The organism is Rhizobium bangladeshense (assembly GCF_017357245.1).
Lineage (GTDB): Bacteria > Pseudomonadota > Alphaproteobacteria > Rhizobiales > Rhizobiaceae > Rhizobium > Rhizobium bangladeshense.
In genome coordinates this window covers 4,180,460-4,238,130 of sequence record NZ_CP071612.1, presented here as the reverse complement: position 1 = coordinate 4,238,130, position 57,671 = coordinate 4,180,460, and the positions used below count along the sequence as shown (strand labels likewise).

The 57,671-nt window shown below is 61.0% G+C and carries 48 protein-coding genes and 1 tRNA gene (2 of these 49 running past the window's edge); 19 read left to right on the top strand and 30 right to left on the bottom strand.

The genetic code is table 11. From position 1 onward, the window contains the following. The 3 genes from J2J98_RS20415 to mtgA all read right to left on the bottom strand — a co-directional run. Positions 1–234 carry the beginning of a glutathione S-transferase family protein gene (locus tag J2J98_RS20415; RefSeq protein WP_138397106.1) on the bottom strand. 414 nt of this gene lie to the left of the window's left edge, so 234 of the gene's 648 nt are visible here — the first part of the coding sequence; the start codon lies at positions 232–234; the stop codon falls past the left edge of the window. A 13-nt stretch (positions 235–247) separates the two neighbouring features. Further along, on the bottom strand, positions 248–970 hold the full coding sequence (locus tag J2J98_RS20410) for a DUF1868 domain-containing protein (RefSeq protein ID WP_207601966.1): 723 nt from the start codon (positions 968–970) through the stop codon (positions 248–250). A 95-nt stretch (positions 971–1,065) separates the two neighbouring features. After that, positions 1,066–1,803: a monofunctional biosynthetic peptidoglycan transglycosylase gene (gene mtgA / locus J2J98_RS20405; RefSeq protein ID WP_197491966.1), complete on the bottom strand. Its 738-nt coding sequence runs from the start codon at positions 1,801–1,803 to the stop codon at positions 1,066–1,068. 134 nt (positions 1,804–1,937) lie between these two features. On the opposite strand from mtgA, the gene J2J98_RS20400 reads away from it, so the two are divergent. Continuing rightward, complete coding sequence (locus J2J98_RS20400; RefSeq protein WP_207601965.1) at positions 1,938–2,852, top strand: polyprenyl synthetase family protein; 915 nt, start codon at positions 1,938–1,940, stop codon at positions 2,850–2,852. A gap of 5 nt (positions 2,853–2,857) precedes the next feature. Here J2J98_RS20400 and hisC read toward each other — a convergent pair whose 3' ends face one another. The 4 genes from hisC to J2J98_RS20380 all read right to left on the bottom strand — a co-directional run bounded on the left by hisC (position 2,858) and on the right by J2J98_RS20380 (position 7,318). Continuing rightward, entirely contained in the window at positions 2,858–3,919 is a 1,062-nt protein-coding gene (gene hisC, locus J2J98_RS20395; RefSeq protein ID WP_207601964.1) for a histidinol-phosphate transaminase, read from the bottom strand. Positions 3,920–3,936: 17 nt separating this feature from the next. Next, positions 3,937–5,187 (bottom strand): flavodoxin-dependent (E)-4-hydroxy-3-methylbut-2-enyl-diphosphate synthase, encoded by a 1,251-nt coding sequence (gene ispG, locus J2J98_RS20390; protein ID WP_207601963.1) that lies wholly within the window; start codon positions 5,185–5,187, stop codon positions 3,937–3,939. A gap of 96 nt (positions 5,188–5,283) precedes the next feature. Next, positions 5,284–6,477, bottom strand: coding sequence for an MFS transporter (locus J2J98_RS20385; RefSeq protein ID WP_064712506.1), 1,194 nt, complete (start codon positions 6,475–6,477; stop codon positions 5,284–5,286). A gap of 64 nt (positions 6,478–6,541) precedes the next feature. Then, on the bottom strand, positions 6,542–7,318 hold the full coding sequence (locus tag J2J98_RS20380; protein ID WP_207601962.1) for a DeoR/GlpR family DNA-binding transcription regulator: 777 nt from the start codon (positions 7,316–7,318) through the stop codon (positions 6,542–6,544). A 323-nt stretch (positions 7,319–7,641) separates the two neighbouring features. On the opposite strand from J2J98_RS20380, the gene J2J98_RS20375 reads away from it, so the two are divergent. The 3 genes from J2J98_RS20375 to J2J98_RS20365 all read left to right on the top strand — a co-directional run bounded on the left by J2J98_RS20375 (position 7,642) and on the right by J2J98_RS20365 (position 10,056). Beyond that, positions 7,642–8,415 (top strand): amino acid ABC transporter substrate-binding protein, encoded by a 774-nt coding sequence (locus J2J98_RS20375; protein WP_064708063.1) that lies wholly within the window; start codon positions 7,642–7,644, stop codon positions 8,413–8,415. A gap of 202 nt (positions 8,416–8,617) precedes the next feature. After that, entirely contained in the window at positions 8,618–9,298 is a 681-nt protein-coding gene (locus tag J2J98_RS20370) for an amino acid ABC transporter permease (RefSeq protein ID WP_064708062.1), read from the top strand. After that, positions 9,295–10,056 (top strand): amino acid ABC transporter ATP-binding protein, encoded by a 762-nt coding sequence (locus J2J98_RS20365; RefSeq protein WP_207601961.1) that lies wholly within the window; start codon positions 9,295–9,297, stop codon positions 10,054–10,056. Before J2J98_RS20370 ends, J2J98_RS20365 begins: the two co-directional genes overlap by 4 nt. A gap of 157 nt (positions 10,057–10,213) precedes the next feature. On the opposite strand, the gene J2J98_RS20360 is transcribed toward J2J98_RS20365, so the two are convergent. The 3 genes from J2J98_RS20360 to J2J98_RS20350 all read right to left on the bottom strand — a co-directional run bounded on the left by J2J98_RS20360 (position 10,214) and on the right by J2J98_RS20350 (position 15,362). Next, the gene (locus J2J98_RS20360; RefSeq protein ID WP_064708060.1) at positions 10,214–10,786 is read right to left on the bottom strand and encodes an NADPH-dependent FMN reductase; all 573 of its coding nucleotides are present in this window, start codon (positions 10,784–10,786) and stop codon (positions 10,214–10,216) included. A 182-nt stretch (positions 10,787–10,968) separates the two neighbouring features. Beyond that, entirely contained in the window at positions 10,969–14,433 is a 3,465-nt protein-coding gene (pyc, locus tag J2J98_RS20355; RefSeq protein WP_207601960.1) for a pyruvate carboxylase, read from the bottom strand. Positions 14,434–14,606: 173 nt separating this feature from the next. Further along, the gene (locus J2J98_RS20350; RefSeq protein WP_207601959.1) at positions 14,607–15,362 is read right to left on the bottom strand and encodes a helix-turn-helix transcriptional regulator; all 756 of its coding nucleotides are present in this window, start codon (positions 15,360–15,362) and stop codon (positions 14,607–14,609) included. A 384-nt stretch (positions 15,363–15,746) separates the two neighbouring features. On the opposite strand from J2J98_RS20350, the gene J2J98_RS20345 reads away from it, so the two are divergent. Continuing rightward, positions 15,747–17,510 carry a glucan ABC transporter ATP-binding protein/ permease gene (locus J2J98_RS20345; protein WP_207601958.1) on the top strand — a complete coding sequence of 588 codons (1,764 nt, stop codon included), beginning with the start codon at positions 15,747–15,749 and terminating at the stop codon, positions 17,508–17,510. 332 nt (positions 17,511–17,842) lie between these two features. Next, a complete protein-coding gene (locus J2J98_RS20340) occupies positions 17,843–18,196 on the top strand; it encodes a VOC family protein (protein WP_207601957.1) in 354 nt (117 codons plus the stop codon). A gap of 36 nt (positions 18,197–18,232) precedes the next feature. Here the strand turns inward: J2J98_RS20340 and J2J98_RS20335 are convergent, their stop codons facing one another. The 13 genes from J2J98_RS20335 to J2J98_RS20275 form a co-directional block, all read right to left on the bottom strand. Next, entirely contained in the window at positions 18,233–19,471 is a 1,239-nt protein-coding gene (locus J2J98_RS20335; protein WP_138396411.1) for an OpgC family protein, read from the bottom strand. Positions 19,472–19,572: 101 nt separating this feature from the next. Further along, positions 19,573–28,092, bottom strand: coding sequence for a glycoside hydrolase family 94 protein (locus J2J98_RS20330; protein WP_207601956.1), 8,520 nt, complete (start codon positions 28,090–28,092; stop codon positions 19,573–19,575). Between the two features lie 540 nt (positions 28,093–28,632). Then, positions 28,633–28,791, bottom strand: coding sequence for a hypothetical protein (locus J2J98_RS20325; RefSeq protein WP_167358964.1), 159 nt, complete (start codon positions 28,789–28,791; stop codon positions 28,633–28,635). Positions 28,792–28,916: 125 nt separating this feature from the next. After that, a complete protein-coding gene (locus J2J98_RS20320) occupies positions 28,917–29,102 on the bottom strand; it encodes a hypothetical protein (RefSeq protein ID WP_207601955.1) in 186 nt (61 codons plus the stop codon). 163 nt (positions 29,103–29,265) lie between these two features. Further along, positions 29,266–30,015 (bottom strand): ABC transporter ATP-binding protein, encoded by a 750-nt coding sequence (locus J2J98_RS20315; RefSeq protein WP_138396408.1) that lies wholly within the window; start codon positions 30,013–30,015, stop codon positions 29,266–29,268. Continuing rightward, positions 30,012–30,845, bottom strand: a complete 834-nt coding sequence (locus J2J98_RS20310) for an ABC transporter ATP-binding protein (RefSeq protein ID WP_207601954.1) — start codon at positions 30,843–30,845, stop codon at positions 30,012–30,014. Before J2J98_RS20310 ends, J2J98_RS20315 begins: the two co-directional genes overlap by 4 nt. Then, complete coding sequence (locus tag J2J98_RS20305; protein WP_064708051.1) at positions 30,842–31,777, bottom strand: ABC transporter permease; 936 nt, start codon at positions 31,775–31,777, stop codon at positions 30,842–30,844. The genes J2J98_RS20310 and J2J98_RS20305 overlap by 4 nt, the downstream gene beginning before the upstream one ends. Further along, the gene (locus J2J98_RS20300) at positions 31,774–32,841 is read right to left on the bottom strand and encodes an ABC transporter permease (RefSeq protein WP_138396405.1); all 1,068 of its coding nucleotides are present in this window, start codon (positions 32,839–32,841) and stop codon (positions 31,774–31,776) included. The genes J2J98_RS20305 and J2J98_RS20300 overlap by 4 nt, the downstream gene beginning before the upstream one ends. A gap of 18 nt (positions 32,842–32,859) precedes the next feature. Next, positions 32,860–34,503, bottom strand: a complete 1,644-nt coding sequence (locus J2J98_RS20295; protein WP_207601953.1) for an ABC transporter substrate-binding protein — start codon at positions 34,501–34,503, stop codon at positions 32,860–32,862. Positions 34,504–34,602: 99 nt separating this feature from the next. Beyond that, on the bottom strand, positions 34,603–35,661 hold the full coding sequence (locus tag J2J98_RS20290; RefSeq protein WP_138396403.1) for a dipeptidase: 1,059 nt from the start codon (positions 35,659–35,661) through the stop codon (positions 34,603–34,605). Positions 35,662–35,828: 167 nt separating this feature from the next. Further along, the gene (locus tag J2J98_RS20285; protein WP_064708047.1) at positions 35,829–36,854 is read right to left on the bottom strand and encodes an ABC transporter permease; all 1,026 of its coding nucleotides are present in this window, start codon (positions 36,852–36,854) and stop codon (positions 35,829–35,831) included. 34 nt (positions 36,855–36,888) lie between these two features. Beyond that, positions 36,889–38,430, bottom strand: coding sequence for a sugar ABC transporter ATP-binding protein (locus J2J98_RS20280; RefSeq protein ID WP_138396402.1), 1,542 nt, complete (start codon positions 38,428–38,430; stop codon positions 36,889–36,891). A 69-nt stretch (positions 38,431–38,499) separates the two neighbouring features. Beyond that, positions 38,500–39,429 carry a sugar ABC transporter substrate-binding protein gene (locus J2J98_RS20275; RefSeq protein WP_064708045.1) on the bottom strand — a complete coding sequence of 310 codons (930 nt, stop codon included), beginning with the start codon at positions 39,427–39,429 and terminating at the stop codon, positions 38,500–38,502. 355 nt (positions 39,430–39,784) lie between these two features. Between J2J98_RS20275 and J2J98_RS20270 the strand changes: the two genes are divergently transcribed. Continuing rightward, entirely contained in the window at positions 39,785–40,282 is a 498-nt protein-coding gene (locus tag J2J98_RS20270) for a DUF1993 domain-containing protein (RefSeq protein ID WP_207601952.1), read from the top strand. A gap of 93 nt (positions 40,283–40,375) precedes the next feature. On the opposite strand, the gene J2J98_RS20265 is transcribed toward J2J98_RS20270, so the two are convergent. Together J2J98_RS20265 and galE are read right to left on the bottom strand one after the other, a co-directional pair. Next, the gene (locus tag J2J98_RS20265) at positions 40,376–41,938 is read right to left on the bottom strand and encodes an alkaline phosphatase family protein (protein WP_207601951.1); all 1,563 of its coding nucleotides are present in this window, start codon (positions 41,936–41,938) and stop codon (positions 40,376–40,378) included. Then, complete coding sequence (gene galE, locus J2J98_RS20260) at positions 41,916–42,899, bottom strand: UDP-glucose 4-epimerase GalE (RefSeq protein ID WP_064708042.1); 984 nt, start codon at positions 42,897–42,899, stop codon at positions 41,916–41,918. The genes J2J98_RS20265 and galE overlap by 23 nt, the downstream gene beginning before the upstream one ends. A gap of 243 nt (positions 42,900–43,142) precedes the next feature. Between galE and J2J98_RS20255 the strand changes: the two genes are divergently transcribed. Further along, positions 43,143–43,787 (top strand): ThuA domain-containing protein, encoded by a 645-nt coding sequence (locus J2J98_RS20255; protein WP_207601950.1) that lies wholly within the window; start codon positions 43,143–43,145, stop codon positions 43,785–43,787. 54 nt (positions 43,788–43,841) lie between these two features. On the opposite strand, the gene J2J98_RS20250 is transcribed toward J2J98_RS20255, so the two are convergent. Both J2J98_RS20250 and J2J98_RS20245 read right to left on the bottom strand, forming a co-directional pair. Continuing rightward, positions 43,842–44,096: a DUF2934 domain-containing protein gene (locus tag J2J98_RS20250; protein ID WP_064712521.1), complete on the bottom strand. Its 255-nt coding sequence runs from the start codon at positions 44,094–44,096 to the stop codon at positions 43,842–43,844. A 293-nt stretch (positions 44,097–44,389) separates the two neighbouring features. Then, positions 44,390–44,464: transfer RNA gene (locus tag J2J98_RS20245), tRNA-Gly, on the bottom strand. 254 nt (positions 44,465–44,718) lie between these two features. Between J2J98_RS20245 and J2J98_RS20240 the strand changes: the two genes are divergently transcribed. The 4 genes from J2J98_RS20240 (at position 44,719) to J2J98_RS20225 (ending at position 47,218) form a co-directional block, all read left to right on the top strand. Then, entirely contained in the window at positions 44,719–45,228 is a 510-nt protein-coding gene (locus J2J98_RS20240; RefSeq protein ID WP_138396390.1) for a prolyl-tRNA synthetase associated domain-containing protein, read from the top strand. 56 nt (positions 45,229–45,284) lie between these two features. After that, complete coding sequence (gene trxA, locus J2J98_RS20235) at positions 45,285–46,259, top strand: thioredoxin (protein WP_207601949.1); 975 nt, start codon at positions 45,285–45,287, stop codon at positions 46,257–46,259. 74 nt (positions 46,260–46,333) lie between these two features. After that, the gene (locus tag J2J98_RS20230; RefSeq protein WP_171049297.1) at positions 46,334–47,020 is read left to right on the top strand and encodes an LON peptidase substrate-binding domain-containing protein; all 687 of its coding nucleotides are present in this window, start codon (positions 46,334–46,336) and stop codon (positions 47,018–47,020) included. A gap of 9 nt (positions 47,021–47,029) precedes the next feature. Beyond that, positions 47,030–47,218, top strand: a complete 189-nt coding sequence (locus J2J98_RS20225; protein WP_207601948.1) for a Trm112 family protein — start codon at positions 47,030–47,032, stop codon at positions 47,216–47,218. A gap of 121 nt (positions 47,219–47,339) precedes the next feature. Here J2J98_RS20225 and J2J98_RS20220 read toward each other — a convergent pair whose 3' ends face one another. Beyond that, positions 47,340–48,554 (bottom strand): ubiquinone biosynthesis hydroxylase, encoded by a 1,215-nt coding sequence (locus tag J2J98_RS20220; RefSeq protein ID WP_064712523.1) that lies wholly within the window; start codon positions 48,552–48,554, stop codon positions 47,340–47,342. Between the two features lie 84 nt (positions 48,555–48,638). On the opposite strand from J2J98_RS20220, the gene tesB reads away from it, so the two are divergent. From tesB to J2J98_RS20190, 6 genes are all read left to right on the top strand, one after another. Beyond that, the gene (gene tesB, locus J2J98_RS20215; protein ID WP_207601947.1) at positions 48,639–49,523 is read left to right on the top strand and encodes an acyl-CoA thioesterase II; all 885 of its coding nucleotides are present in this window, start codon (positions 48,639–48,641) and stop codon (positions 49,521–49,523) included. Positions 49,524–49,733: 210 nt separating this feature from the next. Then, complete coding sequence (locus J2J98_RS20210) at positions 49,734–50,084, top strand: P-II family nitrogen regulator (RefSeq protein WP_003543684.1); 351 nt, start codon at positions 49,734–49,736, stop codon at positions 50,082–50,084. 27 nt (positions 50,085–50,111) lie between these two features. Continuing rightward, positions 50,112–51,536 (top strand): ammonium transporter, encoded by a 1,425-nt coding sequence (locus tag J2J98_RS20205; protein ID WP_064708036.1) that lies wholly within the window; start codon positions 50,112–50,114, stop codon positions 51,534–51,536. 243 nt (positions 51,537–51,779) lie between these two features. After that, complete coding sequence (locus tag J2J98_RS20200; protein WP_207601946.1) at positions 51,780–54,452, top strand: FtsK/SpoIIIE family DNA translocase; 2,673 nt, start codon at positions 51,780–51,782, stop codon at positions 54,450–54,452. A gap of 136 nt (positions 54,453–54,588) precedes the next feature. Continuing rightward, positions 54,589–55,257: an outer membrane lipoprotein carrier protein LolA gene (locus J2J98_RS20195; protein ID WP_207601945.1), complete on the top strand. Its 669-nt coding sequence runs from the start codon at positions 54,589–54,591 to the stop codon at positions 55,255–55,257. A 151-nt stretch (positions 55,258–55,408) separates the two neighbouring features. Further along, positions 55,409–56,212, top strand: coding sequence for an exodeoxyribonuclease III (locus J2J98_RS20190; protein ID WP_064708033.1), 804 nt, complete (start codon positions 55,409–55,411; stop codon positions 56,210–56,212). A gap of 6 nt (positions 56,213–56,218) precedes the next feature. Here the strand turns inward: J2J98_RS20190 and J2J98_RS20185 are convergent, their stop codons facing one another. Beyond that, positions 56,219–56,674, bottom strand: a complete 456-nt coding sequence (locus J2J98_RS20185; protein ID WP_138396385.1) for a cyclic nucleotide-binding domain-containing protein — start codon at positions 56,672–56,674, stop codon at positions 56,219–56,221. Between the two features lie 114 nt (positions 56,675–56,788). Next, positions 56,789–57,472, bottom strand: a complete 684-nt coding sequence (locus J2J98_RS20180) for a response regulator transcription factor (protein ID WP_011427159.1) — start codon at positions 57,470–57,472, stop codon at positions 56,789–56,791. A 168-nt stretch (positions 57,473–57,640) separates the two neighbouring features. Here J2J98_RS20180 and J2J98_RS20175 point away from each other — a divergent pair, with 168 nt between their 5' ends. Beyond that, positions 57,641–57,671, top strand: the 5' portion of a protein-coding gene (locus J2J98_RS20175) for a L,D-transpeptidase family protein (RefSeq protein WP_207601944.1). Its footprint extends 491 nt past the window's final position; only the first 31 of its 522 coding nucleotides appear in the window; its start codon is at positions 57,641–57,643; the stop codon falls past the right edge of the window.

Here is a 57,671-nt window from a genome sequence, read left to right as displayed (position 1 = left end):
CTCGGCGGCGTATTCGATGATCGCCAGCGATTCCCAGACCTTCAATCCACCATGCTGCAGGAGCGGCACGCGCCCAGTCGGAGAGATGGCCTTGATCTGCGGATTACCGCCGGGATAGTCGAAAGGGATCAGGACCTCCTTGAAATCCACACCCGCGCCCGTAAGCGCCATCCATGGCCGAAATGACCAGGAGGAATAATTCTTATTGGCTATATAGAGCGTCGGTCTATCCATGGGCCTCTCCCGGTCAGGCGTCGAAATCGAAGATCAGCAGTTCGTGGAAATGGTTCATGTCCTCGTATACGCAGAATGCCGGCGGCGTCAGCTCGAATACCGGGACCTTTCGGCTGATGTCCTCGACCACGTCGTCGAGCATCGCCTGCCAGCGCGGCAGGGCTTCGTCCTCCAACCAGTCGACCGGATAGGCGAAGGTGATGTGGAACTTGTAGTCCGCGTGGTTCGGTTGACGATATCCCAGAAGATCGGCAAACGCGTCGCGCCAGGCGCGCATGGTCCTGCGATCCTTCTCCGTCGCCCCGTCGACGAGCAGGCCCGACGGGCGAGCTCTGACGACGGCGACCTTGAAAGGCTCGGCCATCGAGAAACCTTCGAGCCGAGCCGCGAGCAGCGCAGTCATATCGCCGATCGGCGTCTCGAGAGGGAGATCGACCGGCCAGCGTTCCTGCCGGCGCATAGTCTCGATAACGCCGTCGAAAAGCGTCATGTGAAGGCTGGAGATGGGCGTGAAGAGGAACTGCGCCGCCTCCGACATAGCCAGATATTTCTCACGCGCCTCTATCAGCACCGACTGCGTCCTCGAACCCTTCTCGGGGTGGCAGACGATGGTGTTGCCGGCTTCAGGCAGGAAGCCGCCGATCTTGCGATAGCGGCTGCCGAGATGGGAGGGCGGGTTCGAGTTGTGCGTCTTCGAGTAAAGCAGAAGCTCGGGCGAAAAGGTCGGGACGGTCATGGGCGACTCGGGGCTCTGATTGGACTGCATTCGCCCATATGGCAGAACCAAGAATGTCAGATGACGCTCACGGTTACTAACGACAAGTTCTGATCTTATTCATAGATGCACTTGATGTAATCGCCCGAACCCTGCGCACGCCTCTCGATGACGCCGGCCAGGCGGCGAAGGCCCCGCCCGGGTTTGCCCGCGTTGCGGTCGATCGGGTTCGGCAGCGAAACGGCAAGCAGCGATGCCTGGCGTCGCGTCAGCTTCGAGGCCGGCACCTTGAAATGATGGTGGGCGGCCGCCTCGATGCCGTAAACGCCCGGACCCCATTCGGCGATATTGAGATAGATTTCCATCAACCGCCGCTTCGACAGGACGAAATCCGTGGTGACGGCGAGCGGAAGCTCCAGCGCCTTGCGCACGAAAGAGCGGCTGTTCCAGAGGAAGAGATTCTTGGCCGTCTGCATCGGAATCGTACTGCCGCCGCGCGTCGCCTGGCCTTTCAGCGTATCTTCGACCAGCATACGCATCTCCGCCCAGTCAACGCCGCCATGGAAGCAATATTGACCGTCTTCGGACATCATCACCGACTGCACCAGGACCGGAGAGATCTCGTCCAGCGACACCCATCTGCGGTCATAGCCGCGCAGCAGCACGAGATCGCGCAGCATCAGGGTCGACACAGGGTGGATGAAGGGCAGCAGGTAAAGGAAGATCAGCACGTAGGGAAGGATCAGCACGGCCAGCAGGGCAAGAACGATGCGCTTCAGCACAGGCCGATTTTCGAACCATCGCCGACGGGCCGGCATGTCGGCGATATCCTCTCTCTCCGGCGCTATATCCAAAGTCCCCAGCCCATTTCGCTCCTTCTCGTTCTCATAACGCCTGTGAGGCGCTTATGCCAGAGCACAGGGGGAATCTTGCGGCAGTCATCGACAATTCCGTTGCAAGCCCCGGTGCCCCATGGCAAACAGCGCCCATGGACGCGAACCGGGACACTTTCGAGAAAAGGCTTAGGAACAACGCCCGTGAAATCGAGGCGCTGCTCGAGACATTGCTTTCACCGAGCCCTCTTTCCGACGAAATCGCCAGGCCCGATACCCTACGCAGCGCCATGCACTATGCCGTGCTGAACGGCGGCAAGCGGCTGCGCCCATTCCTTGTCATCGAAAGTGCGGCCCTTCTCGGCGGTGATGCGCAGGCGGCACTTCGCGTCGGCGCAGCACTCGAATGCGTTCACTGCTATTCCCTCGTGCACGACGACCTGCCGGCCATGGACAATGACGACCTGCGCCGCGGCAAACCGACGGTGCACATCAAGTTCGATGAAGCCACCGCAATCCTCGCCGGCGACAGCCTGCTGACCTACGCCTTTGATATCGTTGCCGCGCCGGAAACGGCTCTTCCCGATATGAGCAAAGCGGCGCTGGTGCTTGCCCTCGCCCGAGCAGCCGGTCTCGGCGGCATGGCCGGCGGTCAGGCGCTCGATCTTGCCGCAGAAAAGCGGACCCCCGACGAAGCCGAAATCATCCGTCTGCAGGCGATGAAAACTGGCGCGCTGATCCGCTTTGCCTGCGAAGCTGGCGCCCTCATCGCGGCAAGCCCGCCCGAAGATCGCCGCCGCCTGCGCGCCTTTGGCGAAAAGATCGGCCTCGCTTTCCAACTCGCCGACGATATCCTCGACCTGACTTCGGATGCGGAGACCATGGGCAAGGCCACCGGCAAGGATGCAGCCCGCGGCAAGGGTACGCTCGTGGCGCTCCACGGCATTGAATGGGCCGAGGCCGAGCTTCGCCAGCACGTGCGCGATGCCGAGGATCTGCTTGCCCCATACGGTGCCCGCGCCTCGATCCTGACGGATGCGGCGCAATTCATAGCCCAGCGGAAAAGCTGAGCCGGTCAGACCGCCAGGATCTCCCGTAGAGTCGAAACCAGCAGGGCGCATTCCTCGTCCGTGCCGATGCTGATGCGCAGGAATTCCGAAATGCGCGGCTTGGCGAAATGCCGGACGAGCACGCGGCGCTCCCGCAGCGCCAGTTGAAGTGATGCGCCCGACCGGCTTTCGTGTCTTGCGAAAACGAAATTCGCCTGGGACGGCAGCACCTCGAAATCGAGTGACTCAAGCTCGCGGACGAGGCTTTCCCGGCTGGCGATGATTTTTCGCCGGCTTGTCTCGAGCCAAGCCTCGTCCTTGATCGCTGCCGTCGCGGCGACTTGCGCCAGGCGATCGAGCGGATAGGAATTGAAGCTGTCCTTGACGCGCACCAGCGCCTCGATCAGGTCCCGGTGCCCCAACGCGAAGCCGACGCGCAGACCTGCGAACGAACGGGATTTGGACAGGGTCTGGATGACCAGCAGGTTGGGATAGCGGGAAATGAGCGGCACGGCGCTTTCGCCGCCGAAATCGACATAGGCCTCGTCTATCACGACGACTGCGTCGGGATGAGCAGCAAGAAGCGCCTCGATCCCGGCCAGCGGCAGGCCGATACCTGTGGGCGCGTTGGGATTGGGAATGATGATCGCGCCGCACGGCCTGTCGTAATCCGAAAGCCGGATCCGGAACTTGTCATCGACCGGTATTTCGATCGCTGCAATGCCATATAGCAGGCTATAGGTCGGATAGAAGCTGTAGCTGACATCGGGGTAGAGAAGCGGCAGATCGTGGTTCAGCAAGGCCTGGAACGCATGGGCAAGCACCTCGTCGGAGCCGTTACCGACGAACACTTCTTCCGCCGTCAGACCGAAACGGGCGGCGATCGCTTCGCGCAACTGTGTGGCGGCGGGATCGGGATAAAGCCGAAGGCGATCGTCCGCCACTTTCCTGATCGCGTCGAGTGCTTTCGGGGACGGGCCGTAAGGATTCTCGTTGGTATTGAGCTTGACCAGGCCAGGGATAAGGGGCTGCTCCCCCGCGACATAGGGCCGAAGCCTGTTGACGATGGGCGACCAGTACCGGCTCATCTAAACTCGCAGATCTTTCATTCCGCCGCCGTCCGCCGGCCGAATCGCTTCTCGATATAATCGACGACAAGCGCCTCGAAATCGGAGGCGATATTCGGGCCGCGCAGTGTCAGTGCCTTCTTACCGTCGATGAAAACGGGTGCGGCCGGCGTCTCGCCGGTGCCGGGAAGCGAAATGCCGATATCGGCATGTTTGCTTTCGCCCGGCCCATTGACGATGCACCCCATGACGGCGACGTTCAGGGCCTCGACCCCGGGATATTTCTCGCGCCAAACGGGCATGTTCTTGCGGATGTCGTTCTGGATGTTCTGAGCGAGTTCCTGGAAGACAGTCGAAGTTGTGCGCCCGCAGCCGGGACAGGCGGCAACCACCGGCACGAACTGGCGGAAGCCCATGACCTGCAGGATTTCCTGCGCCACCTGCACTTCGCGGGTGCGGTCGCCGTTCGGCTCCGGCGTCAGCGAGACGCGGATGGTGTCGCCGATGCCGTGCTGAAGCACGAAGCCCATTGCTGCCGACGAGGCGACGATGCCCTTGGTGCCCATGCCGGCTTCGGTCAGCCCAAGATGCAGCGCGTGGTTGGAACGTTCGGCAAGCATGGAATTGACGGCGATCAGGTCCTGCACCTGGCTGACCTTGGCCGACAAGATAATGCGGTTGCGTGGCAGGCCGATTTCCTCGGCGAGGGTGGCCGAAAGCAGCGCCGACTGCACGATCGCCTCGCGCGTCACCTGCCGGGCCGAAAGCGGCGAACCGGCTTCCGCATTCTGGTCCATCAGCGCCGTCAAGAGATCCTGGTCGAGTGAGCCCCAGTTGACGCCGATGCGCACCGGCTTGTCGTAGCGGATCGCCATCTCGATGATCTCGGCGAACTGCTTGTCCTTCTTGTCCTTGAAGCCGACATTGCCGGGATTGATCCGGTATTTCGCCAGCGCCTCTGCGCAGGCGGGATGATCGGCAAGCAGCTTATGGCCGATATAGTGGAAGTCGCCGATCAGCGGCACGTCCATGCCGAGCCGCAGCAGCCGCTCGCGGATCTTCGGCACGGCGGCCGCACTCTCGTCGCGGTCGACAGTGATACGCACCAGCTCAGAACCTGCCCGGTGAAGGGCTGCGACCTGCGCGACGGTCGAATCGACATCGGCCGTGTCGGTATTCGTCATCGATTGCACGACGATCGGCGCACCGCCGCCGACGATAACGCCACCGACGTCGACGGCAACGGAAGCGCGGCGCGGTTTCGGGTCAAAATCGGCGGCTGACAACATTCAGAGTTCTTGCATCCCTAAAAATAGTGCCTTTCAGGTGGATCATGACCGCTTTCTTGTCAACCGCCCTCTATATCACTTTTGCTTGGAGACGGCTTAGTGGCCGCCTCCTGAGACACCATCGGCATAATGGGCCAGCTTGGAGAATGCGAGAACGAACAGCAGCAGCACCGGCAGCGCCATGAAGACGACGGCGAAGCCGATATGTTCGGCAACGAAGCCGATCACCGACGGCGCGACCAGCATGCCGGAATAACCCATGGTCGTGACAACCGAGATGCCGATACCGGGCTTGAGGCCGGGGATATTGCCCGCCGCCGAGAAAGCGATTGGCACCATGTTTGAGATGCCGATGCCGCAAAGGGCAAAGCCCAGGATGGCGATCTCCGCGTCCGGCGCGAGGCTCGCCAGCAGCATGCCGGCAATGGCAAAGAGTGTGCAGATGCGCAGTGTCTTGACGCCGCCGAGGCGGTCGCGCACGAGATCGCCGGCAAAGCGCATGATCGCCATGGTCGCCGAGAAGGCTGCGAAACCGAGACCGGAAAGCGCGACCGACGCATCCATTTCCTGCCGGAGAAAGAGCGCGCCCCAATCGAGAACCGCGCCTTCCGGCACCATGGAGAACAGGGCCATCAAGCCCAGCAGCCACGGAAGCGGCACCATCGGCAGCTTTGTCTTTTCCTTCTTGGCATCGGGATGCGGCGGATCCGCAAGGATCATCGGCCAAGCCAGAGCAAGGAAGATCGCCGCCAGGAGGGTCGCGAGTTGGGCATGGCCGAGAATACCGAGCTTGGCGATCACGATGCCGCCGAGACCCGAGCCGATCAGGCCGCCAAGGCTCCAGAAAGCATGGCAGGACGACATGATGGCGCGGCGCATGGATTTTTCGACAGACACTGCATTGGCATTCATCGCCACATCCATCGCGCCGATAAAGCCACCGAACAGGAACAGTGCGATGGCCCCGGTGATCACGTTCGGCGCCAACGTCAGTGCCAGGAGCAGCGGTAGCACGCAAACCGCCGTCGCCCGAACGACGATGCGCGAGCCATGCTTGGCGATCTGTGCGCCGGCAATCGGCATCATAACCAGGGAACCGACGCCGAAGATCAGGATCATCAGCCCGAGTTCAAACTTCGTCAGCGCGAGACGTTCGGCAAAATCGGGGATCTTGGGCGCCCAGCAGCCGACGACAAAGCCGTTCATGAGAAAGAGTAGGGAAACAGCCGCCCTGCTTCTGGTAATGAAGCCGCTGCGGACTCCCGGCGGCGCGTTCACATGACTGTCCATTTTCGGTCTTTCCTCGTTGTCGGGCTTGGCAGCGCCCGCTTTTTCTAAACTCTGTGACGGCGGCTCAGTTCGTTCTTTCGGCGATGACTGTCCGGCAACCGCGCTCGCGGTAACCCGCAAGGATGGCGGGATCGGCATCGTGCTCGACGACCAGGCATTCGCAATGCGCAACCGGCAGGACGCTGTGGGGTGCAGCCGTGCTGAATTTCTCCGAGGTTACCGCCGCCATAACCTTTTTGCTTCTCGATGTCGCAAACCGTTTGAACTCCGCATCCTCGAAGCCGAAGGTCGTAATGCCGGCCTCGAGATCAATGCCGCAGGCGCCGAGAATGCAGAGATCGGGCGAAATCTGCTCCATATCCCGCAAGGCCTTGGCGCCGAGCGCGCCACCTGTCTGCCGATCCACCATGCCGCCTATCAGGATGACGTTGACGGCAGGCTTGTCGATGAGCGCTGCTGCGATCGCCGGGGCATTGGTCGCGGCCGTCAGTTCTAGTTCGGCCGGCAAGGCATTGGCGATGGCCAGATTGGTACTGCCGGCATCGAAAAAAACGCATGAACCCGGAGTGATCTGCTTTGCCGCAGCCCGCGCCAATGCCTGCTTGCGGTCGGCGGCAAAAGCCATGCGCTGCGTCAGGCTTCCATGGGCTGGGGAAACAGGCAACGCGCCGCCATAGACCCTTTCGCACAGGCCCGCCGCCGCCATCTCGCGCAGGTCGCGCCGCACCGTATCCTCGGAGACGCCGAATTCCATCGCGAGTTCCGCCGCCAGCACGCGGCCATTCAGCCGCAGCCGCTCAGAAATGACGCTTTGACGCTCCCGTAACAGAAAATCCTGCATGTTCCTACCGGATCATTGGCTGAAATCAGACAATCGTGCATAAACACTTATGATCATGCAGGCAACATGCACGTTCACACATTTTCTGACGAAGTGAAACAAGGCTGCAACGTCAAAGTGCATCGGCTGCCCACGATCGGTCGCCGAGCAACAGCGGCGCGATCGCGGTGGCGCCAATTTCATGGAATTCGTGCTTGGGACGAACGCTTGAGAAAAATATTTGCAGTTGCTGCTTTTATTCGCAGTTTTCTACGCTTCCGGCGCCCTAGTTTTCTGCGAAGTATGCCGCATCCGATCACAACCTCCCAAGGATGGATAGCACAATGAACTGGTTGAAAACCGTCGCCGCCGCTGCCCTTATTCAGGCCGCAGCCCTCCTGCCCGCCCATGCCGGCGAAAACCTTGCCGCCATCAAATCCGCCGGCGTCTTGAAGATCGGCACCGAAGGCACCTATGCGCCCTTTACCTATCACGACGAGAGCGGCAAGCTTGTCGGTTTCGACGTCGAGATCGGCGAAGCGATCGCCGCCAAGCTCGGCGTCAAGGCCGAATTCATCGAAGGAAAGTGGGACGGCCTGATCGCCGGTCTCGATGCCAAGCGCTATGACACGGTCATCAACCAGGTCGGCATCACCGAAGCCCGCAAGCAGAAATACGATTTCTCCGAACCCTATATCGCCTCCAAGGCAGTCCTGATCGTCCGCGAAGGCGACGACAGCATCAAGACCTTCGCTGACCTCAAGGGCAAGAAGGCCGCCCAGTCGCTGACCAGCAACTTCGGCAAGATCGCAACTGAATCCGGCGCCGAGCTCGTCGGCACCGACGGTTTCGACCAGTCGATCCAGCTCGTGCTGACAAAGCGCGCCGATGCGACGATCAACGACAGCCTCTCCTTCCTCGATTTCAAGAAGCACAAGCCGGACGCGCCGGTGAAGATCGCCGCGGAGCAGGAAAATGCCGATTATTCCGGCATCATCATCCGCAAAAACGAGCCCGAGCTGCTAGAGGCGATCAACAAGGCGCTCGCCGACATCAAGGCTGACGGCACCTACAAGAAGATTGCCGACAAGTATTTCGGCCAGGACGTTTCCAAGTAAGCTCTCCTGCAAAAAGTCCCCTCCCGCAACGGGGAGGGGTTTGGCGGGGTACCGCCTCATCTCAAAATAAACGTCCTGACTTCCAGCTCGGTCACTATTTCGTGCAGCGCGGGGGCCGGATTAAGTCCCTCCCCCTTGTGGGGAGGGGTTGGGCAGGGGTATTCCGAGATATCACCACCCGATCCATGAGAGGGAATGTCCCTTGCCGCACTGGCTCCAACTGATGGCGGAATCGCTTCCCTCGCTCCTCTGGGCGGGATTGATCTTCACCATCCCGCTGACGCTGCTCTCCTTCGCCTTCGGTCTGATCCTCGGTCTGATCACGGCGATTGCCCGCCTTTTCGGCCCGACACCCGTCGCGGCGATCGCCCGCTTCTATGTCTGGGTCATCCGCGGCACGCCGCTGCTCGTCCAGCTTTTCGTGATCTTTTACGGCCTTCCGAGCATCGGCATCCTGCTCGACGCCTTTCCTGCCGCGCTGATCGGCTTTACCTTGAATATCGGCGCCTATAGTTCCGAGATCATCCGCGCGGTCATCTCCTCCGTGCCGAAGGGCCAGTGGGAAGCAGCCTATTCGATTGGAATGAGCTGGCGCCAGGCGATGGGTCGGACGATCCTGCCGCAGGCCGGCCGAGTCGCCGTGCCGCCTCTGTCGAACACCTTCATCTCGCTGGTCAAGGATACCTCGCTTGCTGCTGCCATCACCGTGCCTGAGCTCTTCCAGGCGGCACAACGCATCGTCGCCACCACCTACGAGCCGCTGATCCTCTATATCGAGGCGGCGCTGATCTACCTCGTCCTGAGCTCCGTCCTATCCCAGCTGCAGGTGCGGCTGGAACGCCGCTTCGCGCGCTATGGCGGCATGCTGGAGGCAAACGCATGATCGAGCTTTCCAACATCGAAAAGCGCTTCGGTGACGCCGTCATTCTGAAGGACATCAGCATCCGCATTCCCGAGGGCAGCGTCACCGCGCTCGTCGGGCCGTCCGGTGGTGGCAAGAGCACGCTCTTGCGCTGCATCAACCTGCTCGAAATCCCGACATCAGGCGCGATCCGTCTCGGTGAGGATGAGCTTTCCTTTGCGCCCGGCAAACGCATTGGATGGCAGGCGATTCAAAAGATCCGCCGTCAGACCGGCATGGTCTTCCAGAATTTCCAGCTCTTTCCGCATCAGACCGCGATCGAGAACGTCATGGAAGGTCTGGTCACGGTGCTTAAATGGCCGAAGGAGAAAGCGCGCGAGCGCGCCATGGAACTGCTGACCAAGGTCGGCATGGCGCACAAGGCCGATGCCTGGCCTTCGACACTATCGGGTGGTCAGCAGCAGCGTGTCGCAATCGCACGGGCGCTCGCGCCGTCGCCGCGGGTGCTTCTCTGTGACGAGCCGACCTCGGCGCTCGATCCTGAACTCTCGGCGGAAGTGGTCGATGTGCTGGGTCAGCTTGCCCGTGAAGGCACGACGATGGTCATGGCCACCCATGATCTCCGGCTCGCCTCGAAAATCGCCAACGACGTCGTCTTCCTGGAAGCCGGGAGCGTGGTGGAAACGGGCAGCGCGAAAGCTATTTTCAGCGCCCCCGAGCGCGAGCGTACCAAGCGCTTCATCTCGACGATCAACGCCGCCCATACTTATGATATCTAGAGCAATTCCGCTTTTCTTCGGATCACGGAATTGCTCTATCTCTATGTTTTCACGCAATTCCGAACCCAAAACCGCTGCACACTTTTGCTGGAATTGCCCTAATTGTCTCACGTGAATCGTGATTCACGTGAGACGCGTTGCTTACAGGCGGCAACCCTCAGGCCGAGGTGACGACCGTGCGCGCTGCCTTCAACGCATTGCCCCACCAGATGAGCTGATCAAGCTGGTTCTTGGCCGCCTCGTTGAGGTGCGGGTAGTCGCCAAGGCTCTTGCCTTCCTTGAGCACGCTTAGATATTCGCTGAAAGCGATGTGCACGCCCGTTTTCACCGAGGCTGCGCCCATTTCCACGAAGATCAGGCGAAGCTGCTCGACGGCGCGCGCACCGCCGACGCCGCCGTAGCCGACGAAGGCGACCGGCTTGTGGATGAACTCGCCGAGATCGATCGCGTTCTTCAGAACCGCCGTCGGCGCATGATTGTACTCGGCGACGGTGAATATGTAGCCGTCAAATTCGCGCAGCTTCTTCTTCCAGCGCTCGGCGGTGTCGCTTTCCGCCGTGGTGGCGCGCTCTTCGCCAAAGAAATGCATGGGATAGTCGAGAAGATCGAGAACCTCGACTTCGAGATCGGAGCGTTGGCCGACGAGTTCGGCAATCCATTTTGCCGGATGTGCGGCGAAACGGCCAATACGAGTGCTGCCGACAATGACGGCGATCTTCAATTTGCTCATGAAATCGTTTCCTGATTGATCTTGGGGGGCAGGCACGCAAGTCTACGAAAAAGCCTCCCCGCCGGGCAAGGCGAGGAGGCCGCAAGCTTTTCGAAAAAGTCGGCCTGTTAACAGGCTATTTCTACACAATCGGGTGATCAGCCCGACAAGAATGGGCGGACCGAACCTTTCCTTCCGTTCGCTCATCCGCCGTAAACCACCAGCAGGTCCTTCGCATCGATCTGGTCGCCGGCTTTGACCAGCACTTCGGCAATGGTGCCGTCCTTTTCCGCATGGATCGCGGTTTCCATCTTCATCGCCTCGATGGAGACCAGCACGTCACCAGCGCTGACGGCCTGGCCGGGCGAGGCGAAGACGCGGCTGATGACGCCGGGCATCGGCGCACCGACATGGGCTGCGTTGCCGACCTCGGCCTTGCGGCGCACGGCCGCACCCGTCGCGCCATGGGCTCGGTCCGGCACCTTGATGCGGCGCGGCTGGCCGTTAAGCTCGAAGAAGACAGTGACCATGCCCTGGCTGTCGGTGGCGCTCATCGCCTGGTTGACGATGACGAGGGTTTTGCCCTTCTCGATATCGGCGAACAGCTCCTCGCCGTCCGCCAGCCCGTAGAAATAGGCGGGTGTCGGCAGAACGGAGACCGGGCCGTAGGTATCCGAGGCGAGCGCAAAATCGGTGAAGACCTTCGGATACATCAGATAGGAGGCGAATTCGAAGTCGCTGACCTCGCGCTCCAGCTTCGTCTCGATGACCTTTCGCTCCGCATCGAGGTCGGCCTCCTTGAGCAAAGAGCCCGGACGCACCGTATAGGGCTTGTCGCCTTTCAGCGCCTTCTTCTGCAGCGCTTCAGGCCAACCCGACGGCGGCTGGCCGAGATCGCCCTTCAGCATTGAGACCACCGATTCCGGGAAGGAGACTTCGCGCTCGGGGCTGACGACATCGGCGACCGTCAGATCCTGGCTCACCATCATCAGCGCCATGTCGCCGACCACCTTCGAAGATGGCGTCACCTTGACGATATCGCCGAACATCTGATTGGCGTCTGCATAGGCTTGCGCCACCTGGTGCCAGCGGGTTTCCAGCCCCAGCGAACGCGCCTGTTCCTTGAGGTTGGTGAACTGGCCGCCCGGCATTTCATGCAGATAGACTTCCGATGCCGGGCCTTTGAGATCACTTTCGAAGGCGGCATACTGATTGCGCACCGCTTCCCAATAGAATGAGATGCGGCGGATCCATTCCGGATCGAGGCCTGGATCGCGCTCGGAGCCGGAGAGCGCCTCGACGATCGAGCCGAGACAGGGCTGCGAGGTATTGCCGGAGAGCGCATCCATCGCCGCGTCCACGGCATCGACACCGGCATCGACCGCGGCAAGAACGGTCGCCGCCGCAATGCCCGACGTGTCATGCGTGTGGAAGTGGATCGGCAGACCGGTCGCCTCGCGCAGCGCCTTGAACAGAACCTTCGCCGCCGCCGGCTTCAGGAGACCCGCCATGTCCTTGAGCGCGATGATGTGAGCCCCGGCCTTTTCGAGCTCGACGGCAAGGTCGGTATAATATTTGAGGTCATACTTCGGCCGGGCCGAGTTCAGGATATCGCCGGTGTAGCAGATCGCTGCCTCGCAGAGCTTGTTCTCCTCGGCGATCGCGTCCATCGACACGCGCATGTTTTCGACCCAGTTCAGGCAGTCGAAGACGCGGAAGAGATCGATGCCGCCCTTGGCGGCCTGTCGGACGAAGTATTTGACGACATTGTCGGGATAGTTGGTGTAGCCCACACCATTGGCGCCGCGCAGCAGCATCTGCAGGAGCAGGTTCGGCGCCCCTTCGCGGATCAGCGCCAGGCGCTCCCAAGGATCTTCGGTGAGGAAGCGCATCGAGACATCGAAGGTGGCGCCGCCCCAGCATTCGAGCGAGAGCAGGTTGGGCAGCGCATGCGCATAGGTGCCGGCGATGCGGGCGATGTCATAGGTGCGCATGCGGGTGGCGAGCAGCGACTGGTGGCCGTCGCGCATTGTCGTGTCGGTCAGAAGCACCCGCTTCTCGTCTCGCATCCACTCGCCGAATTTCTTCGGGCCGAGCTTGTCGAGAAGCTGCTTCGTGCCGTCCCTCGCCGAATTGCCGTTGGCATAGGGGACCACTGGCTTGGCGGCGTTATCAAGCGGCTTCGGCCGGTCCTTGGCTTCGGGATGACCGTTGACGGTGACGTCGGCGAGATAAGTGAGCAGCTTTGTCGCGCGGTCCTGGCGTTTGACCTGTTGGAAGAGCTCCGGCGTCGTATCGATGAAGCGGGTCGTGTAGCTGTTGTCGCGGAACTTCGGGTGGCCGATGATCGCTTCGAGGAAGGTCAGGTTTGTGGCCACGCCGCGGATGCGGAATTCGCGCAGCGCCCGGTCCATGCGGGAAATCGCTTCCAACGGATTCGGCGCCCAGGCCGTCACCTTGACGAGCAGCGGATCATAGTACCGGGTGATGATGGCGCCGGAATAGGAAGTGCCGCCGTCGAGACGAATTCCGAAGCCGGAGGCCGAGCGATAGGCGGTGATGCGGCCGTAATCCGGGATGAAGTTGTGCTCCGGATCTTCGGTGGTGATGCGGCACTGCAGCGCATGGCCGTTGAGGCGAATGTCCGCCTGAGCGGGCACGCCGGATTCCGGCGTGCCGATCGCAAAGCCGTCGAGAATATGGATCTGCGCCTTGACGATATCGATGCCGGTGACGACTTCGGTCACCGTATGCTCGACCTGGATGCGCGGGTTGACTTCGATAAAGTAGAATTTGCCGGTATCGGCATCCATCAGATATTCGACAGTGCCGGCGCCGATATAGTTGGTCGCTTCAGCGATCTTCAGCGAATAACCGGCAAGCTCCTGGCGTTGCGCCTCAGAGAGATAAGGTGCGGGCGCCCGCTCGACGACCTTCTGATTGCGGCGCTGGATGGAGCAGTCGCGCTCAAAGAGGTGCACGACATTGCCGTGGGTATCGCCGAGGATCTGGCTTTCGACGTGGCGGGCGCGTTCGACGAGCTTTTCCAGATAGACCTCGTCCTTGCCGAAGGCGGCCATCGCCTCGCGTTTGGCCTCGGTCACTTCGCGAGCGAGATCGGCTTCGGAACGAATGACGCGCATGCCGCGACCGCCGCCGCCCCAGGAGGCCTTCAGCATGACGGGATATCCGATCTCGGCCGCCATTCTGGCGACTTCCTTCATATCGTCCGGCAACGGTTCGGTCGCCGGCACGACCGGCACACCCACTGAAATCGCCAGGTTTCGCGCCGCCACCTTGTTGCCGAGCTGGCGCATCGTGTCGGCCTTCGGGCCGATGAAGATAATGCCGGCCTTGTTGCAGGCGTCGACGAATTCGGGGCTTTCCGACAAGAGGCCGTAGCCCGGATGAATGGCGTCCGCACCCGAAAGCTTGGCGACACGGATCACCTCGTCGATCGACAGATAGCTTTCGATCGGCCCGAGATCGCGGGCAAGATGCGGCCCGCGGCCGACCTGATAGCTCTCGTCCGCCTTGAAACGGTGCAGCGCCAGCTTGTCTTCTTCCGCCCAGATCGCGACTGTTTTTATTCCAAGCTCGTTGGCCGCGCGGAAGACACGAATGGCTATTTCGGAGCGATTGGCAACGAGTATCTTGGATATGGGCAAAACGGTCTCCTCCGTCGTTCAGACACGGGCATGCTGCACCCGCGAAGAAAATTCTTAACTTCTTGTCACGGGAAGTTCAATTTCTCTTGCGACTGCGAAATGCACTTTCTCGCCATGCCAGCGCATGTCGATCGATAGTATGCAGCGCTTTCAGTGGGATGATAAGGCGAAGCCTAGCTTATCAGACCGTGACGGAAGGCAAGCGCGACTGCCTGCTGCCTGTTCTTCGCCTTCAGCTTGTCCTGCAGACCGTTCATGTACCAGTCGACGGTATGGTTTGAGATCTTCAGCATCTTGCTGATCTCCATCGACGTCATGCCTTCCGCGAGATAGTGCAGGATTTCCATCTCCCGCCGCGTCAGGGGCGTCTCGGTCGGCAGCACTGTTTCCAGCGCCTCAGCCTCGCCTGTCAGGTCGAGCAATCGCCAGAAGGCCTTGCGAGCCACGGCTTCGAGCAGCGCGATTTCCACCGGCGACAAGTCGATCGGCTTGCCGCCGAGGCTGAGGCTGCCCAGAATGCCGCCGCGTCCATGAATCGGAAAGAGATAGCCGTCCTCCAATCCGTGGCCGAAGGCGTCGACCATCATCTGCTCCATGCGCCGCTGATGCGCGTCACCGTGGAAAGCTGCCATGCTCTCCCGCCAGCGGAAAGGCCGCTGCGCATGAGCGAGATAGCGCACCATCGGATCGATCCGGACATACTTTTTGGCGGCATATATCTGAAGCCATTGTTCCGGCCAGCGGCCGGCTAGTGGCGCGGCGCGCAGTTCCGAGGCCTGCTGCGCCGGAATTTGCTGCAAATGCCGTAGCAGACCATAGTATTCAAAACCCGAACTGTGGAGGACCTGCTCGAGTTCAGTGACGACGGCGTCCGGATTTGGGCACTCTTCCAAAATTACAAGCAATTGAATTAATGAATTAATTTTCACAAAAGCGCCCCTTGTCCGGACCGGATGTCCGCATCGAGGCCGTTGGCGGCTGTTCAGACTGGTCGCGAAACGGTCTTCTTCAAAAAATGCAGTCTTTAATTTAATGCTGCGCTAAACATTGATTAAAATGCAAGCGCAAATTGTCGTCGATATAATCCTGCCGGCCTTCAGATGCCAGACCCCGATTCAGAAAATCTGGAGAACCCGCGAACGACCTTCTGTCCTATCCTGTTGAGACAGCTTCTAATCTGCCGATGCTGCGGTAGGGAGATCAGGCTCAACTGCCCGCGGATTGAACCCCGGATACTCCGTTAATCGCCGGTTCAGGTAGCCTTCTATAGCATCGCACCATTCCCGTTTTCGCAGATGCACAAGAGGTTAGACGTGTCGCTATTCAAGGTCTATGCAAGAGCTCTGCGCTATCTTGGCGCTTACAAGCTCCGCGTATCCCTGGTCGTTATCGCCAACATTGTTCTGGCGACCATCACCATTGCGGAACCGATCCTGTTCGGTCGCATCATCGATGCGATCTCGGGCAAGGGCGAAGTTAAACCCATTCTTTTCATGTGGGCCGCCTTCGCCGTATTCAACACCGTCGCCTTCGTTCTGGTGTCCCGCGAGGCCGACCGGCTTGCTCATGGCCGGCGGGCAACCCTGCTGACGGAAGCTTTCGGCCGGATCATTTCCATGCCGCTTGCTTGGCACCATCAGCGCGGCACCTCCAACGCGCTGCATACGTTGCTGCGTGCCTGCGAGACGCTGTTCGGCCTATGGCTCGAATTCATGCGCAACCACCTGTCGACGGTCATTGCTTTGGCCCTGCTGGTGCCGACTGCAATATCGATGGACTTGCGCCTTTCCGCCGTGCTCATCGTGCTTGGCATTGCCTATTGGCTGATCGGCCGCGTGGTCATGAGCCGAACCAAGGATGGTCAGGCTTCGGTGGAAAACCACTACCATACCGTCTTCTCGCATGTCAGCGACTCGATCAGCAACGTTTCCGTTCTGCATAGCTACAACCGCATCGAGGCTGAAACCAAGGCATTGAAATCCTTTGCCAACCGGCTGCTCGAAGCGCAGTATCCGGTGCTCGACTGGTGGGCGCTTGCCAGCGCGCTGAACCGCATGGCCTCGACCATCGCGATGATGGTGGTTCTGATCATCGGCACGATGCTTGTTCAGTCCGGCGAGCTGCGCGTCGGCGATGTCATTGCCTTCATTGGCTTTGCCAACCTGCTGATCGCCCGTCTCGACCTGATGCGTCAATTCGCCACGCAGATCTTCGAGGCCCGCTCCAAGCTCCAGGATTTCTATACGCTGGAAGATTCGGTGCGCGACCGTGAAGAGCCGGCCGGCAATAGCGAGATCAAGAACGTCAAGGGTGCTGTCGAATTCCGCGACGTCTCCTTCGGCTTCGGCAACAGCTCGCAGGGCCTGCACAATGTCTCCTTCTCGGTAAAGGCAGGCCAGACGGTTGCCATCGTCGGCCCGACCGGAGCCGGCAAGACAACGCTGGTCAACCTGCTGCAGCGCGTCTACGACCCGCAGGGCGGCCAGATCCTCGTCGACGGAACCGACATCACCAAGGTGACCCGGAAGTCACTGCGTCGCCATATCGCTACGGTCTTCCAAGATGCGGGCCTGCTGAACCGTTCGATCAGCGACAATATCCGCCTCGGCCGCGAAGGCGCGAGCGAGGAGGAAATGCGCCGTGCGGCGGAAGCCGCCGCCGCTGCCGACTTCATCGAGACCCGCCAGGATCGGTACGATACCCATGTCGGCGAACGCGGCAACAAGCTCTCTGGTGGTGAGCGTCAGCGTATAGCGATTGCCCGCGCCATCCTCAAGGATGCGCCGATCCTCGTGCTGGATGAGGCGACCTCGGCGCTCGATGTGGAGACTGAAGCCCGCGTTAAGGCCGCAATCGACAATCTGCGGCAGAACCGCACCACCTTCATCATCGCCCACCGCCTCTCGACGGTCCGCGAAGCCGATATGGTGCTCTTCCTTGATAACGGGCGTGTCGTCGAGCAGGGCGGCTTCGATGAGCTCAGTCACAGCAACGGCCGCTTCGCCGCTCTGTTGCGCGCCAGCGGCATCCTGACGGACGAAGAAGTCCGCAAGGCCCACACCACCGAAGCCGCCTGAGCGCTTCGAATATCAATATAGGGCCGGAAGGGCGGGCGCTCTTCCGGCCTTATTCTGTTTGGAGGGCTGCGCGTGGCTCCCTATGTCCGTCAGCTCACTCGGCGAGATTGGAGGCGAAGCCCGGTGCGCCGAAGAGTAGTCGGGTGCGGCAAGCTTCCTTAAGGTCTGCGGTTTCGCGCAGCGTAGTTCTCCTGCAAGTCTCGCTTTTCATGATGATGTCGGCGGTGCAGAGGCGGTCGTCAGAGGGCACAACATGTCTGGCGCCGGACGGCTGATTGATCACCGCGCCGATCCCCTCTAAGCTCTGGCTACCCGGTATTCAGGAGAGCGACATGAAAGTCTTACGCATCGTCGCCAATATTGAGGCGCCTGACATCATGGCTGCCCGACGCTTTTATCAGAATATTCTCGGGCTCGATCTGATCATGGATCTCGGCTGGATCGTGACGTTCGGCGCGGATACTTCCATGAAGGTTCAGCTCAGCGTCGCCAGCCAGGGCGGCTCCGGGACCCCGGTGCCCGATCTCTCCATCGAGGTCGATGACCTGGATGCCGCTTTCGAGGCGATGTCTGCCGCCGGCGTTCCGATCGAATACGGTCCGGCCGACGAAGTCTGGGGCGTCAGGCGCTTCTATGTGCGCGATCCTTTCGGCCGGCTGGTGAATATTCTCGTTCATAAGAATTGAGCCACAGCATTAAAGTTCAATCAGGCCGGTGGATCTCTATTTCCGATTGGTCCGGCGATAGGTATTCGCCGCTCCGCCGACCCGCACAGGCACCGGGACGGTGGCAATCTCCGTCACCAGCTTGTTCTTGGTTTTGCCCAGCTGACGCTTGTGCTCGAGGTAGTAGGCATAGGCGAATTGCGTCGCGATGCCTGATATGACGAAGAGCGGGCCGACCAGCGGGTCCTTGTTGGTGATATAGAGCACGACCTGGCCGATCATGGCGAGGATTGTGCCGGCGACGAAGATGTTCAGCGAATGGCGGCCGAGGATGGTCAGCGGGTGCTCAGAGGGGCGCCGCAGGATGCGCGAGAAGGCCGGGATGCTGATGATAAGATAAGTCAGCGCCAGAACATGCAACAGCCGCGGCAACGACAGGAAGGTCTTGTCGAAACCGGTGATGACCGTGGGCAGGCCGAGCGCTGCCAGCGAGTTGCCGAAAATCCAAAGATGGCCGGTTACCCAGACGAAGGACAGCAGGACATAGAAGGCGGCAGCCGCAAGCAACAACGGATGCCGCGGGATCGTGCCGCCGCGCTTGATATGAAGGATCGAAACGATACCAATCGAAAACAGGAACTGCCAGGAGAGCGGATTGAGGAACCAGTAGCCCTCTATCAGCATATTGTGCGGCGCCACCTCGTAAATGCCGGCCAGCAGCCAGACCGTGCCGGAAACGGCGAGCGCCAGAAGCGGGCTTCGCTCGTTGAGAAGCAGGATGATCGGCACCATCAGCAGCAGCGCGCCATACATCGGCAGGATATTGTTGTAGCCGATCTGATGACCGAGCAGCAGCAGCGCTGGAATACCTTCCTTCAGGTTCATCAGGACCGCGAGGATATTGATCTCGACCAGCAGCCCCGGCCGGTGAAACAGCCAGGCACCACAGATGAACAGCGCCAGCGTCATGAATGTCGTGATCATATGGGCGAGGTAGAGCGTGAATGCCCGCTTTGCCGCTTTGACCGCCGTTGCGAGCCGCTTGCCCGGTTCGAAGCGGCTCCCGTAAGCGAGGCCGACGGCAATGCCCGATATCAGCACGAAGGCTTCCGCGGCATCGGAGAAGCCGAAATTCTTCGTCGTGACATATTCGAAGATCTGTCCGGGAACATGATTGATGAAGATCATGATCAGGGCCAGGCCACGCAGCACGTCAAGCCGTGTATCGCGCCCCGGCGCAGCTGCGGAGAGGGAACTGCGCTTGGCGCCGATGGCTTCGGTCAGCGTGCTTGCCATGGGGTGTCTCCTGTTGTCCGACTTGCAAACGCGACGACGGCCAAAAGGGTTCCCTTTTGGCCGCTCGCCAAACGCCGTGATGTCAGCGTGAAGAAACGCTTTTATCCGAGCGGATATCCCTCTTCGGGATCGGCGACTTCGCTGCCGTTGATCGACAGAGTGTAGCCGCTGGCATTGGACGCTTTTGAGACCGAAATGCGGTATTTGACGCCGCTCCGCTCTACCTCCGCCGCAAAACCGTCCCATTCCGACGGGAGCGACGGGCGCACATAGAGCCGGCCGTCCTTCAAGCGAATGCCGAGAATGCCCTCGACGGCGGCCCGGTAGAGCCAGCCGGCCGACCCAGTATACCAGGTCCAGCCGCCGCGCGACGTATAGGGCTCATGCCCATAGACGTCGGCTGCCACGACATAGGGTTCGACCCGATATTGTTCGGCCGAAGTCTTGTCGAGCGCATGCGTGATCGGATTGAGGATCTGGAAGCAGCGCAGCGCATCGTCGCCGCGCTTCAGTTCCGCGAGCGCCATAACCACCCAGGTCGCGGCATGGGTATATTGCCCGCCGTTTTCGCGTACGCCCGGCGGGTAGGCCTTGATGTAACCGGGATCCCTGGCGGAGTTGACGAAAGGCGGCGTGAACAGCCGGATGATGCGTGCCTCCTCATCGACCAGTTGGTCAAGCACGGCATCCATCGCCTTTTCAGCGCGGGCTGAGTCGCCCTCTCCAGATAGAACGCTCCAGGATTGTGCGATCGAGTCGATCCGGCATTCCGGGCTCTCCTTGGAGCCGAGCAATGCGCCGTCGTCAAACGTGCCGCGGCGATAGTAGCTGCCGTCCCACGCAGCAGTTTCCAGCGCCTTCTTCAATTCGGCGAGATGTGCCGACCAGCGTTTTACACGGGCCATGTCGCCGCGCTCTTCGGCATAGGGGATAAAGGCGCGCAATGCACCGGCCAGGAACCAGCCGAGCCAGACGCTGGTGCCGCGCCCGCCGATGCCGACGCGGTTCATGCCGTCGTTCCAGTCGCCGCCGAGGAACAGCGGCAGACCATTTGCGCCCTTGCGGGCGATGGCGACATCCAGCGCCAGCGCCGCATGTTCGTAGACGCTTGCCTTTTCCTCCGAAATCTCCGGCTTGTAGAAAGAGTCGTGCTGACCTTCGAGAAGAGCGGGACCCTCCAGGAAGGCAAGCTCCTCGTCGAGCACGCTCTTGTCGCCGGTGACGCTGCAATAATGCTGGATCGCGTAGCTCAGCCAGACGACGTCATCGGAGATCAAGGTGCGAACGCCCGCACCCGTTCCCGGCAGCCACCAATGCTGAACGTCGCCTTCCCGGAACTGCCGTGAGGCGGCATTCAGAATCTGCCGCCGGGCGATCGAGGGTTCGTGTAGCAGGAAGGCCAGCGTGTCCTGCAACTGGTCACGGAAACCGAAAGCGCCGCTTGCCTGGTAGAAGGCGGTCCGAGCCATAATGCGGCAGCCGAGGCTCTGATAGGGCAGCCAGGTGTTGACGAGATTGTTCATCCCGCGATCCGGCGTCGAGATCTGCAGCCTGCCGGTGAAATCCCGCCAGAAGGCGCGATTTCCCTCGACGGCATCGTCGAACGAAGACTTGCTTATATCGCCGATCAAGGCGCGCGCTTCTTCTTCCGTTGGCGTATCGCCGAGGAAGAAGGTGAAGTCGCGCTCCTCGCCGGCCCCGAGTTCGATGTCGATCGCCAGAGCCGCAGCCGGATCGCCATCGAGTTCGGTGGCGCCCGAAAGCGGTGCTGCGGAGGTGACGGCGTGGGGCATCTGGATCGTTCCCGCCTTGCCGATGAATTCGCGCCGGCTTGCCGAGAAGCTCGAAAGCGTCTCGCTCGCCGCGAAGAAGGCGGTTCGGTTGGAAAAATCGATGCTGTAGGGATTGGTGGCAAACAGCGCCCCTGTCTCCTCATCATGTCTCGACAGGATGAATGGCGCCGTGCGACCCGGATTGTTGCCAAGCACCCATTCGACGTAACCGTAGAGACGCAGCTTGCGGCCGATCGAGCCGGTGTTGCGCAGGCGCAGGCGCTGCAGCTTTACCGGCTTCTCGCGGTCTATCGTCTGCGTCAGCTCGAGCGCGATCTCGTGCTGAACGGTGGAGAAGACGGAATAGCCCAGCCCGTGGCGGGCTTCGAAACGAATATCCGGCCGGCGCGAAAGCGCTGCGAACGGCGTCATGACGGCGCCGCTTTCGAGATCGGCGAGATAAAAGGCCTCGCCCGAGCGGTTGACCACCGCATCGTTCGACCAGGACGTCAGCTGGTAGTCGCGCGAATTGACGCTCCAGGTGAAGCCTGCGCCTTCGGCAGACACGTGGAAACCGAACCTGTCGTTGGAGATGACGTTGATCCACGGCTGTGGCGTCGCATGACCTCCCGGCAAGCGAACGACATATTCGCGGCCGTCGCGGGCAAAGCCGCCAATGCCGTTCCAGAAGTCGAGGTCGCCTTCCTCCTCGATGGCAACTGCCGGCACCACAGGCGGCGGCACCGGTGCGATGCGCTTGACCGGCGCCCTGTTGCGCTCGGCGCGCTCCATCTCCTGCAGTTCGTCCTTCGAAGGTGCAAAGAGGGCAACGGCGCGGTTGATCTGGTCGACCACCTTACCGTTCTTCGCATGCAGGGTGACACGGGAAGCCGCGATCAGCGCGTTGTAAGTGCCTTCCTCCATCAGGTCCTTGCGAACCGCGAAGATATGCTGGCGCAAGCCGTCGGCCTGGCCAATGCGGCGAACGTTCTCGCACATGGCGTCCAGCGCATGTTGCATATCCTGCGCATAGGAAGAGGCGCGTTCATTCATGATGACCAAATCGGCGGTGACACCGCGCGAGCGCAGATATTCCTGCGCCAGCAGCGCCTCGCGGGCGATATCGAGATCCATGTCGTCGTTGACGCGCAGCGTGAAAATCGGGAAGTCGCCGGAGATCGCCAGCGGCCAGAGCGCCGATTGCGATTGCAGGCCGGCCTCTACGGTCGCCTCATCCTTGCGCAGCTGCATGTCGGGATAGACGAGGTAGCGCCCGAGATGCTGGAAGGCGGCCGCCTGCTGCGAGGTGACGCCGACATGACGCATCTGCACCTGCGTGCGCGTCCAAGCCTGGACGAGCTCATGGTTGAAGGCATCGGGGTGACGGTAGCGGTTGACCGCCTTGTCGACCTCGTCGCGGCTCGGCGCGGCGATTGTCCAGAAGAACACGCTGACCTTCTTGCCGGCCGGCACCCGTACGGTGCGGCGCAGCGACATCACGGCATCGAGCATGAAGCCGTCGCTGCCGGAAAGCGTCGCACCCGGATCGAAGGCCGCCGCATCGGCAAGGCTGCGGCCACGGCCGATGAACTTGCGCCGGTCGGTCTCAAATTCGGTGTGACGGGTGTCGCCGGCATTGTCGACGATCAGATGCGCGATGCTGATGTTCGGCTCGTTCGGATCACGCTTGTTGCGTTCGGCGCGGATGACGTCGCCGCGCTTGCCGATCTCGGTCTTGATGAACATGCGGGCGAATGCCGGATGCGCGTTGTCCGTATCATCAGAGGTGATCACCGGCTCGAGATAGGATGTCACTTCGATGAAACGATCTTCCGTGCCCATGTTGAGCAGGGTGACGCGGCGGGCTTCGGCATCGTGCTCGGTCGCGATGATGCACTCCACCTCGCTCGTCAGGTCGCCGACCGTCTTGGTGAACTGCGCCTTCTCGTCGGCGAATTCGACCTTGATCTTTTCGCCCTCGACACCCTTCGGCTCTGCTGTCGCCGACCACCATTCGTTTGTGGCGGTATCGCGCAGGAAGATGAAGGTGCCCCAGCGGTCTTCGGTCGGATCGGCTTTCCAGCGGGAAACGGAAAGACCATTCCAGCGGGAATAACCAGCGCCCGTCGCCGTCAGCATCAGCGAGTAATGACCGTTCGACAGGAAGACGAGTTCGCGGTCGCGCGAAAGGGGATCACTGATCTTCCTGATTTCCGGCCGCAGCAGATCGTCCTGGATACTGGCCGGCGTATCGGATTCGTGCTTTCCGCTCATCACGGGAATGTCGCGCGGCGCCTTTTCCTGCAGCAGAAGTTCCGCCGCCTCGATGACCGGGTCGGAGTGGAAGAGCTCACGCAGATGGCCGTTGAAGGCGACATTGGCGACGGCCGCGATCGACATGCCGTGATGGTGGGCATAATAGTTGTAGACCACTGCGCATTTCTTGCCTTCCGGCACGCGCGTCGGCGTGAAATCGACCGCGTCATGGAAGCCGAACTTGCCGAGCGCGCCAACCTTGCGCAGCCTCTGCAGGTTTTCGAGCGCGCCCGGCGGGTCGTACTGGCTGGCCAGCAGCGATGCATAGGGTGCGATGACGGCATTGTGGCCGAGGCCGCGCTTGAGACCGAGCGTCGGCACGCCGAAATTCGTGTACTGGTAATTGAGGTTATGGTCGCGGGCATTGAAGGCCGCTTCCGAAATGCCCCACGGGATACCGAGCTTGCGGGCATAGTTCATCTGCTCGACGACGACCAGATTGTTCGTCTGGTTGAGAATACCGCCGCCACGCTCCTGCATGACGAGCGGCGGCATCAGATATTCGAACATCGAGCCGGACCAGGACACCAGCGCGCCGCGTGATCCGACTGGTACGACCTGGCGGCCGAGACGGTACCAGTGTTCCGTTGGCAGATCACCCTTGGCGATGCCGAAGAGACTGGTCAGGCGGCATTCCGAGGCGAGAAGGTCATAGCAGGCCTGGTCGAGCTCGCCGCTTTCGACGCGGTAGCCGATCGACAGCAGGCGCCGTTCCGGCCGGAACAGGAAGCCGAAATCCATCGAGAAGGCGAGATCGCGGGCCTTGTCACGCAAAGCCACAAGGCGCGGCCGGAGCGCATCGACTTTCGAGAGATCGAAGGTGCTGTCTGATATATGCGCCTCACAGACCTTCACCAGCGACGCCGCCCATTGGGTGACCTCTTCGCTCTGCTTCGACTTGACCTCGTGGTCGAGATTGGCGGCAAGCTTCTCGATGTCGCGTGCGAGAACGGCAAGGTTGATGATGCGGATCGAGGCGAATTCGTGCTCGCGCTTGACGGCGGCAAGCGCATTCTGGAAGCCGATGATGCGCTCTTCCAGGCGCCGGCGCAGTGGGCGCACGGTCTTGCGGTCGTCGGGTAGATCCGCCAGCACTTCGCCGAGGATGCCGGCGGTGTCGCCGACACCGTCGAGATTGCCCTGCATGTGGGCCGACGGCGCCTCGGCCCAGTTGCGGCAGGCCGAGGAAACTGCGATCAGGTGACCGGCGAGATTGCCGCTGTCGACGGCAGAGACGTAACGCGGCCCAAGCGTCTGCAGCGTATCGGTATGATACCAGTTGAACAGATGGCCGCGGAATTTCTCCATTTTGTCGATCGTCGCGATCGTCTGCTCCAGCCGCTCGATTGTCTCTTCAAAGGAGAACCATCCGAAATGCCGGCCGGAAACCACGGAGAGCAGGTAGACGCCGATATTGGTCGGCGAGGTGCGCGCCGCCACAATGACATGCGGCGTTTCCTGGATATTGTCAGGCGGCAGATAATTCTGCTCGGGAGTGGTGAAGGTCTCGAAATAACGCCAGGTGCGCCGGGCGATCTTGCGCAGTTCGCTTGAAACGGAGTCGGCGACTTCGAGCCGGTCCTCGGTCTCGGCCGACTGGCTGACATACCAGGCGACGACAGGCGAGAGGATCCACAGCAGCGCGAAGGGGATGCCGACAAGGAAAGCGTTGTCGCCGGGAAGGGCCGCGAAACCGAGCGCCAGCAGTGCCAGCACCGGCGCATGCCACATCTGCTTGTAATAAGAGGCGAGGGTACCTTGCCCGCCGGCCTGAACGCTGGCGGCGGTCCGCCACTGCAGCATCAGCTTGCGGCTGACGAACAGGCGGTAAAGCGAACGGCCGATCGCATCCGCCATCATCGCCGCCGAATCGGCGATGAAGACGATCCGCAATGCGACCTGCGCATTGGCAGCCGTGATATCCGACCAGACGGTATAGAGATGGGCGCGGGCGACGATATCGCTGGTGCGCGGGATGATCCCGTTGATGAGCGACAGCGTCGGCGCCACGAACAGGCAGAAAATCAAGAGAATCTGCCAGACGAGCGCGCCGAGCGGACCCATGAAATACCAGCCGAGAACGGAGGCGAAGAACCAGGCGATCGGCGTCAGCGAACGGCGCAGATTGTCGAACATCTTCCAGCGGCCGAGCGCTGTGACGCCGTATTTCGGATTGAACATATAAGGCAGAAGCTGCCAGTCGCCACGTGCCCAGCGATGCTGGCGCGAGGTCTCGACCTCGTAGCGGATCGGAAAATCCTCGACCAGTTCAAGGTCGGTGACGAGCGCACAGCGCGCCATCGAGCCTTCGAGAAGATCGTGGCTTAGCACTGAGTTCTCCTCGATGCGGCCCTTCAGCGAGGCTTCGAAAGCATCGACATGATAGAGACCCTTACCGGTGAAGGTGCCTTCGCCGGCGAGGTCCTGATAAACGTCTGACACGGTGAAGACATAGGGGTCTAGGCCGCGGTTGATCGAGAAGACGCGCTGGAAGACCGAGGCATCCTTGCCCGTCGTCAGCGAGGGCGTCACACGCGGCTGCAGCACGCCATAACCGCTCTCGACGCGGCCGGTCTTCGGGTTGATGACTGGGCGGTTGATCGGATGATAGAGCTTGCCGACGAGCTTGGTGACGGCATCGCGCATCAGGCGCGTGTCGGCATCGAGCGTCATGACATATTGCACATTGGCCGGGACGGTGTTGGCGCCGGGCAGATAAGTCGTGTCGCGGTCGCCCCGCAACAGCATGTTCAGCTCATGCAACTTGCCGCGCTTGCGCTCCCAGCCCATCCACACGCCTTCCGAGGGATTGTAGAGGCGGCGGCGATGCAGGAGGTAGAAGCGCGTCTTGCCGTCATAGGCGTAACGGGCGGAAAGATTGGCGATCTCGCGCCTTGCATAGTCGAGAACCTCGAGATCGGCGGGCGTTTCCTCGACATCACTGTCCGGCCAATCGCTGAGCAGCGCGAAATAGATTTCCCCGCGCGGATTGGCAAGATAATGAACCTCGAGATTGCGCACCTGGTCATCAACACTGTCGCGGTTCGAGATCAGGCACGGCACGACTAGCAGCGTGCGTGCATCCTCCGGAATGCCTTCCTTGAACTCGTAGCCGACGAGGCGGGCTGGCGTCACGAAGAAGGACAGCAGGGTATTGAAGAGGCCCGTCGCGCCCTCGGACGCCGGCAATGAGAACATGATCAGCAGGACTGCAATCTCGATCGCGCCCATTCCGGCACTTGCCATGAACCTGCCGACGATCGCCATGGCGATGATCGTCAGGAGCATGACAGGCAGCGCGATCGCCAGCCAGTTGAATCGGCGCACGACCCGCACGAAATGCTGGGTGAACGTCGGGCGATAATTCGCCCGCGCCTCGAGTTGCGGCCGTTGCGCTCCGGACAGGAAGCCGCCGACATTCGGCTCATGCGGCTGTGGCTTACCGGAGGCCTTGGCCCCTTCTGTCATATCGAGCGCCAGCTGGGCGATTTGCATTTCCGTCAGCGGCGAGCGCTTGGCCAGTTTTTCAATCTGCTTGCGGTACTTGTTACGCGAGCCGGAATCGAGGATGCCGTAATCCGAATGCTCCCAGAGCAGCTTGTCGACATGGCTGACCTGCTCGACCCAGACCGACCATTCTGTGTCGTCGATCTCGCGAAGGCTGCGGATGATGTTGCCCATCGTCACGTTGCCGGAAGAGAGACGGCTGTGTTCGGCCGTCGTCGCCTCCTCGGTGTTGCGGCCAAGCTCTTCCAGCCGCTGATCGAGCCAGGTGATCGCCAGGCTCGACGTCTGCGAACCGTCACGCAGGCGATAGAGGAACTGGGTCGAGAAGGTATTGTCCTCGGCAAGCGGCTCCAGCGTCTTCAGATAGGCGGCAGCCTTCGCCGGATCCGTCAGGCGCACCAATTCGTCCGCCGCCTCGTTGGCGCGGCGGCGCAGGCGGCGGCTGGCTTCGACACGGCTCGAAATGCGGCGAAGATTTTCCACCAGCACGTAGCGCACGAGCGAGGGCAAAGCCCAGAGTTCGCCGATCCTCAGCGTCTCGCTGGTCTGGAAGCCATCGACCAGGGCCGTCAGGCTTTCCTGCGAGACCGTGCTATGGGTATGGGCGACATAGAGCCAGGCAAGAACCAGCGTACGCGGAATGTCGACGCCGCCGACGCGCATGGTCGGCAATTCGCGGTAGAAGCGGCGAGGAAAGTCGCGGCGCACCTCCTGGATCGCCTCTTCGACAATATAATGATTGTCGAGCAGCCATTCCGCCGCCGGCGTGATCGTCTCGCCAGCCTCGACGTCGGTCGCCGTCGTGCGGTAGACGCGCAGGATTTCCTTCTCGTTTTCCTTATGGCGCGCGAAGAAATCGAAGGCAGCGAAAGCCGGCAGCTTATTGACGCCGTTGCGGGCGACCGCCTCGCCCATCGCCTTGATGTCCTCGATGGAAAGATAGGTCGAGCGGATCGAATCATTGTGATCGATTTGCTTCGTCTCTGATTCGCGGGAAGGGCTCGGAGTAAGATAGGCAATAGACATGGGTTCGGTTCTGGATCCAAACAAAGTTATGGCTGTTTTGCTCAGCCTTTTGCACTGCTTATCATGACTGCTACATGAACGGAGCCCGTTTCTTCGAAGATCGATGAAGCGGGGGTGAATGACGTCTGGCAAGCGATTTAACCGGGCGCGGCCTTGGTCCAGGGCGACCCGAGGGGCGATCAATACCCTCTGCGCAAAACCTTGTCGAAAAGTTGGACACTATCGGGATAATTCAAGTCAAGTCGTGAGCCGAGCGAGCCGGCGCTTGCCAAGCGAGACCGTGTGGTCGCCATCTTGCGGCCGACAGGAGCCTTTCAAAAAGGAGGCTCGCTCGCCAGATCGACGTCTGGCTGCGTTTTGATCGGCTTGCCCCGAGCGCGGACATGCGCCGCACGCATTGGCGAGCGGCGCCTTTCGATGACTTGAAAAGATGAGGGGATGACCAAGGCGTTCGAATCGCCGAAACAGATCGGAAGTCCGCGATTAATAAAGGCGGCAATGGCCGCAGCCTCGGCACCCGCCGAGGCTTATCAGTTGCCATTATCCGAGGATGCCGCAGACCATGGCCACCACGAACAGGAACGCTGCGGTGAAAATCGTGCCATGGAGCACCGTCTGAAGCCTGTCGCGCGTAGCGTGCGGCTTCTTGGTGGAACCATAGTGGTTCACGTGAGTATGCGAAATACCCAGCTCTGCCATATGTCGCCTCCGTTGTTCTCATGCGGCCGGTTGTGCGGCTCGCTGTTATATTTCTTATTCTCTATCAGGTAGGTAGAGATAAATTTCCGTCCAGAGAGAGCGGAAGAGAAAATTCAACCAACTCCTTAGCAGAGTGTGCGCCATGCCCAGATCAAGGAGCGCTCGACGCCGTTCTCGCTCTGCTGCAGATTGGCGGTTTCGATCAGGCGCCGGTCCTGTTCAGCAGGCATGGAGACGGCAATCTGTTCCTTGCGATCGGCTCTAACGGGAGGAACGAGGTAGCCCATGGTCATCCCACCGAGAAAGAACATGCTTCGACCTCCATCGATCACGAAAGCTAACAATCGTTAACAGGATCATGACAGAAGCGGGGCAGCTGTCAATAGTCTAGCTGAATGGTCGTCTTTTAGGGGAACATTATCCTTAACACTGCCGGCGGATCTTTCTTTTCAATAGCTTGAAATGAATTGCGTTTCAGGCTTTGACGAAACCCTTGCTCGCGATCATCAAATTTTTCGTGTAATCCTCCTGGACCGCACCCTTCGCAAGCTGCTCTGAGCTTAATCGTTCGACGACGGCGCCGTTGCGCATCACGGCGAGCCTTTCGCACATGTGGGTGATGACGCCGAGGTCATGGCTCACCATCACGAAGGTGAGTTTGCGGTCGCGGCGGATCTGTTCGAGCAGATTCAGCACCTCCGCCTGCACCGAGGCGTCGAGCGCCGACGTCGGCTCGTCGAGCAGCAGGATCGATGGTTCGACGATCAGCGCCCTGGCGATCGCCACGCGCTGCCGCTGGCCGCCGGAAAGCTGATGCGGGTAGCGGAAACGGAAACCATTGCCGAGACCGACTTCGTCGAGCGCCCGGGCAATGCGCCTGTCGCTGTCGGCAATGGCGTGGATCGCTAGCGGTTCGAGCAGCAGCCGGTCGATCGTCTGGCGCGGATGCAGCGAGCCATAAGGATCCTGAAAGACCATTTGCACACGCCGGTAAAAAGCCTTGCTGCGCTTCGAACCTTTCAGCGCTTCGCCGTCGATGTGAATCGCGCCGCCATTGATTGGCGCAAGCCCGGCAATAGCGCGCAGCAAGGTCGATTTCCCGGACCCGGACTCACCGACGAGGCCGAAGGATTCTCCACGTTCGACGCTGATGCCGACATCCTTCAGCGCATGAAAATGATCGTAGACGACACTGAGATTGTCGACATGGAGGGCTGTGCTCATGCCGACCACTCCGGCCTGCGATCGAGCACCGGCAGCGGATGACGGTTGGCGCCGATCTCCGGCATGCAGTTCAGCAGTCCCCGCGTGTAGGGATGGTCCGCATGTTTGAGATCGGCGGCCGCGAGCTCTTCGACGATCTTTCCCGCATACATGACGATGACCCGGTCGCAGAAGGAAGAGACCAGCCTCAAATCGTGGGAAACGAAGATCAGCCCCATGCCGCGCTCGGAGACCAATCTGTCCATGATTCGGAGAACATCGAGCTGCACCGTCACGTCGAGCGCCGAAGTGGGCTCGTCGGCAATCAGCAGTTCGGGTCCGGCAATCAGCATCATCGCAATCATGGCGCGCTGCCCCATGCCGCCGGAGACCTCGTGCGGATACAGGCCGAAGACGCGGTTCGGGTCGCGGATCTGCACGGCTTCCAGCATGGCGAGCGCCCGCTCGCGCGCTTCCGCTTTGCCGATCTTCTCATGCGTGCGCAGCGTCTCGCAGATCTGCCGGCCGATCGTCATGACGGGATCGAGCGAATATTTCGGATCCTGCAGGATCATGGCGATGCGCTTGCCGCGCAGCCTGCGCCTTTCTCCGACGGACGCCTTGAGGAGATCGATGCCGTTGAAATCGAGCCTGTCGGCCGACACGATCCCGTGTTTCGGCGTCAGTCCCATGATCGCCCGGCCGGTCTGCGACTTGCCGGAGCCGGATTCGCCGACGATGCCGAGCCTTTCCTTGCCGAGCGTGAAGGAGACGCCGCGCACGGCCTCGATCAAGCCGGTGCGGGTGGGATAGCTGACCTTGAGCTTGTCGACCGTCAGAAGCGCCGTCATTGACCGCTCTCCTTCGGATCGAGCGCGTCGCGCAGGCCGTCGCCGAGGAGATTGAAGCCGAGGCTGACGATGAGGATGGCGATGCCGGGCATGGCCGCCACCCACCACTGATCCAGAATGAAGCGCCGGCCTGAGGCGATCATCGCGCCCCATTCCGGCAGCGGCGGCTGTGCCCCGAGCCCGAGGAAGCCGAGACCGGCCGCCGTCAGGATGATGCCTGCCATATCGAGCGTCACGCGCACGATCAGCGAGGATATGCAGAGCGGCATGACATGGCGCACGATGATGCGGAACGGCGAAGCGCCCATCAGCTTCACGGCTGAAATATAATCGGAACGCCGGACCGTCAGCGTCTCGGCGCGCGCGATGCGGGCATAGGGGGGCCAGGAGGTGATGGCGATGGCGATGACCGCATTCTGGATGCCGGGCCCGAGAGCGGCGACGAAGGCGAGCGCCAGCACCAGCTTAGGAAAGGCAAGAAAGATATCGGTGATGCGCATCAGCGTCGCATCCACCCAGCCTCCGGCATAACCGGAGACCGTGCCGACGATCAGCCCGATCGGCGCGGAGATGATGGCGACGAGCACGACGACGAACAGGGTCAATCGCGATCCGTAGATCAGCCGTGAATAGATGTCGCGGCCCTGATCATCCGTGCCGAGCAGGTAGCCGCTCGTTCCCGGTGGCAGCAGGCGGGCATTGCGGAGGTCGCCGACGATGGGGTTGTGCGTGGCGAGGAGATCCGCGAAAGCGGCGACGAGGAGCAGGGCGATGATGATCAGCAGGCCGACGACGGCGAGCCTGTTGGCCGTGAACTGCCGCCAGGTGACGTAAGCGCGGCCGAGACGGGCCTGCCTGCGCGATTGCGGCCGGTCGGAAAGCAGCCATTCGCGGCGGCTCATCGCAGGAGAGGGGCTGGCAGGAGCCGTCATCGGGTTCGCGTCCTCGGATCGAGCGTCCGGTAGAGAAGATCGGACAGAAGGTTGATGCCGATGAAGATCGTCCCGATGACGATCGTGCCGCCGAGCACGGCGTTCATATCGGCGTTCTGCAGCGAATTGGTGATGTAGAGCCCGATACCCGGCCAGGAAAAGACTGTTTCGGTCAGTACCGATCCTTCGAGCAGCCCGGCATAGGAAAGCGCGATGACGGTGACGAGCGGCACGGCGGCATTGCGCAGCGCGTGGCCCCAGATCACCCGCGTTTCCGAAAGCCCCTTGGCCCGCGCAGCGACGATATATTCCTGGGAAAGCTCGTTCAGCATGAAGCTGCGGGTCATGCGGCTGATATAGGCGAGCGAGAAATAGCCGAGCAGCGAAGCGGGCAAGATGATGTGGCGGAAGACGTCATAGAAGACATCCCATTGCCCCTGCCAGGCGCTGTCCAGAAGATAGAAGCCGGTGATCGGCGTGAAGGTATATTCGAAGACGATGTCGATGCGGCCGGGAAAGGCCACCCAGCGCAGCTGCGCATAGAAGATGACGAGCGAGATCAGTGCCAGCCAGAAGATCGGCACGGAATAACCGATCAGGCCGATGACGCGCACGATCTGGTCAGCGATGCTGCCGCGGCGCACCGCAGCGAGAACGCCGAGCGGCACGCCGACGCAGGCGCCGATCAGCGTTCCCAACGTCGCGAGCTCGATCGTCGCCGGCATGACCCGGCGGATGTCGACCATGACAGGATTGGTCGTCAGCACCGAGTTGCCGAAGTCGCCGGACAGGATGCCTTTGATATAAATGTAGAACTGCTGATAGAGCGGCAGGTTGAAACCCATCTCCTGTCGCACCCGCTCGACGACGTGGGTAGGAGCGCGGTCGCCGAGGATGGCGAGCACGGGATCGATCGGCACGACGCGGCCGATGAAGAAGGTGACGGCCAGCAGGCCGAGATAGGTGGTGGCGGCGGCGAACAGGAACCGCCCCAAAGCCTTAGCGAAGGGGCCGGCGCGGCCCTTGCGGGGCCGCGCCTCCCGTGTGGTTTCGATGGTGCTCACGCCGTTAATCCCGCCGGATTATTCCTTGGCGATCGGGCCGACGAAATTGGTGTCGAAGCTCGGACCCAGCTTGAATTCCTTCAGATTCTTCCGATAGCCCGCCACCTCGGTCTGCTGGAAGATGATGACGAAGGGGCTGTTGGCGAGGAACTTCTTCTGGATATCCTCGTACATTGCCGCCCGCTTGGCGTTGTCACGTTCGAGAAGCGCGGCCTTGGCTATCTTGTCGAGCTCCGGCGTCTCCCAGGTGTTGCGCCAGGCGAGCGTCTTCACCGTGCCGGCATCGGAATTATCCGGATTGCTGGTGAAAGTATCGGCGTTGGAATTCGGATCGAAATAATCCGAGCCCCACTGGCCGATATACATGTCATGAGTGCGGGCGCGATATTTGGTGAGCGTCTGCTTGCCGTCGCCAGGGATGATTTCGAGCTTGACGCCGGCCTGCGCCAGCGTCTGCTGCATGGATTCAGCGATACCGGTCACCGGCTGCGTGTTGCGCACGTCCATGGTCACCGAAAAGCCGTCGGGGACGCCCGCCTTGGCCAGCAGTTCCTTGGCCTTGGCGACGTCGAGCTTGTAGGGGTTTTCGTCGAGTGCGCCCAGCTGGCCCTTCGGCAGGAAGGTCTGGTGGACCTCGCCGATGCCCTTGATCAGGGTTGCGCCGATCGCATCATAGTCGACCAGGTACTTGAAAGCCTCCTGGACCTCGGGCTTCTTCAGGTTCTCATTCTTGTTGTTCAGGCTGACATAGTAGATCGTGCCCTTGGGCGCGCTGGTCGTTGCGAGATCGGCATGCTTGGAAACGGCATCGATGTCGCCCGGCTCGAGATTGCGGGCAATGTCGATATCACCGGCTTCAAGCGCCAGCCGCTGCGCCGAACTTTCCTTCATATAGCGGTAGATGACGCGATTGAGCTTGGCCTTGTCACCGTAATAATTGTCATTGCGCTCCAGCACGACGACTTCGTTGGCTCTCCATTCGCGCAGCTTATAGGCCCCGGAGCCGGCATAACCGGTCTTCAGCCACTCATTGCCGAAGTCATTGTCGTATTTGTGCTCGGCATCCGGCGTCACCGCCTTCACATGTTCCATCACGAGCTTCTTGTCGAGGACGGAAGCGACGGTCGCAGTCAGGCAATTGAGCACGAAGCTCGGCGCATAGGCCTTGTCCACGGTGAAGACGAAGGTATTGGCGTCGGCCGCCTTGGCCTTCTCGGTGACATTGTCGCCGGTCAGGCCGAACTGGGTAAGGATAAAGGCCGGGCTCTTGTCGAGCTTGACGGCGCGTTCGAAGGACCAGGCGACGTCTTCGGCGGTGATCGGATTTCCGGAGGCGAATTTCAGGCCGGGCTTCAGCTTGAACGTATAGGTGAGGCCGTCATCGGAAACGCTCCAGCTTTCGGCAAGATCGCCTTTCACCTTGGATGTGTCGGCGAGATCAAGACGGACAAGAAGGCTGTAACTGTTGCTGGTAATCTCGGCCGTCGACAGTTCGAAGGCTTCGCCCGGATCCATGGTGATGATGTCGTCGATGGCAAAACCCTGGACCAGCGTATCCTTGGGCGTTTCGGCAAAGGCGGCAGGTGCCGTCATCATCAGGAGTGAAAGGGCGGCTCCTGCGGAAAGCAGGCGGAAATTGCGGCTGAGCTTGGCGATCATCATAGTTTGTTCCCCTGTTCTTGATCGATTACGAAGCTTTTTTTAGTCATTTCCCGTGAAAACTATTGTCCGTTTCCAGAGCGTCCAGAGGTGCGCGGCGCTTTAGGCGCGGCCCTCCCGCCACGCTTGCGCCAGAATACGAAGCCAATTTTCACGGGCAAGTTTCGTCAGGTCGGCTTCACCATATCCAACCTCCCGGAGAGCGGCAATCAGCTTCTGATTGCCGGACGCATCGCCGATTTCCTCGGGAATGGTGGCGCCGTCGAAGTCCGATCCGAGCGCCACACATTCGATGCCGATGCGATTCACCAGATAGTCGATGTGACGGACGACATCGGAAAGCGGCGTATCGCTGTCCGAGCGGCCGTCGTCACGCAGCATGGCCGTCGCATAATTGATCCCGACGAGCCCGCGGCTTTCACGGATCGCGTCGAGCTGCCTGTCCGTCAGGTTGCGCGCGACCGGCGTCAGCGCGTGGGCGTTGGAATGGCTGGCGACCAGCGGCTGGTCCGTCGTTTTCGCCACGTCCCAGAAACCCTTCTCGGTGATATGGGCAAGGTCGATCAGGATGCCGAGGCGATTGCATTCCCTGACGAGCGCGAAGCCGGCATCGGTCAGGCCGGGGGCTGTGTCTGGCGACATCGGGAAGGCGAAGGGCACGCCGTAACCGAAGACATTGTGCCGGCTCCAGACCGGCCCGAGCGATCGCAGCCCCGCTGCATAGAATACATCGAGCGCCGAAAGGTCGGGGCCAATCGCCTCACAGCCTTCCATATGCATGACGGCGGCAAAGATGCCGTCCTGCATGGCGCCGCGGATGTCCTTAACCGTACGGCAGAGCCGCCAGGCGCCTGCCTGGTCGAGCCGCAGGGCGATCGCCGCCATTTCGGTGGCGATGGCAAGCGACGGCAGCGGATCGAGAGGAGCCGCCATCGGCGTGATGTAGCGGCCATCGGCATCCGGATCGGCGAAGACAAGATCGCCCGAGGGAATGTAGATGGCGCAGAGGCCGCCTGAGAGGCCTCCTTCCCTGGCGCGACGCGCATCGATATGGCCGGTCGTCGTTCCGTCTGCGAATTCCGCGATCGGGTCGCTGCCGTCTTTTGAATGTGTCCAGAGCCGGAGGAGAACGTCGTTGTGACCGTCGAATACGAATTGCATCTGTCTTCCTGCGCTGCCCGAGGCGGGCGTATGGCGTGGCAGAATAGAAAAGCTGGCGGGATTCGCCATCCCTTTTTTAAAAAATCTGTCGTCGCCTCCAAGAGCTTCGCCGCAAATGGAAACGGGGGCCGAAGCCCCCGCAAATAATCGGTTCGCGCTGCCTGAGATCAGTGCTTGCGCCTTTTCTTCTGCCTGTAGACGTCGATGACGACGGCCGCGACGATGATAAAGCCCTTGACGATCTCCTGGTAATAGGCGTCGATCCTGAGGAAGGTGAAGCCCGAGGTCATGACGCCGAGAATGATGGTGCCGATGACGGTGCCGGTGATGCGCCCGACGCCGCCGGTGAGGGAGGTGCCGCCGATGACGGTTGCGGCGATCGCGTCCAACTCATATCCGACGCCCATGCTTGCCTGCGCGGTTTCCGCGCGTGCCGCCGTGACGATGCCGGCGAGACCAGCAAGCAATCCAGCGATCACATAGACTTTGACGAGGTGCGCTTCGATGTTGATACCGGAAACGCGGGCGGCCTGGGGGTTCGCGCCGATGGCGTAGGTGAACTTTCCATAGCGTGTGTAGCGCAGTGCGATATGGAAGATCAGCGCAACGAGGAGGAAGACGACGACCGGCCACGCTTTCGTTCCAATGAAATGAAACTGTTCGGTGATCCCGGAAACCGGCTGTCCCTTCGTATACCACTTGGCAACACCTCTGGCCGAAACGAACATGCCGAGCGTTGCAATGAACGGCGGGATCTTCGTGTAGGCGATGAGCGCGCCGTTCGCCAGACCGGCGGTCGCCCCGATCAGCAGGCCAATCATGATGGGCACGACAGCCGGCAGGTCGGTCAGCGAGGGGAAGACGGCCCGCCCCCAGGTGGAGGACTGGGCGAAACTTGTTGCGATCATCGCCGTCATGCCGACGACCGAGCCCGACGAAAGATCGATGCCGCCTGTTATGATGACCTGCGTTACGCCGACAGCGATAATGCCGATGACCGAGACCTGCAGGATCATGATTGTCAGGCGCTGCGAATTCATCAGGAAGCTTTGGCCGATGAACATCCAGCCGAGCACTTCGTAAATAAGCGCGATGCCAACGAGCACGAGGAAAATGCTAAGCTCAGTCGGCATGCGCCGCCGCCTTTGCCGGGTTGCGAGCGGCGCCGCGCCCTCTGCTGCCTTGGTACTCATGTCAAACCTCCCTTCGGCGATTGCAGGCGGCGCATCACTGCGCAGCCAGCTCCATCACCTTGATCTGCGTTGCTTCATCGCGATTGAGGAAACCGGTCACGCGTCCTTCATGCATGACCATGATGCGGTCGCTCATGCCGAGAACCTCGGGCATTTCGGATGAGATCATGATAACCGCCACGCCGTTTCTCGCCATTTCCGTGACCAGCCGGTGGATTTCCGCCTTGGCGCCGACGTCGATGCCGCGCGTCGGTTCATCGAGGATCAGGATCTTCGGATGGGTGAGCAGCCAGCGCCCGATCAGGACTTTCTGCTGATTGCCGCCCGAAAGGTTTTCCACCCGCTCGTAAAGATTGGGCGTTTTCACGCGCAGCCTTTTCGCCATGTCTTCGCAGGTCGCCTCGAGCGCTCCCTGCTGCACGAAGCCGCCCTTGACATATTTGTCCTGAAGGACAGCAATCTGCATGTTTTCCAGAATATCCAGGATCAGCAGGCAGCCGGTGTCTTTCCGGTCCTCTGTCAGGAATGCCATCTGGTGACGGATGGCCTCGGTCGGCGAGGAAATCGTCACCGGCTTGCCGAACAATTCGATCGTCCCGGAGCTTGCCGGCGTCACACCGAACAGCGTTTCGGCGACGTTCGATCGTCCCGAGCCGACAAGGCCGGCCACGCCGAGAATCTCGCCGGCCCTGACCTCGAAGGAAACATTGCGGAAGACGCCGCTGAGACAGAGATCTTTGACGGACAGCACCACCTCGCCGATCGGAACGTCTTCTTTCGGAAACATCTGCGTGATCTCGCGCCCGACCATCATGCGGATGATGTCGTCGCGGGTGACGTCGGTCGAGGCATGCGTGCCGATATATCGGCCATCGCGGAAGACGGAAAACTCGTCGGCGATCTCGAAAAGCTCGTTCATCTTGTGGGTGATGTAGACGATGCCGATGCCCTGGGACCTGAGGTCGCGGATGATGCGGAAAAGATGTTCGACCTCGCGCTCCGTCAGGGCTGAAGTCGGCTCGTCCATGATGAGGACATCGGAATTATAGGAAACTGCTTTGGCGATCTCGACCATCTGCCGGTTGGCGACCGACAGGTACCGGACCTCGATATCGGGATCGATATCGATGTTAAGCCGGGCAAAAAGCTCCTCGGTCATACGATGCATCACGCCGTGATCGACGAAGCCGAGGCGGTTCTTTGGTTCGCGGCGGATCCAGATGTTTTCAGCAACCGTCATGAACGGCATCAGGTTCAGCTCCTGATGGATCATGGCAATGCCGTTCTCCAGCGCGTCGAGCGGAGATTTCAGCCGGATCTCGACACCTTTGAGGCGAATATCGCCTTTATCGGGCGTATAGATACCGGCGAGGATCTTCATCAATGTCGATTTGCCGGCGCCGTTTTCGCCCATCAGCGCATGCACGGAAGCCCGCTTCAGCCGAAACTGCACGTCATCGAGTGCGACGACGCCGGGAAACTCCTTGCGAACGCCCTCGGCGCTCAAGAGAAACTCCGCATTCGGAACGGCGCCGCTCGCACGCACGGCTGCCATGGTTGTCGGACTGACGGCCATATCATCTCCTCCGGATACGGACAGGCTGAAAAGATGCGGGCAGAGCCCGCATCCTGTTTGGCACTCGCCTCAGTTCTTGGCGACGAAGTCCTTGACGTTTTCAGGCGTGACGAGCTGGAAGGGGATGTAGACCTTCTTCTCGACCTTTTCGCCTTTGGCAATCTTGAGCGCCGTATCGAGCGCGCCCTTGCCCTGGCCAGCGGCGTCCTGGAACACGGTGACGTCGAGGTCGCCTGCCTGCATGGCGGCAAGCGCGTCCTGGGTGGCGTCGACACCGCCGATGACGACCTTGCTCATATCCTTGCCCGCTGCCTTCAGCGCCTGGATGGCGCCGATTGCCATTTCGTCGTTGTTGGAGATGACCGCGTCGAACTCGATGCCGCTGGAGAGCCAGTTGGTCATAAGGTCGGCGCCCTGGGTACGATCCCAATTGGCCGTCTGCTCTTCGACGATCTCGATGCCCTTGCACTCGTCGGTCTTGATGACGTCATGGATGTCCTTTGTACGCATGCGCGCAGCCTGGTTGGAAAGCTCGCCCATGATGACGACGGCTTTGCCCTTGCCGCCAAGGATGCGGCAGATTTCCTTGGTTTCCAGTGTGCCGGATTCCTGCTCGTTGGAAGCGACGAAAGCCTGCTTGTCCGGAAGTGTGTCGACGTTGACCGGCTCGCGGTTGACGTAAACCAGCGGAATGCCGGCATCGGCGGCAAGCTTCGACATCGCGGTCGTGGCGTCGGTGTCGACGGGGTTAACGATGATTGCATCGACCTTGGAGGCGATGAAATTCTGGATCTGGCTCTGCTGCTTGGAAACGTCGTTTTGCGCGTCTTCGACCTGCAGGGTAACGCCATCAAGCGTCTTCGCATAATCGGTCATGCCGTTGCGAAGAACGGTCAGGAAGTTGTCGTCGAACTTGGCCATCGACACGCCAACCGTTTCCGCATGGGCCGCCGTCGACATGACGAGCGCCATCGCGGTGCCCAGGATAAACTTTTTCATTTTACTTCCTCCACAAAGTGGTGCCCGGCTGCACCCTCCTCACGCCGGAGCTCCAGGCATCTGCCCTGAAGCCGCAGTCTGCTGCGCCGCCTCTCCCGCGGCGTTCCGAAAACGGAACAAACAAACCGTAAAATTTGTTATGCGGAATATTTATTCCATTTTCTGGGAACCGCGTCAAGTCTCTCTTTAAAGGCGATGGGATATTCAGCGGGCGATGGATCGGATTGCTGACCGTCCGGCGTTGTGTAAGGCGGGATCAGCATCCATCTATGGGAAGCTCGAAGACAGGCTCACCGCCGCAGGCCCTTCGATATCCGCCGCGGCCGCTCATTTGAAGATTTTGGAGACAGGACTGATGTCCATTTCGATCTACCGCCTTACCGTTCCCATGTTCCAGCGCGGCCTCGCCAGCCTGAAGACATATCTCGACAAGGCTGAAGCTTATGCGAAGGAGAAGAATATCGACCCTGCGATCCTCGTCTCCGCTCGACTTGCGCCCGATATGCTGCCGCTCGCAGGCCAGTATCAGCGGGCCAGCGACAGCGCCAAGTTCACGCTCGCACGCCTGACGGCGACCGACGCTCCGAAGTTCGATGATAACGAGACGACGATCGAACAGCTGCGCGAGCGCCTGGCGAAGACCGAAGCCTATCTCGCCAGCTTCTCCTCTGAGGCGCTGGAGGGCGCGGAAAGTCGCCAGATCACTCTGCCGGGCAAGAGCGGCGCCGTGCTGCCCGGCGACGAATATGTCGCCTCCTTCGCGCTACCGAACTTCTACTTCCACGTCGCCACCGCTCATGCCATCCTGCGTAACCAGGGCGCGCCGATCGGCAAGCGTGACTATCTCGGTTGATTCAAGGCAGCTCCAGCAAAAGTGCACAACGGCCTGCTGGAACTGCGCAAAAATTAAAGAGCATCGCCGTCATTCCAAGAAGAGGGAAATGCTCTACCGGGGCCGGCGCGTCACCGGCCCCCTTTCCGTCAGCTCGGTATAAGCAAGCGTCTGGTCGAGATGGCGCGCTCTCAGCGAGAGCAGCTTCTCGGCATATTCAAGCCGGGTCGCCGCATAGGCCGGATCAGCCGCGACGTCTTCGAGTTCCATAGGGTCGTCGCTGAGATTGAACAGCAGCGGCGGCAGTGCGGCGAAATGCACATATTTGAACCGACCATCGCGGATCACGGCGAGATTGCATTGGTTGGACTTCAGCCCGAAATGCCGCTCGGCTTCCCCCTTGGCAATGTCGCGAAAATCGAATTCCCAGAATATCGCGTCGCGCCAGCCTTCCGCGCACCCGCCCCTGATGAACGGCATCAGCGACCGGCCGTCGAGTCCATTCTTTGCCTCGATGCCGAGCCTATCGCAAAGCGTGGGAAAGATATCGGCAGCGCTGGTGAAGTGGTCGACGATACCGCCGGCCGCACCGTTCGCGGGATCGCGGATTATCAGCGGGATATGGTAGCTGCCGTCGAAGAAGCCACCCTTGCCGAGCGTCCAGTGGTCTCCCGCCATCTCGGCATGGTCCGAGGTGAAAACGACCAGCGTATCGTCCCAAACGCCCGCATCCTTCAGCGCCTGCCAGATCCGGCCGAGTTGCGCGTCGACCTCTGACATCATCCCGTAATAGATCGCCCGGATCGCCGCGAAATCCTCGCCACTCCAGGCGCTGAGCGGCCCTTCCGCCCGGTGAATGAAGCTGCCCTTGTCGGAGAGCGGCATGGAATAGGCGAGATAGGGATGGGCTTCCTGTTCCGCTTCGCGATTTTCCGCGCGCGCAAAAGCCGGCCCGTCATCCGGCTTATACATCCGGTTGAACGGCTCCGGCACGGAAAATGGCGGATGCGGACGCAAGAAGGAGACATGCGCAAACCACGGCCGGTCCTGTTCGCTCATCCAGCGAATGAATTCGCCGGCCAGGAAGGCGGTCTGGGTCTCTTCGCTGGAATAGGCTGGCGCCGCATCAGAAATTTCGCCGGCTTGCGCACCGACAGGAATGTGGATGTCGCGGCTGACGGCATTTGCATGGCCACGTGACCGGAGCCATGAGAGCCATTGCCGCTCATGCTCGGGCAGGAGCTGGCGAGCGGTAAAACCCGGCAACACGCCCTCATAGGTCGTCAGATGCGGGTCAGCCGCATCCATGCCGCGCGGGTCGGGCGCCGTGTCGGTATAGCCGAACAGCGTCGGATCGTATCCCGCCCGCCGGGCCGCCAGCGCCAGATTGTCGAAGCGGGCGTCGAGCGGCGAACCATTGCGGCAGACGCGGTGGTTCATCTGATAAAGGCCGGTATAGAGCGTGGCCCGGGCCGGCGAGCAGGGGGCCGCCCCGGCATAGTGCCGCCGGAAGAGCGTGCCTTCGCGCGCCAGCGCATCGATTTCAGGTGTTTTCACACAAGCATGGCCGACCGCCGACAGGCAGTCGCCACGCCATTGGTCCGCGGTGATCAGCAGAATATTGGGCCGGCGGAGCTTCTCAATGCTTTTTAGCTCAATGCTGGTTGGATTTTGCATGCCAGTTCCAGGCGGAACGAATGATCTCGGACAGATCATACTGCGGCACCCAACCGAGCACGTCGCGCGCCTTGTCGTTGTTGGCGACCAGCGTATGCGAATCCCCCTCACGCCGGCCGATGTATTCGACCGGGAAGGGTCGGTTCGACACGTCCTCGATCGCCCCGAGCAATTCCTTGACCGTCGTGCCCGTGCCTGTGCCGAGGTTGAGTGCAACGGAATCGCCGCCCTTCAGCAGATATTCGACGGCGCGCACATGTGCGTCGGCAAGATCCAGCACATGGATGTAGTCGCGCACGCAGGTGCCGTCGCGCGTCTCATAGTCGCTGCCGAACACCTTGAAGCCCTGGCGACGGCCGAGGGCGGCGTCGATCGCCAAGGGAATTGCATGGGTTTCCGGCTGGTGCCACTCCCCGATCCGGCCTTCGAAATCGGCGCCGGCCGCATTGAAATAGCGCAGCACCACGGAGCGCAGGCTCTTGTACTGGTCGTAATCGGCAAGCGCCTGTTCGACGATATATTTCGTCCGGCCGTAGGGATTGATCGGCACCTGCCGGTGCGTCTCATCGAGCGGCACGCTCTGCGGCAGGCCATAGGTGGCGCAGGTGGAGGAGAAAACGAAGGCGTTGACGCCGGCCGCCTGCGCCGCCGACAGCAGCGTCAGAGTGCCGATCACATTGTTTTCATAGAAGGAAACCGGATCCTTGACCGATTCGCCGACTTCGATCAGCGCCGCGAAATGTAGGATGGCCGACGGCTTGTGCTTGGCCAGCACCTCATCCAACCGGGCGCGATCGCGGATATCGCCCTCCTCGGCCGGGCCCCATTTGACAAACTCGCGATGGCCGTTCGAAAAATTGTCGAAGACGACAGGACGGTAGCCCTTGTTCGCCAGGTCGAGGCACGTATGCGAGCCGATATAACCGGCGCCGCCGACCACAAGAACCGTTTCACCTGCCATGCGCCACCCTTTTTATCAGTGAGAGATGGGAGAAACCTAGACGAGATAGACGTCAATAAAAAGAAGGAACTGCGATCGGGGCGAGCGCGCAATACGTCAAATGCCGAATTCGGCGGCTTCGCGTAATTTGGCTGAAACGCCATTCATAAATTATTCGCGTGATTTGCATAATCGGCCGATCTAATCGGCGTGTACCATCAGATGATGATCATCGATCGGCAGCAGTCAGCAGGGAGGACGTGAATGAGGAAGGCATTGATCGTCTGGGGCGGGTGGCAGGGCCATGAGCCGGAACAATGCGCCCATATCGTCGCCGACCTGCTGCGGGAGGACGACTTCGCGGTGGAGGTGACGGGCGATCTCGGCATATTCGGCTCTCCGACCCTGGCAAAGGCGGATCTGCTGGTGCCCATCATCACCGGCGAAACGCTGGATAAGACCCATGCTAGCGCCCTGGTCGAAGCCGTCCGTGGAGGTCTCGGACTCGCCGGCCATCACGGCGCTCTCGCCACGTCCTTCAAGGAAAGCGCGCCTTTCCGCTACGTCTGCGGCGTGACCTGGGTCGCCCATCCCGGCAACATCATCGATTTCGGTGTCGCCGTCACCCGCCAGGACGATCCCGTCATGGAGGGCATTCCCGATTTCGACTATCGTTCGGAGCAATATTATCTCCATTATGATCCGACAGTCGAAATCCTCGCCACCACCACCTTCACCGGCGCCTATGATCCGGCGGCGCGCAACGTGGTGATGCCCGTCGTCTTCAAACGCCGTTTCGGCGCCGGTCGCATCTTCTATTCCGCTCTCGGCCATGTCGCCGCCGAGTTCGACCATCCCTATATGCCGCTCATCCTGCGGCGTGGCCTCGGCTGGGCGGCCCGCCAATAGCACCAGGACGACACAGCTGCCCGAGCGGCTGAGTGCTTCAATCTGAGAAAGGTTCTAACGCGCCGCTTTCAGTTGCAGGTCGTCCTCGACGGCGGGGACCACCCCGTCATAGACCCGCATCAGCCGTCCGGCCGCCTTCAGCTTCTCGATGAGATCGTGTCCGTCGGGTGAGGCCTTCGTCAATTCCAGCTGCTCGAACTCCTTGAGCGCCTGCATCCAGTGGCTTTCCCCGCGCCCCTCCGGCCTGCCTTCCGATTCCCACAGCGAATAAGCGCGCTGGCTGACCCAGACGTCCCTATTGTGACTCATACCAAACCCCAGCCGAAAAATTGGAAGCGAATATCGGTAGCCGACAAGGTGCCAGACCTGGCTTTAGGAGTGGTTACGAGGCAGCGTTATTTTTTAGATAATTCGAAAGAGATGCCGATACTTAGGCCTGGATAAAGTAACATGAATCGCTGGCGGAATTGGCCTGCACATTCTGCTGCGGCCCATGGCAAGGAAACTGGCAAACCATGACGACAGGTTCGGTCACGAAGTTTGTCACCCATGTCTTAGGTACAAACTGTTACCTATGTCTCCGGTATGGGCAATGAGGAAACTGGAGCGGGCGAAGGGATTCGAACCCTCGACCCCAACCTTGGCAAGGTTGTGCTCTACCCCTGAGCTACACCCGCTCAATCCGCATCGGTCCGGGGTAGTTGTTGGACCGTGGGCGCCGCCTCGTGGCGACGGGCGCTATATGGCCTAACGGATTTTCAAATGCAACAGGGAAATGACGAAGAGGCGAAGAAAAATTCAGGCGCCTGGGGAGGCGGAGCGGAAAGGCCGCAAATGCGGGGGTAGAGCGTCGGTTGCGAAGATTGCCAAATATTATGGACGGACTTAATCAGGACGCCTCGATTTCCTCTTCCGCCTAATGGATCGCCAGATGTCAGAAAATACCTGCAAGACAAGAGAAGAATTGTTCGCCTTCCTCGACCGGCTGGGCATCCCGCACAAGACGGTCGATCATGCGCCCGTTTTCACGGTGGCCGAATCGGTTGCCCTGCGCGATGAAATTCCCGGCGGTCACACCAAGAATCTGTTCGTCAAGGACAAGAAGGACAGGTATTTTCTGCTGACTGTGGAGGAGAATGCCGAGGTCGACCTCAAGCAGGTTCACACCATCATCGGCGGGTCGGGCCGGGTCTCGTTCGGCAGAGCGGAGAAGCTGATGGAGTATCTCGGTGTCATTCCGGGAGCGGTTACGGCCTTCGGTGCGATCAACGATTCCGGTGGGAACGTCACCTTCGTGCTCGATGCCGATCTGATGGAAGAGGAGATCGTCAACTGCCACCCGCTCTCCAATAATGCGACGACATCGATTGCGAGCGGCGACCTGATCCGTTTCATGGAAGCGACCGGACATAAGCCGCTTGTCTTGAAAGTGACGTCCTGACATACGATTTTAGCGCTACAATCATGCCGGCAGAATCGGCGCGGCGGGAGATACCTATGAGCGGCAGCAACAATCCCTATAATGGTTCCTTCGGAAATCAGATGTCGGCAACGGCCAGCTTCGGCGCTCAGACTGAACCGGCGGCTGCGGCCGGCAGCTACATCACCGACACGACGACCGCGAATTTCGGCAAGGACGTTATCGAGGCATCGCGCAAACAGCCGGTGCTGGTCGATTTCTGGGCGCCCTGGTGCGGTCCCTGCAAGCAACTGACGCCGGTCCTGGAGAAGGTGGTCAACGAGGCTAATGGCCGCGTTCGGCTGGTCAAGATGAACATCGACGACCATCCCTCGATAGCTGGCCAGCTCGGAATCCAGTCGATTCCTGCCGTCATTGCCTTCGTCAACGGCCGTCCGGCCGACGGCTTCATGGGCGCGGTGCCTGAGACCCAGATTCGCCAGTTCATCGACCGGATCGCCGGTCCGGCCGGCGCCGACGAGGCGGCCGAGATCGAGGCCGTACTGACGGAAGCGGCAGAGTTTCTCGCCGCCGGCAATGTCAACGAGGCGGCGCAGCTTTACGGCGCCGTCATGCAGGCCGATCCCGAGAATGCCAAGGCGCTTGCCGGAATGGCCGAATGCATGATCGCCGCAAACCAGCATCAGCGGGCGCGCGAAACGCTGACTGATCTGCCGGAGGAGCTTGCGAAGGATGCCGGCATCCAGGCGGTGCTGAAGAAGCTCGACCAGATCGAAGAGGCGCGCAAGCTCGGCGATCCCGTTGCGCTCGAGCGTGAACTGGCTGCCAATCCCGATAATCACGAGGCGCGGCTGAAGCTCGCCAAGATCCTCAATGTCGAAGGCCGGCGCGAGGAAGCCGCCGAACATCTGCTTCTCATCATGCGCAAGGATCGCGCCTTCGACGATGACGGCGCCCGCCGGCAACTGCTGCAGTTCTTCGAGGTCTGGGGATTCAAGGATCCGGCGACGGTGGCCGCCCGGCGCAAGCTTTCGGCGATGCTGTTCTCTTAAGATGAATATCCGCCCTTGCGTTTTCGGGCGGGGGCACCACATTCTCGTCAGGACGGGCATGCCCGTCTGCCAGAATGCGGGACGGTTTCATGCAAGTCGGTAATGCCAGATACCTGAAGCCGGGCGATCTGCCTGATGCGATCGCCGTCTTCCCCCTGACCGGGGCCCTCCTCCTGCCCGCCGGGCAGCTTCCCCTCAACATCTTCGAGCCGCGTTATCTGGCTATGCTGGATGCAGCACTTGCCGGAAACCGGCTAATCGGCATGGTACAGCCGGCGCTCGGCGAACATGAGGACAAGGGCGGCGAGCCGAGCCTTGCCACCGTCGGCTGCCTCGGTCGCATCACATCCTTCGCCGAGACCGGCGACGGGCGCTATATCGTGTCGCTGACCGGGGTCTGCCGCTTCCGGCTCCTGGAGGAGAAAGCGACCAGCGATCCCTTCCGCACCTTCCGCATCGCGCCCTTCATTTCCGATCTCTCGGCTGAGAACGAGGAGGAAGCGGTCGACCGCACGGCGCTGCTGACCGCCTTCAAGGCCTATCTCGACGCCAATAAGCTGGAGGCCGACTGGGAGAGCGTCGAGCGGGCCAGCAACCTGACGCTGGTCAATTCACTCGCCATGATGTCGCCGTTCGGACCGGCTGAAAAGCAGGCGCTCCTGGAGGCGCCGGACCTGAAGACGCGGGCTGAGACGCTGATCGCCATCACCGAAATCGTACTGGCGCGGGTCTTCGGTGACTCCGATACGGTTCTGCAGTAGACTGCAGCGATGGACGAAAAACTGAGCCGCGTCGATCCGAAATTGTTGGAGCTCCTGGTCTGTCCGCTCTCCAAGGGGCGGCTCTCTTATGATCGCGAACATAATGAGCTCGTCTCGGAAATGGCGCAGCTTGCCTATCCTATCCGCGATGGCATTCCGATCATGCTGGTGTCCGAGGCGCGGCGCCTCGACGAATAGCGCCTCCTTCAATCCGGCTTGAGCGGTTCCGCGTTTCACGAAGCGCAGAACCGCTCCGGGCTTTTGTATCTACGCAATTTCCGGACGGAAAACCGCTTCACACTTTCCTGGAACTGCTGGGCTATATCATCTGGCCCGCCAGCAGCCGCGGATTGTCCCTTGCGGCTGTTCCGGCAGCCTGGCTGATGAAGAAGGATTTGAGGCGCGGCAGCCGGTCGACGACGCCGAGGCCAATGTCGCGGGCGATTCGGATCGGCGTTGTGTCGTTGGAGAAGAGCCGGTTGAGAACGTCGGTCGTCACGCCCATGCGGAAAGTATCGAAGCGCCGCCAGGTCTGGTAGCGCTCGAGGATGTTGATCGAGCCGATATCGAGACCGAGGCGGTCGGCCTCGACGATCGTTTCGGCGAGCGCCGCCACGTCCTTGAAGCCAAGGTTGAGGCCCTGTCCCGAAATCGGGTGGATGCCGTGCGCGGCGTCGCCGGCCAGCGCCAAACGCGGAGCGACGAAGGAGCGGGCAAGCGTCAGGCCGAGCGGAAAGGCGCGTTTGTCGCCGATGACTTTGAGCGTCCCGAGCTTATGGCCGAAGCGGCGTTCCAGTTCCTCCTCGAAGATCAGATCGTCGGCGGCGACCAGCCTGTCGGCATCATGCGTGCGTTCCGTCCAAACGAGCGAGGAGCGGTTGTTCCGGAGCGGCAGGATGGCGAAGGGGCCGGCCGGCAAAAAATGCTCCTCGGCGCAGCCGTCATGGGGCCGCTCATGCTCGACCGTCGCGACGATGCCGGACTGGCCGTAGTCCCAGGTGACGGTCCTGATGCCGGCGAGATCGCGTAGCTTCGAGCGCACGCCGTCGCAGGCGACCACCAGCCGGGATTCCAGCGTATTGCCGTTCGAAAGCGTGACGCTGACATGGCTGTCCTGCGTTTTGAGCTCCGTCGCGCTCAGTCCGTGGCGTATGTCGATGCCGTGCCGTTCGCAGGCGCCGCGAAGTGCTGCGACCATCGCGACATTCGGAACCATGTGAGCGAAGGGCCGGCCTTCGGCCACTTCACCGTCAAAGGTAAGGAAAACCGGGCGAACCGGATCGGAGGTCCGGGAATCTGTTACGATCATCTTGGTAATCGGCTGCGCTTCCGGCTCGATTTCGGTCCAGATGCCGAAGATTTCGAGCATCTTTGCCGCCGCCGCGATGACGGCGGAAGCGCGCGTATCGTTTTTCCAGACATGCTCGGGCGCGGCCTCGACGACCGTGACATTCAGATGGGGCGCTGCCTGCTTGACCGCGACGGCCGCGGAAAGGCCGACATAACCCCCGCCCACAACCAGCATATCCAGCATCGCGCTGCTCCCGTACCTTATGCCTCAGATATCACCTATATAGATCATCGCAACTTCACTTCCTACCGCCGGGAGGCATACAAAATGACGCGCGAGACGACCGAACCTTCGGCGATGGAGAGGCTGCTTGCGACACTCGATCTGGAGCCCATCGAGGTCGATATCTTCCGCGGCCGCAGTCCGCAGGCCGGCTGGCAGCGTGTCTTCGGCGGGCAGGTGATCGGTCAGGCGCTGATGGCGGCGCAGCGCACCATCGAGGCCGAGCGCTTCGTCCATTCACTGCACGCCTACTTCATACGCCCCGGCGATCCCTCGGTGCCGATCATCTATCAGGTGGAACGCATCCGCGACGGATCGAGCTTCAACACCCGGCGCGTGGTCGCAATCCAGCACGGCAAGGCGATCTTCGCGCTCTCGGCTTCTTTCCAGGTGGAGGAACCCGGCTTCGACCACCAGATCGCCATGCCCGCTGTGGCGATGCCCGAAGACTTACTCGGCGAACAGCAGATCAAGGAGCAATATCTGGCGCATGCGCCGGAAGCGATCCGGAAATACTGGGAGCGCGAGCGGCCGATCGAGATCCGCCCCGTCTCGCTGACACACTATTTTTCCGACAAGAAGCTCGATCCCATGCAGGACGTCTGGGTGCGCGCCACTGGTTCGGTTCCCGACGACCGGCTCTATCAGGCTGCAGTGCTTGCCTATCTCTCTGATATGACGCTGCTCGATACCTCGCTTTATGCGCACGGAACTTCCATCTTCGATCAGAGCCTGCAGGTTGCAAGCCTCGATCACTCCATGTGGTTCCACCGGCCCTGCAAGCTCGACGACTGGCTGCTCTATACGCAGGATAGCCCCTCGGCTTCAGGCGCCAGGGGATTGACTCGCGGGAGCCTGTTCACCCGTACAGGTGTGCTGATCGCGTCTGTCGCGCAGGAAGGATTGATTCGGAAAAAGGCAAATGAATAAAGAATAGGCAGAATTGCAAATTTGCGCATTATTTATGCGCTTATTGCTCAGTCAAATGCCTGTTTATTGGTATCATTAATTATAACGTTTACTTTTCAATGGGTTAGCTTCTGCTTCGAATCTGGCACGTCCTTTGAATGTATATCGCCGGTCGCTGTTCAGGAACGTCAGCGGCAAGGAGAGTCGGCTCCGCGCCGAGGATAACGAAGGATGGGAAACCAGATGAAAATTGTGATGGCTATTATCAAGCCGTTCAAGCTCGATGAGGTCCGCGAAGCCCTTACGGCGATCGGCATTCAGGGCCTGACCGTAACCGAGGTAAAGGGCTACGGGCGCCAGAAGGGACATACCGAGATCTATCGCGGCACCGAATATGCCGTCAGCTTCCTGCCGAAGCTCAAGATCGAAATCGCGGTTGCATCTGAACTTGTCGACAGGGCGGTCGAAGCCATCGCGGCGTCGGCCAAGACCGGCCAGATCGGTGACGGCAAGATCTTCGTCTATTCGATCGACCATGCCGTGCGCATCCGTACGGGCGAAACCGATTCAGAAGCGCTGTAAGAACGGCAGATCAAGGAGCCTTTTCCAATGTCAATTTCGAAGTTTTCTTCCACCTTTGCGCGGGTCGGCGCAGCATCGGCTGCGCTTCTTGCGCCGGCCGTCGCCTTCGCGCAGGAAGCTGCTGCGCCAGCCGCTGCCGCCGCTGCTCCTGCTCTCACGATGGACAAGGGTGACAATACCTGGATGCTCGTCTCCTCGGCGCTCGTCCTTTTAATGACCATCCCCGGCCTTGCGCTATTCTACGGCGGTCTTGTCCGCGCCAAGAACATGCTCTCCGTGCTGATGCAGGTCTTCATGATCACGGCCGTGGTGGCGCTGCTCTGGGTGACCTACGGCTATTCGCTCGCCTTCACCGACGGCGGCTCGCTGAACAGCTTCGTCGGCGGCTTCTCCAAGGCGTTCCTTGCCGGCGTCGATCCCTCGTCGCTGGTCGAGACCTTCTCGAAGGGCGTCGCAATTCCCGAATACACCTTCATCGTCTTCCAGATGACCTTCGCCTGCATCACACCCGGCCTCATCGTCGGCGCCTTTGCCGAGCGCATCAAGTTCTCGGCCGTCATGCTCTTCGTCGTGCTCTGGGTCACCTTCATCTACTTCCCGATGGCGCACATGGTCTGGTTCTGGGGCGGTCCGAGCTCCTACACTTCGCCGGCCGGCCTTATCTTCTCTTACGGCGCAATCGACTTTGCCGGCGGCACGGTCGTTCACATCAATGCCGGTATTGCCGGTCTTGTCGGTGCCATCATGCTCGGCAAGCGCACGGGCTATAAGAAGGAAATCATGGCTCCGCATTCGATGACGTTGACCATGGTCGGTGCCTCGCTGCTCTGGGTCGGCTGGTTCGGCTTCAACGCCGGTTCCAACCTCGAAGCCAACGGCTATGCATCGCTCGCCATGATCAACACCTTCGTCGCGGCGGCAGCCGCCGCGGTATCCTGGTGCATCGTCGAAAGCCTCGCCCGCGGCAAGGCTTCGATGCTCGGTGGCGCTTCCGGCGCCGTCGCCGGCCTCGTTGCCGTCACCCCTGCCGCCGGCTTTGCCGGGCCGATGGGCTCGATCGTTCTCGGCCTCATCGTTTCGCCGGTCTGCTACTTCTTCGTCGACGTCGTGAAGAACAAGTTCAACTACGACGACAGCCTCGACGTTTTCGGCGTCCATTGCATCGGCGGCATCATCGGCGCTCTTGGCACAGGCATCCTCGTCAATCCGGCGCTGGGCGGTGCAGGCATCGTCGACTATTCGACGGCCGATTTCGCCGCCACCTATGCCGGCACGGCAACCCAGGTCTTGAACCAGGCGAAGGGCGTTCTCACGACTCTTCTGTGGTCGGGTATCGGCTCGGCGATCCTCTTCAAGATCGTCGACGTCGTCATCGGCCTGCGCGTCAGCGTCGAAGCCGAGCGCGAAGGTCTCGACCTCGCGACCCACGGCGAAGCCGCCTATCACTCGTAACATCGGCTTTGGGCGCCCCGCATGAGGGCGCCCTTCACGGCCCGTCGCGGCTCTCAACATGAGCCGCTCTTGGCCCGAACCTTGCACGGTTCGGGCCTTTTTTCGTTTCCCCTCGGGAATGCGCACGCCGGCACGCATGGTTAACATCGCTTTAACCCCGCTCTGGTTAGGTAGAGCGGACGCATTTGGTATGGCGAGGCTTCGGCGATTCGCCTGCCCTCAGGCATTGGACGGGTTAGACACATGGCAAGAAGCACGTCGCCGGCAATGGATGGCCGTCCGGATCGGTTCTCCTTCTCGGCATTCATGCTGCGGCAGATCCAGGCACTCATCGGCTTTGCGATCTTTCTGCTACTGGCGTTCTGCGTTGCGGCGCTGGCGACATGGAACGTCGCGGATCCGAGCTATTCCTACGCCACCGCCAACCTGCCGACGAATATCCTCGGCTATAGCGGCGCCGCCTTTGCCGACATCGTGATGCAGTTCCTGGGGCTTGCCAGCGTCGTGTCGATGCTGCCGATCGTGGCCTGGGCGCTGACGATGATCTCCGGCCGTCGCTTCGACCGCATCCCCGCCCGCATCGGCGCCTGGCTTGCCGGCTCGGTGCTTTCCTCCGCCGTCGTAGGCTGTTTCCCGCCACCGCTTACCTGGCCGATCCCGAACGGTATCGGCGGCGTCATCGGCGATATGATCCTGCGCTTCCCCGCACTGTTCGTCGGCGCTTATCCCACCGGCACTTTCGCCATGGTGGTCGGCTGCATCTTTGCCGTGCCGACCGCCTGGATGATGCTCTTTGCATCAGGCCTCGTCGGCCGCAGCGAGGATGATGACGAACTCGAGGACGATTACGTCGAGACGACGAGCAAGGCTCGAGTCGTCGGAGACGAGGACGAGGAAGAGGACGCGTCACGCTGGGTTGCTTTCAGCGGCGCCATGACGCATGCCTGGTACATGAGCCAGGGCCGGCTGCGGCGGCTCTTCGGCATGGGACCGCGCAAGCGGCGCCAGGGCGATTTCGAGTCGCCTTATGATTTCAACGACGATGAGTTCGGCACGCTGAACGAACCGGTCCGCGCCAAAGCGCCCGCCGTCCGCGGGGAGCGCCTGGAGCCATCGATGGAGCCGCGGGCGGCTTCGCCGCGGCGCGTCGCCGCCACGCCGTCGGTTTCCATCGACGACGAGGATATGGACGACGATCCACCCTTCGATGCCGACATGCCGCCGCGTCCGGCCGACATCCTGCCCGACGACGACGATGACGACGACTGGATGATCCGCGCGCCGGCGAAAGCCGCCGCCAAGCCGGAGCCTCGTGTCGTCCCTGCGATCACGCGCCCGAAGCCCGGCGTGCGTGTCGAGCGGGAGGCGCAGGGCTCGTTCATTCGTCCCGAGGGCTTCCAGCTTCCCTCGATGCATTTGCTCGCCGAGCCCAGGAACGTGGTGCGCGATTCGACACTGTCGGCCGACGCGCTGGAGCAGAATGCCCGGATGCTCGAGGGTGTGCTGGAAGATTTCGGCGTCAAGGGCGAGATCATCCATGTCCGTCCAGGCCCCGTCGTCACGCTATACGAACTGGAGCCGGCGCCCGGGATCAAGTCGTCGCGCGTCATCGGCCTTGCCGACGATATCGCTCGCTCGATGAGCGCCATCGCCGCTCGCGTCGCCGTCGTGCCGGGCCGCAATGCCATCGGTATCGAACTGCCGAACCAGACGCGCGAGACCGTCTATCTCCGCGAATTGATCGCCTCCCGGGATTTCGACGCCAGCAAGGCCAAGCTTGCCATGGCGCTCGGCAAGACGATCGGCGGCGAAGCCGTCATCGCCGACCTCGCGAAGATGCCGCACCTGCTCGTCGCCGGCACCACCGGCTCGGGCAAATCCGTCGCCATCAACACGATGATCCTATCGCTGCTCTATCGCATGACGCCGGAACAGTGCCGGCTGATCATGATCGACCCGAAGATGCTCGAACTTTCCGTCTACGACGGGATTCCGCATCTGCTTTCGCCCGTCGTCACCGATCCGAAGAAGGCCGTCGTCGCGCTCAAATGGACCGTCCGCGAGATGGAAGAGCGCTACAAGAAGATGTCGAAGATCGGCGTGCGCAACATCGACGGCTTCAATACCCGCGTCGAACAGGCGCTGTCGAAGGGCGAGGTTATCTCCCGCACGGTGCAGACCGGCTTCGACCGCCATACCGGCGAGGCCATGTATGAGACCGAGGAATTCGATCTCAAGCCGATGCCCTATATTGTCGTCATCATCGACGAGATGGCCGATCTGATGATGGTCGCCGGCAAGGACATCGAAGGCGCGGTTCAACGCCTGGCGCAGATGGCGCGTGCGGCGGGCATCCATGTGATCATGGCGACCCAGCGTCCGTCGGTCGACGTCATCACCGGCACGATCAAGGCGAACTTCCCGACCCGCATCTCCTTCCAGGTCACCTCGAAGATCGACAGTCGCACCATTCTCGGGGAACAGGGCGCCGAACAGCTGCTCGGCATGGGCGACATGCTCTACATGGCCGGCGGCGGGCGTATCCAACGCGTCCACGGTCCCTTCGTCTCGGATGTCGAGGTGGAAGAGATCGTCTCCTACCTGAAGACGCAGGGCTCGCCGCAATATCTCGATGCGATCACCGCCGATGACGACGAGGAGGGCGATTATGGCGGCGGGCCGGCCGGCACGTCGAACCTTTCGGATTCGGAAGATCCCTATGATCAAGCCGTCGCCATCGTGCTGCGCGACGGCAAGGCTTCGACCTCTTACGTCCAACGCCGGCTTGGTATCGGCTATAATCGCGCCGCCTCGCTGATCGAGCGTATGGAGAAGGAAGGCATCATCGGGCCCGCCAACCATGCCGGCAAACGAGAAATCCTCGTTCCGACCGAGGGCGACATCCTCGACCGCTGAGAGAAGCGCCATATATTTCTGATATAGCCGCTTGGCGAAAACGCGGCGGCATTAACGCCGTTGCTTTTCGCGCCGATCGCAGCGCCTTGAAGACGCCGCCTTTCAGCGGCATGCAGATCGCATAAAGGAGATTTAGATGCGTAACTCCGATTCCTTGCTCGCCGGCCTGGCGATGACGCGCCGCGATCTTCTCGGCGTTTTCGCCGGCGCTGCGATCGCCAGCACCGTCCCCTTCAGCGCCATCGCGCAGGCGGCAGCGCCCGCCTCCGGCACGGCGCAGGCAATCGCTGATCATTTCTCCGGCGTCACGACGATGCAAGGCGAATTCGTCCAGTTCGGTCCGCGCGGCGAACAGACCGGCGGCAAGTTCTTCATCCAGCGCCCGGGCAAGCTGCGTTTCAACTATGACGATCCGTCGCCGATGCGGGTGATCGCCGACGGCAAAAACGTCGCCATCGGCAATATGAAGCTCAAGACCTGGGATCTCTATCCACTCTCCAAAACCCCGCTCAGCCTGCTCTTGGCGCAGCGTATCGACCTTTCGGCCGGCATGGTGAAGGGCGTGAAGGAGGAGTCGGACCTGACGACGATCGCGCTCGGCAACAATACGGTGTTCGGAAACTCGACCATCACCATGATGTTCGATCCGAAGACCTACGACCTGCGTCAGTGGACGATCACCGACAACCAGGGCAAGGACACGTCGGTGATGATCTTCAACGTCAAGACAGGCGTGAAGTTCGACGACCGGGTCTTCCGTGTGCCTTACGAGAGCATTCCGGGCACGGCAGCTTCACGCGACTGAAGCATTTTCGGTTGATCTTCGGCCGCTTTCGCAAGCGGCCGGTTCCCTCACGTCCGCCATTGTTCTAAAGCCCTTTCATGAAAGCGCGTCGCGTCGAGCTGCAGTTCCGTGGGTCGGCTGGCATGCGGGATTGGACGCGAGAGGGCATGGCATGGGCTTTTCGATTACCACCTGGAACATCAACTCGGTGCGGCTGCGTATGCCGATCGTCGAACAGCTCGTTCTCAAGCACAGGCCTGACATCCTGTGCCTGCAGGAAACCAAGGTGCCGAATGAGCTCTTTCCCGCGGCACCCCTGCGGGCGATGGGCTACGACCACATCATCATCCACGGCCAAAAGGGCTATCACGGGGTGGCGATCGCCTCGCGCATTCCACTGACGGAGGATCACCGGCAGGATTATTGCGGCGTGGGCGATGCCCGCCACATATCGGCAGTGTTCGAGCGGGGCAATCGCCGCATCCGGCTGCATAATTTCTACGTCCCAGCCGGCGGCGATGAGCCCGATCGTACCATCAATCCGAAATTCGGCCACAAACTCGATTTCATCGAGGAGATGAAGCAGCTGAAGGCGAATGGCGAGGCCAATACGTCCGCCATCCTGGTTGGTGACCTCAACATCGCGCCGCTGGAGCAAGACGTCTGGTCGCACAAGCAACTGCTGAAGATCGTCAGCCATACGCCCGTCGAAACCGACGGGCTGCTCGAGGTGATGCAACGCGGCGGCTGGCTCGATCTCATGCGTCATCACGTGCCGGCTAGCGAAAAGCTCTATACCTGGTGGAGCTACCGCGCTAAGGACTGGGAGGCGGCCGATCGCGGCCGGCGCCTCGACCACATCTGGTCCTCATCCGATCTCGGGCCGCATCTCCAGCGGATCGAGGTCCTGAAGGAGGCACGCGGTTGGGACCGGCCGTCGGACCATGTGCCGGTAACGGCGCATTTCGACTTCTGACGGCAATCAGCTGAAGCGGTGAAATTGGCTTGCGGCCTTTGCCGCAAGTTCGGCGAGATTGTCGCGGATGCGATTCTCGATCAGCCGTGCTGCGTCCGGATATTCCTCGAGCAGCCGATGGAAGAGGGCGCGGGTGATGCGGATGATGCTCGTGTCCTCGCGCGCAATCGCTGTGAACTTGCGCTCCACCAAGGTGACCAGCGCCAGCTCGGAAATCAGTGTTCCCGGCCCGGCGACTGCCTCGGTCCGCTGCATGCCGTCGCTGCTCGTCGTGCTGAGTTCCAGGCTGCCGCTCAGGACGACATAGGCGCTCTCGGCCGGCGAGCCTTGGCGGAACAGCATTTGGCCGGCGGCGATCATGCGCCGGTCGGCGCCGAAGGCGATCAGCCGCAACTGGTCCTCGCTCATGTCCTTGAACAACGGAAGTCGCGAGAGCAGATGAATGTCGTCAGTCAGCGCCATCAGGGCTTTTTCGCCTTAGAGCAGTTCCAGCAAAAGTGCATAGGGCCTTGCATCCGAAATTGCGTGAAAACAAAGAGAAAGACATTCCGTGATCCGAAGAAAAGCGGAAATGCTCTAGGGTATGATCTTGTAGCCGCCGTTTTCCGTGACCAGAATTTCGGCGTTGGAGGGATCGCGCTCGATCTTCTGGCGCAGCCGGTAGACATGGGTTTCCAGCGTGTGCGTCGTTACACCCGAATTATAGCCCCAGACCTCTTCAAGAAGCACGTCACGGGTGACGACCTTCTGTTCGGCGCGGTAGAGATAGCGGATGATCGCTGCTTCCTTTTCCGTCAGGCGGATCTTCTGGCCATTGTCGGTGGTCAGCAGCTTCTGGCTCGGCTTGAAGAGATAGGGGCCGACGGTGAAGGTCGCGTCCTCGCTCTGCTCATGCTGGCGCAGTTGTACGCGGATGCGCGCGAGCAGCACGGCGAAACGGAAGGGCTTGGTGACGTAGTCGTTGGCGCCGGCTTCGAGGCCGAGGATCGTGTCCGAATCGGTATCGTGGCCGGTCAGCATGATGATCGGCGCTTTGAAGCCGCCCTTGCGCAGGAGCTTCACCGCCTCGCGGCCGTCCATATCTGGCAGGCCGACATCCATGATCAAGAGGTCGACCGGCGTCGAACGGGCGGTCGCAACACCTTTGCCGGCGTTCGCTTCCTGCAGAACCGTGAACTCCTCATATAGCGACAATTGCTCCGTCAGGGTCTGACGAAGGTCCTCGTCGTCATCCACCAGAAGAATGGTGCGTGCGGTCATGCCGTTGCGTCCTCAAAGTTAATTCCCCTAGTCCTACGCCAAATTGCAGCTTTGGCCAAGGATCGGCTGGCGGGCTGTTGCCGGGCAGGTTTTCATATGATTTCAATTATGACCTCAGGCAATGCAAGACATGCGAGAAAGATGGAAAAAGCAAGGCGGAGCCGGGGCATGCGGCCATCGACGATCGTGGTGCGCCCCG

Coding starts and splice junctions, on each gene's coding strand:
- J2J98_RS20410 (WP_207601966.1), bottom strand. CDS start 970: ATGACCGTCCCGACCTTTTCGCCCGAGCTTCTGCTTTACTCGAAGACG.
- J2J98_RS20400 (WP_207601965.1), top strand. CDS start 1,938: ATGGACGCGAACCGGGACACTTTCGAGAAAAGGCTTAGGAACAACGCC.
- hisC (WP_207601964.1), bottom strand. CDS start 3,919: ATGAGCCGGTACTGGTCGCCCATCGTCAACAGGCTTCGGCCCTATGTC.
- ispG (WP_207601963.1), bottom strand. CDS start 5,187: ATGTTGTCAGCCGCCGATTTTGACCCGAAACCGCGCCGCGCTTCCGTT.
- J2J98_RS20385 (WP_064712506.1), bottom strand. CDS start 6,477: ATGGACAGTCATGTGAACGCGCCGCCGGGAGTCCGCAGCGGCTTCATT.
- J2J98_RS20380 (WP_207601962.1), bottom strand. CDS start 7,318: ATGCAGGATTTTCTGTTACGGGAGCGTCAAAGCGTCATTTCTGAGCGG.
- J2J98_RS20375 (WP_064708063.1), top strand. CDS start 7,642: ATGAACTGGTTGAAAACCGTCGCCGCCGCTGCCCTTATTCAGGCCGCA.
- J2J98_RS20365 (WP_207601961.1), top strand. CDS start 9,295: ATGATCGAGCTTTCCAACATCGAAAAGCGCTTCGGTGACGCCGTCATT.
- J2J98_RS20360 (WP_064708060.1), bottom strand. CDS start 10,786: ATGAGCAAATTGAAGATCGCCGTCATTGTCGGCAGCACTCGTATTGGC.
- J2J98_RS20340 (WP_207601957.1), top strand. CDS start 17,843: ATGAAAGTCTTACGCATCGTCGCCAATATTGAGGCGCCTGACATCATG.
- J2J98_RS20335 (WP_138396411.1), bottom strand. CDS start 19,471: ATGGCAAGCACGCTGACCGAAGCCATCGGCGCCAAGCGCAGTTCCCTC.
- J2J98_RS20330 (WP_207601956.1), bottom strand. CDS start 28,092: ATGTCTATTGCCTATCTTACTCCGAGCCCTTCCCGCGAATCAGAGACG.
- J2J98_RS20325 (WP_167358964.1), bottom strand. CDS start 28,791: ATGGCAGAGCTGGGTATTTCGCATACTCACGTGAACCACTATGGTTCC.
- J2J98_RS20320 (WP_207601955.1), bottom strand. CDS start 29,102: ATGTTCTTTCTCGGTGGGATGACCATGGGCTACCTCGTTCCTCCCGTT.
- J2J98_RS20315 (WP_138396408.1), bottom strand. CDS start 30,015: ATGAGCACAGCCCTCCATGTCGACAATCTCAGTGTCGTCTACGATCAT.
- J2J98_RS20310 (WP_207601954.1), bottom strand. CDS start 30,845: ATGACGGCGCTTCTGACGGTCGACAAGCTCAAGGTCAGCTATCCCACC.
- J2J98_RS20305 (WP_064708051.1), bottom strand. CDS start 31,777: ATGACGGCTCCTGCCAGCCCCTCTCCTGCGATGAGCCGCCGCGAATGG.
- J2J98_RS20295 (WP_207601953.1), bottom strand. CDS start 34,503: ATGATGATCGCCAAGCTCAGCCGCAATTTCCGCCTGCTTTCCGCAGGA.
- J2J98_RS20290 (WP_138396403.1), bottom strand. CDS start 35,661: ATGCAATTCGTATTCGACGGTCACAACGACGTTCTCCTCCGGCTCTGG.
- J2J98_RS20285 (WP_064708047.1), bottom strand. CDS start 36,854: ATGAGTACCAAGGCAGCAGAGGGCGCGGCGCCGCTCGCAACCCGGCAA.
- J2J98_RS20280 (WP_138396402.1), bottom strand. CDS start 38,430: ATGGCCGTCAGTCCGACAACCATGGCAGCCGTGCGTGCGAGCGGCGCC.
- J2J98_RS20275 (WP_064708045.1), bottom strand. CDS start 39,429: ATGAAAAAGTTTATCCTGGGCACCGCGATGGCGCTCGTCATGTCGACG.
- J2J98_RS20270 (WP_207601952.1), top strand. CDS start 39,785: ATGTCCATTTCGATCTACCGCCTTACCGTTCCCATGTTCCAGCGCGGC.
- J2J98_RS20265 (WP_207601951.1), bottom strand. CDS start 41,938: ATGCAAAATCCAACCAGCATTGAGCTAAAAAGCATTGAGAAGCTCCGC.
- galE (WP_064708042.1), bottom strand. CDS start 42,899: ATGGCAGGTGAAACGGTTCTTGTGGTCGGCGGCGCCGGTTATATCGGC.
- J2J98_RS20255 (WP_207601950.1), top strand. CDS start 43,143: ATGAGGAAGGCATTGATCGTCTGGGGCGGGTGGCAGGGCCATGAGCCG.
- J2J98_RS20250 (WP_064712521.1), bottom strand. CDS start 44,096: ATGAGTCACAATAGGGACGTCTGGGTCAGCCAGCGCGCTTATTCGCTG.
- J2J98_RS20240 (WP_138396390.1), top strand. CDS start 44,719: ATGTCAGAAAATACCTGCAAGACAAGAGAAGAATTGTTCGCCTTCCTC.
- trxA (WP_207601949.1), top strand. CDS start 45,285: ATGAGCGGCAGCAACAATCCCTATAATGGTTCCTTCGGAAATCAGATG.
- J2J98_RS20230 (WP_171049297.1), top strand. CDS start 46,334: ATGCGGGACGGTTTCATGCAAGTCGGTAATGCCAGATACCTGAAGCCG.
- J2J98_RS20225 (WP_207601948.1), top strand. CDS start 47,030: ATGGACGAAAAACTGAGCCGCGTCGATCCGAAATTGTTGGAGCTCCTG.
- J2J98_RS20220 (WP_064712523.1), bottom strand. CDS start 48,554: ATGCTGGATATGCTGGTTGTGGGCGGGGGTTATGTCGGCCTTTCCGCG.
- tesB (WP_207601947.1), top strand. CDS start 48,639: ATGACGCGCGAGACGACCGAACCTTCGGCGATGGAGAGGCTGCTTGCG.
- J2J98_RS20210 (WP_003543684.1), top strand. CDS start 49,734: ATGGGAAACCAGATGAAAATTGTGATGGCTATTATCAAGCCGTTCAAG.
- J2J98_RS20205 (WP_064708036.1), top strand. CDS start 50,112: ATGTCAATTTCGAAGTTTTCTTCCACCTTTGCGCGGGTCGGCGCAGCA.
- J2J98_RS20200 (WP_207601946.1), top strand. CDS start 51,780: ATGGCAAGAAGCACGTCGCCGGCAATGGATGGCCGTCCGGATCGGTTC.
- J2J98_RS20195 (WP_207601945.1), top strand. CDS start 54,589: ATGCGTAACTCCGATTCCTTGCTCGCCGGCCTGGCGATGACGCGCCGC.
- J2J98_RS20190 (WP_064708033.1), top strand. CDS start 55,409: ATGGGCTTTTCGATTACCACCTGGAACATCAACTCGGTGCGGCTGCGT.
- J2J98_RS20185 (WP_138396385.1), bottom strand. CDS start 56,674: ATGGCGCTGACTGACGACATTCATCTGCTCTCGCGACTTCCGTTGTTC.
- J2J98_RS20180 (WP_011427159.1), bottom strand. CDS start 57,472: ATGACCGCACGCACCATTCTTCTGGTGGATGACGACGAGGACCTTCGT.